The 57,671-nt window shown below is 43.6% G+C and carries 48 protein-coding genes, 1 tRNA gene and 1 pseudogene (2 of these 50 running past the window's edge); 32 read left to right on the forward strand and 18 right to left on the reverse strand.

Features of this window, described 5'->3' with window-relative positions; all coding sequences use genetic code 11:
• From ZYMOP_RS06085 to ZYMOP_RS06095, 3 genes are all read right to left on the reverse strand, one after another.
• On the reverse strand, positions 1-732 hold the beginning of the coding sequence (locus ZYMOP_RS06085; protein WP_013934474.1) for a PAS domain-containing sensor histidine kinase. It extends 756 nt beyond the left edge of the window; only the first 732 of its 1,488 coding nucleotides appear in the window; the start codon lies at positions 730-732; its stop codon lies beyond the left edge, outside the window.
• Positions 729-1,886 carry a DUF2336 domain-containing protein gene (locus ZYMOP_RS06090; RefSeq protein ID WP_041582075.1) on the reverse strand — a complete coding sequence of 386 codons (1,158 nt, stop codon included), beginning with the start codon at positions 1,884-1,886 and terminating at the stop codon, positions 729-731. Before ZYMOP_RS06090 ends, ZYMOP_RS06085 begins: the two co-directional genes overlap by 4 nt.
• A gap of 135 nt (positions 1,887-2,021) precedes the next feature.
• On the reverse strand, positions 2,022-3,416 hold the full coding sequence (locus tag ZYMOP_RS06095) for a hypothetical protein (protein ID WP_013934476.1): 1,395 nt from the start codon (positions 3,414-3,416) through the stop codon (positions 2,022-2,024).
• 193 nt (positions 3,417-3,609) lie between these two features.
• Between ZYMOP_RS06095 and ZYMOP_RS06100 the strand changes: the two genes are divergently transcribed.
• The 5 genes from ZYMOP_RS06100 (at position 3,610) to ZYMOP_RS06120 (ending at position 12,135) form a co-directional block, all read left to right on the forward strand.
• Positions 3,610-6,684 (forward strand): coiled-coil domain-containing protein, encoded by a 3,075-nt coding sequence (locus ZYMOP_RS06100; protein ID WP_013934477.1) that lies wholly within the window; start codon positions 3,610-3,612, stop codon positions 6,682-6,684.
• Between the two features lie 21 nt (positions 6,685-6,705).
• Positions 6,706-7,152, forward strand: coding sequence for a hypothetical protein (locus ZYMOP_RS06105; RefSeq protein ID WP_013934478.1), 447 nt, complete (start codon positions 6,706-6,708; stop codon positions 7,150-7,152).
• A gap of 273 nt (positions 7,153-7,425) precedes the next feature.
• Complete coding sequence (locus ZYMOP_RS06110) at positions 7,426-8,607, forward strand: glycosyltransferase family 4 protein (RefSeq protein ID WP_013934479.1); 1,182 nt, start codon at positions 7,426-7,428, stop codon at positions 8,605-8,607.
• A 54-nt stretch (positions 8,608-8,661) separates the two neighbouring features.
• A complete protein-coding gene (recN, locus tag ZYMOP_RS06115) occupies positions 8,662-10,338 on the forward strand; it encodes a DNA repair protein RecN (protein ID WP_013934480.1) in 1,677 nt (558 codons plus the stop codon).
• A 111-nt stretch (positions 10,339-10,449) separates the two neighbouring features.
• Positions 10,450-12,135 carry an NAD-dependent malic enzyme gene (locus tag ZYMOP_RS06120; protein ID WP_013934481.1) on the forward strand — a complete coding sequence of 562 codons (1,686 nt, stop codon included), beginning with the start codon at positions 10,450-10,452 and terminating at the stop codon, positions 12,133-12,135.
• A gap of 113 nt (positions 12,136-12,248) precedes the next feature.
• Here ZYMOP_RS06120 and groL read toward each other — a convergent pair whose 3' ends face one another.
• Complete coding sequence (gene groL, locus ZYMOP_RS06125) at positions 12,249-13,910, reverse strand: chaperonin GroEL (RefSeq protein WP_013934482.1); 1,662 nt, start codon at positions 13,908-13,910, stop codon at positions 12,249-12,251.
• Positions 13,911-14,051: 141 nt separating this feature from the next.
• Positions 14,052-14,339 (reverse strand): co-chaperone GroES, encoded by a 288-nt coding sequence (gene groES, locus ZYMOP_RS06130; protein ID WP_013934483.1) that lies wholly within the window; start codon positions 14,337-14,339, stop codon positions 14,052-14,054.
• Positions 14,340-14,796: 457 nt separating this feature from the next.
• On the opposite strand from groES, the gene sppA reads away from it, so the two are divergent.
• The 3 genes from sppA to ubiV all read left to right on the forward strand — a co-directional run bounded on the left by sppA (position 14,797) and on the right by ubiV (position 19,650).
• Positions 14,797-16,680, forward strand: coding sequence for a signal peptide peptidase SppA (sppA, locus tag ZYMOP_RS06135; RefSeq protein ID WP_013934484.1), 1,884 nt, complete (start codon positions 14,797-14,799; stop codon positions 16,678-16,680).
• A gap of 295 nt (positions 16,681-16,975) precedes the next feature.
• The gene (ubiU, locus tag ZYMOP_RS06140; protein ID WP_013934485.1) at positions 16,976-18,718 is read left to right on the forward strand and encodes a ubiquinone anaerobic biosynthesis protein UbiU; all 1,743 of its coding nucleotides are present in this window, start codon (positions 16,976-16,978) and stop codon (positions 18,716-18,718) included.
• Positions 18,715-19,650 carry a ubiquinone anaerobic biosynthesis protein UbiV gene (ubiV, locus tag ZYMOP_RS06145; protein WP_013934486.1) on the forward strand — a complete coding sequence of 312 codons (936 nt, stop codon included), beginning with the start codon at positions 18,715-18,717 and terminating at the stop codon, positions 19,648-19,650. Before ubiU ends, ubiV begins: the two co-directional genes overlap by 4 nt.
• On the opposite strand, the gene ZYMOP_RS06150 is transcribed toward ubiV, so the two are convergent.
• Positions 19,613-21,160, reverse strand: a complete 1,548-nt coding sequence (locus tag ZYMOP_RS06150; RefSeq protein WP_013934487.1) for an LTA synthase family protein — start codon at positions 21,158-21,160, stop codon at positions 19,613-19,615. The genes ubiV and ZYMOP_RS06150 overlap by 38 nt on opposite strands.
• A 412-nt stretch (positions 21,161-21,572) precedes the next feature.
• Here ZYMOP_RS06150 and ZYMOP_RS06155 point away from each other — a divergent pair, with 412 nt between their 5' ends.
• Positions 21,573-22,976, forward strand: a complete 1,404-nt coding sequence (locus ZYMOP_RS06155; RefSeq protein ID WP_013934488.1) for a capsule biosynthesis protein — start codon at positions 21,573-21,575, stop codon at positions 22,974-22,976.
• Between the two features lie 20 nt (positions 22,977-22,996).
• Here the strand turns inward: ZYMOP_RS06155 and ZYMOP_RS06160 are convergent, their stop codons facing one another.
• A complete protein-coding gene (locus ZYMOP_RS06160; protein WP_013934489.1) occupies positions 22,997-25,165 on the reverse strand; it encodes a primosomal protein N' in 2,169 nt (722 codons plus the stop codon).
• 209 nt (positions 25,166-25,374) lie between these two features.
• Complete coding sequence (locus ZYMOP_RS06165; RefSeq protein WP_252507408.1) at positions 25,375-25,812, reverse strand: hypothetical protein; 438 nt, start codon at positions 25,810-25,812, stop codon at positions 25,375-25,377.
• A 273-nt stretch (positions 25,813-26,085) separates the two neighbouring features.
• Between ZYMOP_RS06165 and ZYMOP_RS06170 the strand changes: the two genes are divergently transcribed.
• Positions 26,086-26,595: a thioredoxin family protein gene (locus ZYMOP_RS06170; RefSeq protein ID WP_013934491.1), complete on the forward strand. Its 510-nt coding sequence runs from the start codon at positions 26,086-26,088 to the stop codon at positions 26,593-26,595.
• 15 nt (positions 26,596-26,610) lie between these two features.
• On the opposite strand, the gene ZYMOP_RS06175 is transcribed toward ZYMOP_RS06170, so the two are convergent.
• The gene (locus ZYMOP_RS06175) at positions 26,611-27,873 is read right to left on the reverse strand and encodes an adenosylmethionine--8-amino-7-oxononanoate transaminase (RefSeq protein ID WP_013934492.1); all 1,263 of its coding nucleotides are present in this window, start codon (positions 27,871-27,873) and stop codon (positions 26,611-26,613) included.
• Positions 27,874-27,948: 75 nt separating this feature from the next.
• Between ZYMOP_RS06175 and ZYMOP_RS06180 the strand changes: the two genes are divergently transcribed.
• The 4 genes from ZYMOP_RS06180 to ZYMOP_RS06195 all read left to right on the forward strand — a co-directional run bounded on the left by ZYMOP_RS06180 (position 27,949) and on the right by ZYMOP_RS06195 (position 32,253).
• On the forward strand, positions 27,949-29,151 hold the full coding sequence (locus ZYMOP_RS06180; protein WP_013934493.1) for an aminotransferase class I/II-fold pyridoxal phosphate-dependent enzyme: 1,203 nt from the start codon (positions 27,949-27,951) through the stop codon (positions 29,149-29,151).
• Positions 29,151-29,801, forward strand: coding sequence for an alpha/beta fold hydrolase (locus ZYMOP_RS06185; protein WP_013934494.1), 651 nt, complete (start codon positions 29,151-29,153; stop codon positions 29,799-29,801). Before ZYMOP_RS06180 ends, ZYMOP_RS06185 begins: the two co-directional genes overlap by 1 nt.
• Positions 29,798-31,219, forward strand: coding sequence for a dethiobiotin synthase (bioD, locus tag ZYMOP_RS06190; protein ID WP_013934495.1), 1,422 nt, complete (start codon positions 29,798-29,800; stop codon positions 31,217-31,219). Before ZYMOP_RS06185 ends, bioD begins: the two co-directional genes overlap by 4 nt.
• A 155-nt stretch (positions 31,220-31,374) precedes the next feature.
• Positions 31,375-32,253 carry a tyrosine recombinase XerC gene (locus ZYMOP_RS06195; RefSeq protein WP_041582086.1) on the forward strand — a complete coding sequence of 293 codons (879 nt, stop codon included), beginning with the start codon at positions 31,375-31,377 and terminating at the stop codon, positions 32,251-32,253.
• Between the two features lie 62 nt (positions 32,254-32,315).
• Here the strand turns inward: ZYMOP_RS06195 and gshB are convergent, their stop codons facing one another.
• Positions 32,316-33,284 (reverse strand): glutathione synthase, encoded by a 969-nt coding sequence (gshB, locus tag ZYMOP_RS06200; RefSeq protein ID WP_013934497.1) that lies wholly within the window; start codon positions 33,282-33,284, stop codon positions 32,316-32,318.
• Between the two features lie 202 nt (positions 33,285-33,486).
• Here gshB and ZYMOP_RS06205 point away from each other — a divergent pair, with 202 nt between their 5' ends.
• Positions 33,487-34,422, forward strand: a complete 936-nt coding sequence (locus ZYMOP_RS06205) for a COG2958 family protein (RefSeq protein ID WP_013934498.1) — start codon at positions 33,487-33,489, stop codon at positions 34,420-34,422.
• 78 nt (positions 34,423-34,500) lie between these two features.
• Here the strand turns inward: ZYMOP_RS06205 and ychF are convergent, their stop codons facing one another.
• The 4 genes from ychF to ZYMOP_RS06225 all read right to left on the reverse strand — a co-directional run bounded on the left by ychF (position 34,501) and on the right by ZYMOP_RS06225 (position 37,871).
• On the reverse strand, positions 34,501-35,601 hold the full coding sequence (gene ychF / locus ZYMOP_RS06210) for a redox-regulated ATPase YchF (protein WP_013934499.1): 1,101 nt from the start codon (positions 35,599-35,601) through the stop codon (positions 34,501-34,503).
• Between the two features lie 54 nt (positions 35,602-35,655).
• Positions 35,656-36,234, reverse strand: a complete 579-nt coding sequence (pth, locus tag ZYMOP_RS06215) for an aminoacyl-tRNA hydrolase (RefSeq protein ID WP_013934500.1) — start codon at positions 36,232-36,234, stop codon at positions 35,656-35,658.
• 72 nt (positions 36,235-36,306) lie between these two features.
• Positions 36,307-36,942, reverse strand: coding sequence for a 50S ribosomal protein L25/general stress protein Ctc (locus tag ZYMOP_RS06220; RefSeq protein WP_013934501.1), 636 nt, complete (start codon positions 36,940-36,942; stop codon positions 36,307-36,309).
• 389 nt (positions 36,943-37,331) lie between these two features.
• On the reverse strand, positions 37,332-37,871 hold the full coding sequence (locus tag ZYMOP_RS06225) for a YceD family protein (RefSeq protein WP_013934502.1): 540 nt from the start codon (positions 37,869-37,871) through the stop codon (positions 37,332-37,334).
• Between the two features lie 220 nt (positions 37,872-38,091).
• On the opposite strand from ZYMOP_RS06225, the gene ZYMOP_RS06230 reads away from it, so the two are divergent.
• The 3 genes from ZYMOP_RS06230 to infC all read left to right on the forward strand — a co-directional run bounded on the left by ZYMOP_RS06230 (position 38,092) and on the right by infC (position 41,968).
• Complete coding sequence (locus tag ZYMOP_RS06230) at positions 38,092-38,586, forward strand: outer membrane protein assembly factor BamE (protein ID WP_013934503.1); 495 nt, start codon at positions 38,092-38,094, stop codon at positions 38,584-38,586.
• Positions 38,587-38,706: 120 nt separating this feature from the next.
• Complete coding sequence (gene mutS / locus ZYMOP_RS06235) at positions 38,707-41,316, forward strand: DNA mismatch repair protein MutS (protein WP_041582087.1); 2,610 nt, start codon at positions 38,707-38,709, stop codon at positions 41,314-41,316.
• Positions 41,317-41,428: 112 nt separating this feature from the next.
• Positions 41,429-41,968 carry a translation initiation factor IF-3 gene (gene infC / locus ZYMOP_RS06240; protein ID WP_041581768.1) on the forward strand — a complete coding sequence of 180 codons (540 nt, stop codon included), beginning with the start codon at positions 41,429-41,431 and terminating at the stop codon, positions 41,966-41,968.
• A gap of 48 nt (positions 41,969-42,016) precedes the next feature.
• On the opposite strand, the gene ZYMOP_RS06245 is transcribed toward infC, so the two are convergent.
• Entirely contained in the window at positions 42,017-43,039 is a 1,023-nt protein-coding gene (locus tag ZYMOP_RS06245) for an NAD(P)H-dependent glycerol-3-phosphate dehydrogenase (protein WP_013934506.1), read from the reverse strand.
• Between the two features lies 1 nt (position 43,040).
• A complete protein-coding gene (tsaD, locus tag ZYMOP_RS06250; protein WP_174260304.1) occupies positions 43,041-44,132 on the reverse strand; it encodes a tRNA (adenosine(37)-N6)-threonylcarbamoyltransferase complex transferase subunit TsaD in 1,092 nt (363 codons plus the stop codon).
• Here tsaD and hemC point away from each other — a divergent pair.
• From hemC to ZYMOP_RS06285, 7 genes are all read left to right on the forward strand, one after another.
• Positions 44,131-45,057 (forward strand): hydroxymethylbilane synthase, encoded by a 927-nt coding sequence (gene hemC, locus ZYMOP_RS06255; RefSeq protein WP_013934508.1) that lies wholly within the window; start codon positions 44,131-44,133, stop codon positions 45,055-45,057. The genes tsaD and hemC overlap by 2 nt on opposite strands.
• A gap of 36 nt (positions 45,058-45,093) precedes the next feature.
• A complete protein-coding gene (locus tag ZYMOP_RS06260; protein WP_013934509.1) occupies positions 45,094-45,831 on the forward strand; it encodes a uroporphyrinogen-III synthase in 738 nt (245 codons plus the stop codon).
• A gap of 85 nt (positions 45,832-45,916) precedes the next feature.
• Complete coding sequence (locus ZYMOP_RS06265) at positions 45,917-46,933, forward strand: hypothetical protein (RefSeq protein ID WP_013934510.1); 1,017 nt, start codon at positions 45,917-45,919, stop codon at positions 46,931-46,933.
• Entirely contained in the window at positions 46,920-47,105 is a 186-nt protein-coding gene (locus ZYMOP_RS06270) for a hypothetical protein (protein ID WP_041581769.1), read from the forward strand. Before ZYMOP_RS06265 ends, ZYMOP_RS06270 begins: the two co-directional genes overlap by 14 nt.
• A 43-nt stretch (positions 47,106-47,148) precedes the next feature.
• Complete coding sequence (gene rpmF, locus ZYMOP_RS06275; RefSeq protein ID WP_013934511.1) at positions 47,149-47,328, forward strand: 50S ribosomal protein L32; 180 nt, start codon at positions 47,149-47,151, stop codon at positions 47,326-47,328.
• 13 nt (positions 47,329-47,341) lie between these two features.
• A complete protein-coding gene (gene plsX / locus ZYMOP_RS06280) occupies positions 47,342-48,397 on the forward strand; it encodes a phosphate acyltransferase PlsX (RefSeq protein WP_013934512.1) in 1,056 nt (351 codons plus the stop codon).
• Positions 48,394-49,365 (forward strand): beta-ketoacyl-ACP synthase III, encoded by a 972-nt coding sequence (locus ZYMOP_RS06285; protein ID WP_013934513.1) that lies wholly within the window; start codon positions 48,394-48,396, stop codon positions 49,363-49,365. Before plsX ends, ZYMOP_RS06285 begins: the two co-directional genes overlap by 4 nt.
• A 236-nt stretch (positions 49,366-49,601) precedes the next feature.
• On the opposite strand, the gene ZYMOP_RS06290 is transcribed toward ZYMOP_RS06285, so the two are convergent.
• Positions 49,602-49,678 (reverse strand) — tRNA-Pro (locus tag ZYMOP_RS06290).
• A gap of 239 nt (positions 49,679-49,917) precedes the next feature.
• Between ZYMOP_RS06290 and yajC the strand changes: the two genes are divergently transcribed.
• From yajC to secF, 3 genes are read left to right on the forward strand one after another with little or no spacing between them, the layout of a single operon-like run.
• Entirely contained in the window at positions 49,918-50,265 is a 348-nt protein-coding gene (gene yajC / locus ZYMOP_RS06295) for a preprotein translocase subunit YajC (protein WP_013934514.1), read from the forward strand.
• Positions 50,266-50,271: 6 nt separating this feature from the next.
• A complete protein-coding gene (gene secD / locus ZYMOP_RS06300; protein ID WP_013934515.1) occupies positions 50,272-51,855 on the forward strand; it encodes a protein translocase subunit SecD in 1,584 nt (527 codons plus the stop codon).
• Positions 51,856-51,872: 17 nt separating this feature from the next.
• Entirely contained in the window at positions 51,873-52,784 is a 912-nt protein-coding gene (gene secF, locus ZYMOP_RS06305) for a protein translocase subunit SecF (protein WP_013934516.1), read from the forward strand.
• Positions 52,785-52,902: 118 nt separating this feature from the next.
• Here secF and ZYMOP_RS06310 read toward each other — a convergent pair.
• A pseudogene (locus ZYMOP_RS06310) lies at positions 52,903-53,909 on the reverse strand (adenosine kinase).
• 355 nt (positions 53,910-54,264) lie between these two features.
• On the opposite strand from ZYMOP_RS06310, the gene ZYMOP_RS06315 reads away from it, so the two are divergent.
• The 4 genes from ZYMOP_RS06315 to ZYMOP_RS06330 form a co-directional block, all read left to right on the forward strand.
• The gene (locus ZYMOP_RS06315; protein ID WP_013934517.1) at positions 54,265-54,732 is read left to right on the forward strand and encodes a hypothetical protein; all 468 of its coding nucleotides are present in this window, start codon (positions 54,265-54,267) and stop codon (positions 54,730-54,732) included.
• Positions 54,733-54,933: 201 nt separating this feature from the next.
• A complete protein-coding gene (gene thrC, locus ZYMOP_RS06320) occupies positions 54,934-56,331 on the forward strand; it encodes a threonine synthase (protein ID WP_013934518.1) in 1,398 nt (465 codons plus the stop codon).
• Positions 56,328-57,551: a M16 family metallopeptidase gene (locus ZYMOP_RS06325; RefSeq protein ID WP_041582093.1), complete on the forward strand. Its 1,224-nt coding sequence runs from the start codon at positions 56,328-56,330 to the stop codon at positions 57,549-57,551. The genes thrC and ZYMOP_RS06325 overlap by 4 nt, the downstream gene beginning before the upstream one ends.
• A 30-nt stretch (positions 57,552-57,581) precedes the next feature.
• Positions 57,582-57,671, forward strand: partial view of a class I SAM-dependent methyltransferase gene (locus ZYMOP_RS06330; RefSeq protein WP_013934520.1) — the 5' end (the start) only. Its footprint extends 786 nt past the window's final position; the window shows 90 of its 876 coding nt (coding positions 1-90); it begins with the start codon at positions 57,582-57,584; the stop codon falls past the right edge of the window.

Below are 57,671 nucleotides of genomic sequence, written 5' to 3' on the forward strand. Positions count from 1 at the left end.
ATCAAAAACTGGCTGTCCAGAAAGCCATATTTTAGGTTTTTTACCATTAACAAGAGAGGGCTGGGCACAAAAATTGTGATGTTCTGCCAAGGCTTCCATAATAGGAAATCGGCCTTCAGCATCCGTTTCTAAAGTAAATAGCCGAGCAAATGGACGATGCAGGTAAAGATCGGGATCAAGGCCCGTCATAGCTTCTAAGGCAGGCGGAAAATAAGTCAGGTTTAAATGGGCATCCGCCTGCCATTGCCAGCGAGCGGTTTCATCATCAAAATTTTCTGAATTGTCCCTATCCAATAAAGGTTCTTTACTCTCTACTGGAACGTCTTCTTGCCTCACTGAAATAGGTTTTTTAGCTAAACTTATGGCGTGATCAATTCTATTATCAGCTATTTTTGAATCTTCTGTTGAAGATATTTCCTGAGCCCATCCCGTTATTTCTAATAGAATACTCCCATCCGCTTTGGGTATAGCTTCTACCCATAAATCTTGTTTTTTATTGATATCGACCAAAAGAATGCGGCGAGAAATCCTAGTTTGTAATCTTCTCGCTAAATGTATAATTCTATTTAAAGGTGCGCAGGCTAAGGGTGCATTTTTTTCACCGCCATTATGAGCATGCAACGCTGCAATCAGATTATCTGCTTTGATTAAGTGGTCTTCACTGTCCAGGATAGCGACTGCTTTTTGTTTATCTGAAGAGACGGAAGGGTTGAGCGTTGCATTTATTTTCATGAAAGATAATCCTGCTCAAAAAATTCTGTTTCTTCACATTTATCCATATTTTTTTTTCGCATATTGCTAACGCTATGCCCAATATCGCTGATAGCACAGCGATAATATTCATCTAAACGCCATAAGGTTAGTGCTTTATCGGCTTCTGGCTGAGTTAAGGTATCAAAGGCATCAATACGATTAGTAAGCTGATAATCATTCAGATTGTGGTTCGTAAGCTGAAGTGCCAGGGTAATCGCTTCATGACGTGCCATCCCAATTGCTCGTAATAATAATAAAAGGGGACTACCATCACCATCTAAAACCATATCCCACGCACAGGATTGATTGATACCCGCTCGGACAGCAAGGGCCGCTACCATTAAGGCGATATGGCCATCAAAAGCCGCTTTAACAATGAAACCATCAGTAAGACGTCGATAGTCCCAAAGCGAACGTGCCAATTTTATAGCGCGGGAATCAAGCGTATCACCTTCATCATAACAGGATAAAGCTTGATTAACGGCCAATGCTAGCACCTCATCAGCCTTATTTTCGGAAATTCGATAATCTAAAAGTGTAGAGCGTAGGCACGCAGCGACCCACCATAGCAAACGATATTGTAGTTCAGCGGGTAAATCAGTACGAGCAAACACCGGATCTTCCAAGTGATCCAACCGACGACTTTCTGCGATAAGTAAAGCCATCGCTGAAAGAGCAATATCTGGTGTAGTCTGACTGATTAAATCATCTACAATATCTTTTTCAGAGGAGTCTGATTTTTTATGACTGATAAATTCGTTTCTTAAACGACTTTCGCTTATGCGACGTATGAGAACAGCAGCAAAATGCTGATCTCGCAATAGAGCACTTTTAAAAATACAATTTAAAGACAGTTGATTAGTAGGATCATTAAGAAGCAAAATAAGCGAAATAGGGGCAAAATCTTCAATTAACGGTGTAAGGCGTAGACGAATTTCATTTTCAGTCGCCATAACCAAACGTTCAAGAAGAAGAATAGCGCGATTACGTTCAGTCTCAGTCAAACGCAGCGAACTCGGTATAAATAAATCTATACAAAGCTGTTCTTTTCTCTCTTCATCCTGTTTTAGGGCTTCTTTGACATACTCTATAAGGGATGTCTTAGAATTATTAGAATATGCTTTTGCTGCCATAATGCCAACCATAAAGGATGGCCGTTAACGATAGGTAATCATCGCCAGCCAAAAATGAAATATTCTTTCTGCATAGTTTGTCAGAAAGCTTTGAATCACTAAAAATAGTTTTAGGGCCGAATACCTAAAATTCAGTTAAGGCATTTTTTTTGAAAAAAGATGGGCTTTTTGTAAAGTTTTCTGAAAGCGTTGAAGCGCGGCTGCATAATTCAAAATGGAAAGACCTGTCAGAAAAGACAAACCACCAAGCCAGAAAGATAAAGAATAATGCGACATCAAGGCAAAAGGAAACATAATCCATATCATATAATCAAAATGAAGATAATAACGTCCTTTATAGCCGGTTGCAAAGCGTCGACTATGCTTTGCTTCCTGATCGGCTGCAATTGTAGTAATAATAATAAGAGTTCCTAAGGGGAAAATACCCCATCCCATTTCTTTGCTGACAGGATAGCTACTTAAAATTAGCGCAAATGCGGCTAAAATTATACGCGTATGGCAAATTTGTTTTTTCTGTTTTCTTCTTCCAGCTCTCAATTGAATTTCATTCAAACGATTACCCGCATGTTCTGCAAGACCCGCTAGCATCATTAAAAAGACTGTAAAAGAAAGCCATCCTAAAAAAGCCGTTGGTAAGGAGAGACCCGCTAAAATAAAAACGGATAAAGATAGCCATAAACCGGCTTTTTTATAGCGAGCTAGTCTAGGTAGACTAAGCTTTTCTAATAAAGGAAAGAGATAAATATTAAAGATATTCTGGTTTTTTTTAGGGGCTGTCCCCAACAAAAGCATATAGCTTATTTGGTCAGGTACGGCCTTATCCGTAATTTTCAGAACAAATGTTTGGGCATCATTTTTTGTTATGACCTCTTTTACCGAGGTTTCGCCTAGAATACGGTTGCAATCAGTTTGTACGGATTGACGCATAAGCGTCGAAATAAGATCCCAGTCATCGGGAATTGTATTAACTTTAGTCAGGTTTTCTCCATCAATTAAAGCTAAACCACCCCATTTTTCAGAAGCAGCTATGCGTTCAAAACCCTGAGCCGAGGGTTCATCTTTGACTGACAGAATAGCTGGTGGAGACGCTAGCAACATCGATTTTATTAAAGCTGCGGAAGGAAGGCAGCCTTCTTCAATTAATAAGACATGTTGATGGGTAGAAAAAGTAGTTGCGACTTCTTGATGACTATGTGCCAGTGTTAAGTGAATGCCGTTTCGACGAAGTTGATCGACAATCGACATAAAACGAAAATTAAAACCATTCTGATTTTCTAAAACAGAATTATTGTTTTCATCAAAATTGAAGAAAGAATCTTCTATCCAGAGGATGATATGATCCACACCGGCTTCTCTTACTAGATGAATCTGATATTCTACCAAAGTCATACCGGCAACGGGAAACAGCGCTAAATTTGTCTCATCAGACTGCTGTGTCTGACGACCGACTCCGATCAACACACCGGGGGCTAAAGCTTTATTATCCTGGTCTTGATATTGTTGCGTCGTTTGCTTTTTACTAAGGCTCACTATTTTATCACCAGGACTAAGTATATTAATCTAAAATTTAAGAAATAAATCTCAAACCGCAACGCTTGAAAATAGTTTTCTCTTCATAAATGAATGAATCTATTTCAAAAAAAACGTTTTTCATCCTTTAAGCACTAATCATAGAGACATAAGGGGCTATTCGCCCCAATTTAAAATTGATAATGTCTGGTCTATGGCAATAGGGGTTGATGGCGCAGCAAGACTGCGGGAAATTTATCGGCGGCAGCAACAGCTAGCTGAATTAGCTGGTATTGAAACACAAGAAACAAATACACCAGAAAGCGAGGGCGGAAAAGAAAAACCGAGACCGCAAGTGCCACCTCCATCGCCTTCACTATCCTCATCAGCGGCGACTCCACCCTTACAGCAAACGGCACTTACCGTAACAAAGGCAAAGAGTCTGGTGCCTACCTTAGTTCTGGCTGCTTTAGGTCTTATTATAGCGGCTGGTGTATTTACAGCTATTGAAATGGGTAGTGTTACCTTAGCCAATGCCCAATATTTTTTACCTCTTATTAGTGGTCCCTTATCCTTTATTGGTATTCTTTATCTTATTCTACGTCCTCTTAGTCAGCGAGAAGCTCATCGTTTCAGTCGGGCTGTAGCTTCTATCCGTAAAGAAACCCTCGCATTGGATGAAATTGTTACACAGCTGAGTGCTCGGGTAGAAAGTAATCAGCAAGCTTTAGCGTTACAAGCTGACCAGCTTTTAAAGGTAGGAGAGCAATCTTCAGAACGCTTGGCTGATATTGGCATGAATATGCGCGCTGAAGCCGTTGGCTTACAAAGACATACTGATCGTCTTACTGAAGCAACGGAAACAGCCCGTGAAAGTCTGGGGCCGCTTCTAGATGCTTTACCGGAAGCCCGTAAGCAAACAGAAGAACTGACCGCTATCTTGAATAAAGCCAATAATGAAGCCGAGCATCAATCAGCTGTTTTGGCTACACATTTGCAAACGCTTTCTGAGCTGGGACAAAAAACAGAAAATACGACTCTTGCCGCTGCGGAACGCTTGACTAAGGAAATTGAGCATCTTGATCAAATTCAAAAAGAGATTGATGCGCGCTTAGAAACAAGTGCCTCTGCTGTTGCTCAGTTCGGGGATAAAGTTGCTAATCTGATAGCTGATAAGATGCAGATTGCGGATACCCATATTGCTAAAATGGCCGATCATTTGGATGAACGGATAAGAGTTAGTCGGACAGCCCTTGATGAATTAGCGGGCCATCTTTCTTTTAATATGACAGCGCGTTTAGGGGAGGTAAATGAATATGCTACCCGTATAGCCGATAACCTTGAAACGCATCTTCAAACAAGTCAGACTGCTATTGTAAGTTTTAATACCCAGATATCTCATGATTTTCATCAAACACTGCAAGCCATTGAACGGCAGACAAAACAGTTATCAGAGCACCTAAAATCTTCTATAGATAATAGTGAGCAGAATTTTAGACATTTAAGCGAGCAGGTTTCTACAGATTTTGAAACCAAACTAGAAAAGGTAAATGGCCGCACTATAGAAATCAGCCAAGTACTTGAAAAAGCAGTGGATTCCCACCATCAAGCTTTTGATCTTTTGGGAAGTTCAATTAATTCTGATCTTACACAGCGTTTAGCTTCAGTTCGTAACCAGAGTAAAGAAATTGTAGATTTCTTTGAAAATCATCTAAAAAGCAGTCAGGAAAATCTGACTAATTTAGGGGATAACTTTGCTGAACAATTGACGGGTCAATTTAATATTATTCAAAATGATCTATCGCATCTCTCTGGAACTATGCAAGCGCAACAGTTAAATGCTCAATCGTTAATTCAGAATTGGAAAAAAGAGTTTACTGAAGCCCTTTCTGATCAACAAACAGATGTCACTGAGCATCTCAATACTGTCTATGCGCATCTGGCTGAACGCCATCAGCAGGTTGAATCTCTCTTTACTCATATCAACGCATTAGCTGATCAAGCTGATACCCGTTTTATCTCCCTTAGGGAGGATACAGATACACGCCTTAAGACACTTGATGAAGGTCTTGGTCATTTATCAGATCAGATAAAAGAAACAGGTGCAATGTTGATGAATAGCGACTGGGGGCTTTCAAAACTGGCCGAAAGAGCGCGTGGTTTTTCCGAACATATTACTGTAGCAGTGCAAGATATCGATGTTCGTTTACCAGCGGCTTTAACCCGCATTACCGAACAATTCGGAGAAAACAATCACGCCGCTGATACACTTTTCCCTAAAATCACAGGTATGGAAAATCAAGCAGCCAAGATGGAGGACATCCTAGCCCAAGCAAGCAAAGGACTTACTCATCAAAGAGATATTTTGAACCAGTTAACCGAAAAAACCGACAGGGGGTTTGAGCAGAAACAACAGCAAATCCGTGAATTCATAAAGGAAGTTGATGCTAGCAATGCCCTTCATCATGAGGCTTTCGATAAGTTAGTAAGCGATGCTAATGCTCAACTGGGTGGATTTATTCAAAAATTAGGCCAATTGAGCGATCTGATGGCGAATATTCAGACGCAAAATCATAGCTTGGTCAGTAAAGCGACGCCGGCACTTAAGGCCGAAATAGAAAATGTTCAAAATTTAATCACGCAAACGCGTCAAGAAGAAAAAACGCTGCTTGCTTCGCTCGGCACAGAATTGGGTGAATCGCTTCAGAAACAGGTTACCGGTGCGGTGGATAAGGCTCTAGTTGAAAAGATTAGAAGTAGCCTATCTTCTGTTGATGAAGTCGCTGAGAAAAGCGTTGAATCGGCCCGTAAAGCAACTGAGCGTTTAATGCAGCAGATGTTGACTATTACTAATATTACAGCGGGTATTGAAAAACGTATTACCGAAGCGAAAGAAAAAATCGAAAACCATGACGAACGGCATTTTACACGACATGTTGCGTGGTTAATTGATGCGCTTCGATCAAAGGCTATCGATATTACACGTATTATGTCAGCTGATGTAAGCGATGCCGCTTGGGCTTCTTACCTAAAAGGGGATCGGGGCGTCTTTTCTCGTCGTGCTGTTCGTCTGCTAGATAGCGGCGAAACAAAAATTATTGCCCGTGAGTATGAAAAAAATGATTCCTTTCGAGAGCATGTAAATCGCTATATTCATGATTTTGAAGCCATGTTGCGGCGCGTTATCAATAATCGGGATGGTACCTCATTTAGTGTGGCTTTGATGTCTTCTGATGTTGGTAAACTTTACACAGCTTTGTCCCAGGCCGTAGAAAAATACCGCCAATAATAAAAATGGAAGCAGAAATCGATGCGTAAAGTAAAGATTTTGATAGCAACGGCTACAATGACATCTTGGCTTTTTATCGCTGTGCCTTTGTCTCAACTTAAGGCTACGCCTGTACCCGCATCGCTTGCCTATAGCCAACGCTTGCAACAGCTGCCGGAGATACAAAGATACGCTGTTTTACGGGGGGCTTTAAATGATTCTGGATTTTTATGTCGTCGGGTTAACTATGCCTCTCCAACGGAAGGCGGTTACGATAATTTAGCTATGTGGAGTGTGCGCTGTCAAAATGAGAAAGACTTTCAGGATTATGCGGTATTTCTTGGGCCTGATGGATCGGCACAAGTCCGTTCCTGTAAAGATACGGCCAGCCTAAAACTACCGATCTGTCATCTTCCCGCCTTACTGCCAAAGGAAAAATCTAGTATTCCACAACCTGTAAAAAAAACTTTATCTAAAAGCGCTTCATAATTCATGAGCTCGTCTATTGCTCTGCTACTTCTCTGATAAAAATTACCACAGTGATCAAAATTGCAATAGGTTCACTATAAAGCAGGCAATCATGGGATTGTGACAGGTCTGATTCCTGCTATAGGCCATAATAAACCTAATCTATTTGGATAATTCCGATTTTTTGCTGAGATATTATTTGTCCAGTGATAAAATTGCTTATGTAAGGACATATTACTTGCATAAAATCTCTAAAATTAGCGCCTTTTGCGCACAGTTTTTCTAAAGCCGTCTATGGATATCCGTAATTTACGCCTAGCCTTATTTACAGGTAATTATAACTATGTCCGCGACGGGGCTAATCAGGCTCTCAATCGTCTTGTTCGCTATTTGATGCAACAAGGCGCCTCGGTTCGTATTTATTCTCCACGCAGTGAGACACCTGCTTTTCCCGCTGTTGGGAAAGTGATTGCCGTTCCGGCTATTCCTTTTCCCGGACGGAGTGAATACTGTATACCTATTGCCTTAACATCTCGTGTTAGACGCGATATTAAAGACTTTGCACCTAATATTATCCATATTGCGAGTCCGGAATATCTGGGGCATCGCGCTGTTTCATTGGCTAGAAAGTGGAATTTGCCCGCAGTTGCCTCGGTGCATACCCGCTTTGAAACTTATCCTCGTTACTATGGTATGCCTTTTTTAGAGCCCGTCATAGAAGCTATTCTTCGGCGACTTTACCGGCGTTGCGATGCTATTTTTGCGCCTTCAGAATCTATGGCACAGGTACTTCGAGATCAACGTATGAGCTATGATGTCAGAATTTGGTCTCGAGGTGTTGATCGTCAACTCTTTTCACCCAAAGCACGAGATATGAATTTTCGTCGGGATTTTGGGATAAATGATCATGAAGTCGTTATAGGTTTTGTTGGTCGGTTGGTGATGGAAAAAGGCTTGGATGTTTTTTCCGATACAATTGACGAATTGATCCGAAGACAGATAGCCCATCGCGTAATGATTATTGGTGATGGCCCTGCACGGGGATGGTTCGAGCGTCGATTACCTCAGGCTATTTTTGCTGGTTTTCATACAGGTAAAGCGCTTGCGCGCGCCGTGGCTTCAACCGACCTTCTCTTTAATCCTTCGGTGACTGAAACCTTTGGTAATGTAACCTTGGAAGCGATGGCAACCGGTCGGCCTGTGGTCGCCGCTCAGGCAACTGGAAGTGAAAGTTTAATCGAAGATCCCCTGATGGGGCGTCTTATCCGTCCCGGTGCGATTAAAGATTTTGCCGATGCTCTACAGGATTATTGCGAAAATAAAAATTTACGTGAAGAAACAGGTTACCGAGGGTATGAAATGAGTGACCGTTACGGCTGGGATAATGTTAACCAAGTGCTTGCAGATAGTTATCTCAGTATTATTCAGGCGAGAATGCAAAGTGGTTATCCACCTCGATTGCGACCGCGTTCATAATAAGTTTTCTGTTCGGGATGCATCGAACAGAAAAATACTTTAGATGAAGATGCTATGCTAATTTCGCTCAGCATTCGTGATATTGTGCTCATTGATGCACTCGACCTTGATTTCCATGCTGGTCTTGGTGTTCTCACTGGCGAAACAGGGGCTGGTAAGTCGATTCTGCTCGATGCTTTAGGGTTAGCTCTAGGCGTTCGTGCTGATAGTAGTTTGGTTCGGCCAGAAGCAGCGCAGGGTATCGTCAGTACCTGTTTTTCACTTTCTAAAGGGCATCCTCTTTATGCCTATCTGCAAGAAAGTGGTCTTAGAATAGAAACAGATGAAATTCTGATTATTCGACGAGTTATTAAAGCCGATGGGGGAAGCCGTGCTTTTCTTAATGATCAGCCTATCTCTGTTACCTTATTGCGGGAAATTGCTGGCTATTTGATTGAAGTCCACGGTCAACATGATGAAAGAGGCCTACTGAATCCACGCAGTCATCGCCTTTTATTGGATGAGTTTGGCCATATTGATAGTATGCCGACGTCACAAGCCTATATTTACTGGAGAGCAACGGAAAAGGCATTAGCTACTGCTCAAAAACTAAAAGAAGAACGCGAACAGGATCGTGACTGGCTAGAACATGCTGTTCATGAACTTTTAGCTTTTGCTCCCCAGAATGGGGAAGAAGCTGCTCTTGCCGAGGAGCGTACTACCTTACAAAAAGGGGCAAGGCTTATTGAAGATATGGAGGCGATTGGCCAATGGCTTGATAGCACAGAGGGGGCTATCGCTTTGTTACGTCAGGCAGGACGCCGTCTAGGCCGGATTGCTTTTGAACATCCTGTCTTGGGGGAAGCGCTTGAGTCTATCGATAAAGCTTTGAATGAAGCCGGAGAGGCCAGTGAAAAGCTTGGTCATACGGCTATGATGCTCGATGGCGATCCTTTAAGATTAGACGGGATTGAAACACGCTTGTTTGATTTAAGGGCTTTAGCGCGAAAGCATCGCGTCGCACCGGATGAATTATCCTCCTTTACGATAGAATTAAAAGATAAACTCGATCAGATAGAAGCCGGTGAACAAGGCGTTCTTGCTTTATCAGCAGAAAATGATGCTGCCCGTCTAGCCTATGAACAATCAGCTGAAGCTTTGTCTCAGGCACGCTTATCCGCCGCAAAACGTTTCGATCAAGCGGTAATGGCTGAATTACCACCGCTTAAAATGGAAGCTGCACGATTCAAGACAAAAATTGAAAAATTGGAATCTTCTCAATGGAGCGCAGAGGGTTTTGATCGTGTGGAGTTTACTATTTCTACTAATCCCGGTGCTGATTTTTCTCCTTTAATGAAAATTGCAAGCGGGGGAGAGTTATCCCGTTTTATGCTGGCTTTAAAAGTAGTCTTAGCTGGAGAAGAAGGAACGACTACGATTATTTTTGATGAAATAGATCAGGGTGTTGGTGGGGCCGTCGCCAGTGCTATTGGAGAAAGACTAGCGCGTTTATCTAAAAAGGCACAATTGCTGGTTATTACCCATAGCCCGCAAGTAGCTGCACGGGCAGATCAACATTGGCTTATTCGTAAACATCACGGTCGTCCTTCTAAAACAAAAGTTTTCGCTACGCGTACAGAAGTAAAACCCCTCGATAAGGATGAACGCCTCGAAGAAATTGCCCGCATGCTTTCAGGCACTGAAGTGACAGATGAAGCGCGCGCACAAGCCAGCCGATTATTAGGCCCCTAGCATTTCTATATTTTGTTGAGCATCGCTATTCGGTTAATTTTGAAAAAGATTAACTCGAACAGCTTATATCAGTTCGGCGATCAATTTTATTTTTTTATAAAAGAGCAGGTTATGTCATTAAAAAATAATACGCCGTTATCGGTTAAAGATAGAAGTATAACGCTTCTTCATAATCCCCTTTTAAATAAGGGAACGGCTTTCTCCCAAGAAGAAAGAAATATCTTTCAATTAAATGCTTTGCTTCCGCATACTGTTGAAACCATAGAACAGCAGAGCAAGCGCTGTTACCAGCAATATAAAGAACAAAAAACTGACATAGAGCGTTATCTTTTTTTACGCGCTTTACAGGATGAAAACGAGACGTTGTTTTTTCATCTTGCTGCTGCTCATATTACTGAAATGATGCCCATTCTTTATACGCCAACAGTGGGCAGCGCCTGTCAAAATTATTCTCATCTTTACCGTGCAGATCGGGGCTTATTTATAGCTTATCCTGATCGTGATAAAATGGACGATCTTCTAACGCAAACTACCCAAAAAAATATAAAGATTATTGTCGTTACGGATGGCGAACGGATTCTTGGGTTAGGCGATCTAGGGATCGGAGGAATGGGTATCCCTATCGGAAAGCTGGCGCTTTACACAGCTTGTGGCGGTATTGATCCTGCTACCGTATTGCCGGTCGTATTAGATGTGGGCACTAATAATAAAGAACTCTTAAATGATCCGCTTTATATGGGGTGGCATCATGAACGTATAACAGGTGATGCCTATTATGATTTTGTAGATCAGTTTGTTCAATCTGTTATGCGGCAATGGCCAGAAGTTTTTCTACATTTTGAAGATTTCACGCAAAAAAATGCACTTCCATTGCTTAGTAAATATCGAGATCAATATTGCTGTTTTAACGATGATATTCAAGGAACGGCAGCAGTCGCTTTAGGCACACTTTATTCAGCCTGCAAAGTGCGTAATACCCATATCAAAGATCAGCATATTGTTTTTCTGGGCGCGGGCTCTGCTGGCTGTGGTATCGCCGAGCAAATTGTGGCCGCTATGAAGGCGGAAGGGTTAGAGGATAGAACCGCTCGTGGCCAGATTTATATGGTCGATCGGAACGGTCTTGTAACCGATGATATGGAAGACCTTCCTGATTTCCAGAAAAAATTAGCACAGCCGCATGACAAGCTAGGTAACTGGAAAAAATCTGAAAAAGGTTTTTCTCTGTTAGAGGTTATTAATCACAGTAAGGCCACTATCCTTATAGGGGTTTCTGGACAAAAAGGTCTTTTTACAGAAGAGGTTATTAAGACTCTCGGGGCACATTGCGATACGCCTTTGGTTATGCCTTTATCCAATCCGACTTCTCATGTCGAAGCCGTCCCAGAAGATATTCTTAAATGGACAGAGGGAAAGGCGTTAGTCGCAACCGGCAGTCCTTTTAAGCCGGTAGATATAAATGGTACCATCATTCCCATTGCTCAGTGCAACAACGCGTATATTTTTCCAGGTATCGGTCTTGGTGTATTAGCGGCAAAAGCTACCCGCGTTACCGATAGCATGATGATGGCGGCTGCCCATGCCTTAGCTGATTGCTCTCCTGCGGCTGACAATGGGAAGGGCGCTATTTTACCTTCTTTTGATGACATCGAATCCGTTAGCCTTAAAATTGCTATGGCTGTTGCGAAAACTGCAATTCAAGACAAGGTTGCTCCAGATGAAAGCGACGCTGCCCTTTTAGAACGAATTAAAGATTATTATTGGCGGCCAGAATACCTGCCTTATAAAGCTGACTGATAGGTTACTGCTTACAGTTCGATCATAAAAAAGTCCCCGTTATAACTATAACGGGGACTTTTGGGGTGGGTAGTCGGTAAGAGCCGACCACCAGAGTGAAAAAAGCGTAAGACTTAGAAGTCCATACCGCCCATGCCACCCATACCGCCCATGCCACCCATACCGCCTGGCATGGCTGGGGCTGCGGATTTATCTTCTGGTAAATCACCCACTGCGGCTTCAGTGGTGATAAGAAGACCGGCTACAGAAGCTGCATCCTGAAGAGCCGTACGGACGACCTTGGTAGGATCGATCACGCCAGCAGCAGCCAGATCTTCATAGGTTTCAGTCTGAGCATTGAAACCGATTTTGTCATTGTTGCCATCAATAAGCTTACCGGCAACAACGGCACCATCAAACCCTGCATTCTGTGCAATCTGACGAACCGGTGCTTGCAAAGCGCGACGAACGATATCAATACCGCGTTGCTGATCGTCATTAATGCCGTTCAAGCCATCAAGCGCTTTGGTCGAGTAAAGAAGAGCCGTTCCACCACCGGGAACAATACCTTCCTGAACGGCGGCACGCGTTGCATGTAAAGCATCATCAACACGGTCTTTACGTTCTTTAACTTCAATTTCAGTTGCACCACCCACTTTAATGACGGCCACACCGCCAGCAAGTTTAGCAACACGTTCTTGAAGTTTTTCACGATCATAATCGGAAGAGGTGGCTTCGATCTGGGCACGGATCGCTTCGACACGATCTTTAATAGCAGACTGATCACCAGCGCCATCAACGATAGTGGTATTTTCTTTGGTAATGGACACGCGCTTGGCAGAACCCAGCATATTCAGCGTGACATTTTCAAGCTTGATACCCAAATCTTCAGAAATCAGCTCACCCTTGGTCAGGATGGCAATATCTTCCAGCATGGCTTTACGACGATCACCAAAGCCCGGAGCCTTAACCGCTGCGACCTTCAGACCACCGCGTAATTTGTTAACAACGAGGGTTGCCAAAGCTTCACCTTCGATGTCTTCAGCAATGATCAAAAGCGGACGACCAGACTGAACGACGGCTTCTAAAATCGGCAGGATAGACTGAAGATTAGAAAGCTTCTTCTCGTAGATCAGGATGTAAGGATCAGCGAGTTCCGTCACCATTTTTTCTGGATTGGTGATGAAATAAGGGGATAGGTATCCACGATCGAACTGCATGCCTTCAACGACATCCAATTCAAAATCGAGACCCTTGGCTTCTTCAACGGTGATGACGCCTTCTTTACCGACCTTTTCCATCGCTTCAGCGATTTTACGGCCGACTTCTTCGTCACCATTGGCTGAAATAATACCAACCTGAGCAACTTCATTAGAATCAGCAACCGGCTTGGAACGAGCGCGGAGACTTTCAACAATTTTAGACGCTGCGAGATCAATACCGCGCTTCAAATCCATAGGATTCATACCAGCTGCGACAGATTTCATGCCTTCGCGGACAATGGCCTGAGCTAGAACCGTTGCTGTGGTTGTACCGTCACCAGCAAGGTCATTCGTTTTAGAAGCGACTTCGCGTAGCATCTGGGCGCCCATATTTTCGAACTTATCTTTCAGTTCGATTTCTTTTGCGACCGAAACACCATCTTTGGTAATACGGGGTGCACCAAAGGCTTTATCGAGAACGACATTACGACCCTTTGGGCCAAGCGTTACCTTAACTGCATCAGCAAGGATATCGACACCGCGCATAATACGTTCACGTGCATCACGTGAAAATTTGACATCTTTTGCAGCCATTGAAATTTCTCCAGCTTTTTGAGTGTCTTCTTTTTAAAGCAGATTTTTCAAATTAAATTTTGGAAATCTACCTCATTGAGAAGACTATTTTTCATCAGACTACTTTTAGTCTGATAGCTTCGATTTTAAGGGCTTTAATTCTTAGCTAACGATACCAAGAATATCGCTTTCTTTCATGATCAAAAGGTCTTCACCATCGACACGGACTTCTGTGCCTGACCATTTGCCAAAAAGAATGCGATCACCGGGTTTAACATCCAGCGGAAGCAATTTGCCTTCTTCACTGTGCGTACCGGTTCCAGCCGCAATGACTTCGCCTTCTTGTGGCTTTTCCTGTGCGGTATCTGGAATGATAATACCACCAGCTGTTTTTTCTTCTGCCTTAACGCGACGGACTAAAACACGATCATGTAGCGGACGAAAATTCATATCTTCACCTTTTCCCTTCCCTAAAGTAGGGGAAATTCTTTCTGGCACTCTCCCCTATGAAGTGCCAATGCTCACCATATGGGGTAGTTTTTTTTAGCGTCAAGCAGCCCAGAAAAAAATTTTGAAAAAATTATTACTCTTGCCCATCTATCTCGGGATTTTAGTCTATACTAAACGAATGTCCGTTTCATTTCAGTTTCTGAAATGTAGATATTCCTTCTCTACAAAACTAGCACATAAGGCTTAATTTCTGGGGCTTATAAGGAAAAGCAAAGTCTTTGCCTTGATTTCCTATCTTTTGTCAAAAATAGTTAAAGCTTTCTTTTGCTTTATAATATGGCATCTATAGTCTCATTATCAAGCTTGACTCTTTTAAGACCCTCAGGCTGAACATAGCGTGCAAGGCTGAATTTAAGGATCCCCGACATTGAAATTATTGCGGCTATTTTGGAAAATTATGGTTGGCATCAAAGACGTTCTAGTCTTGATGTTGCTGCTTCTATTCTTCGGGGCTCTTTTTATCGGGCTAAGTTTATCCAGCAAGAATGCAGGCTTATCAAATAATCTAAGCGGTACAGCCTCGGGGGATGGGGGCGCCTTGTTAGTCGATATGTCTGGCACACTTGTCGAAAAATCGGATGGCGCAAGCCTTCTTGATATGGTTCAAAGCAGCGATGATCAAGGCGACATCCTTTTGAGAGATATTGTCTATGGTTTAGAACAAGCTTCAAAAAATGCTAAAATAAAAGCGGTTGTGCTTGATCTTTCCAATTTTTCAGGGGGAGGACGGGCTGCTTTAGCAAATGTTAGCGCGGCCCTTGATAAAGTAAGGGCTTCTGGAAAACCTGTTTTAGCCTTTGCTGGTTTCTATAACGATGCCCGTTATCGATTGGCCGCTCATAGCAGTGAAATCTGGCTTCCTGCCTTAGGAGAAGTCGCTCTATTAGGGCCGGGTGGTAATCAGCTTTATTATAAAAATCTGCTGGATAAATTAGGGATTGAAACTAAAATTTATCGTGTAGGACGTTTTAAATCCTTTGTTGAACCTTTTACCCGCACAGATCAGTCCCCTGATGCCAAGGCCGCTAATCAATCTTTAGTTGATTCTCTGTGGCAGACGACACTTCAAGATATTACGCATGCACGCCCTAAAGCCCACATAACGGAATGGGCTAATAATCCGACCAGCTTTTTAAAACCCAATCACAGCTATGCGGAGTTGGCGCAATCAGCGGGTCTTATTGATCATGTCGGTAATGCGATTGAATTTGGTAATCATGTCGCTGACCTTGTTGGAAAGGATAAATTGCCGGGTAGCTTTAAAGCGATTTCCCTTTCTTCCTTTGTTGATGCCAATCCCCCTTCTTCGGCGGGAAGTTCTATAGGTATAGTAACGGTTGCTGGCGAGATTGTAGATAATGCTACCCGTTCAGGTCAAGTCAGCGGTGCCACTATTTCCTCTCTTATTTTGAAAGCCTTGGCTAAGGGTGATTTAAAAGCCCTTGTTGTACGGGTAGATTCTCCCGGGGGATCTGTCTCTGCCGCAGAGCAGATGCGTTCGGCTATTCTTACGGCTAAGACAAGAGGGCTTCCTGTTGTTATCTCTATGGGGTCAGTGGCTGCTTCTGGAGGTTATTGGATATCAACACCAGGTGATATAATTTTCGCTGATCCTTCAACTGTCACAGGGTCAATCGGCGTTTTTTCGCTTATTCCGACTTTCCAACATACTCTTACTAAAATTGGTCTTTCTGCGGATGGTGTAAAAACCACACCTCTATCTGGTCAGCCAGATGTCTTTCACGGCACGGCGCCCGCCTTCGATCAGCTTATGCAATTTGGTGTAGATACGGTTTATGACCGCTTTACAAAAATTGTTGCCGCTTCTCGTCATCTTTCTTTAGAGCGGGTTCACGAAATTGCTGAAGGCCGCGTATGGTCAGGCGTGGACGCTAAACGTATTGGTCTTATTGATCGTTACGGTTCCCTGCAAGATGCGGTTTTAGAAGCCGCCAAACGGGCCCATCTGGATCCGGCACGCACCCATATGCAATTTATTGATGAAGAGCCTTCTTTTGTCGAAATGCTATTCCGCAATGTTTTTCAACATAAATCTTCAGATGCACAGATGATGGCTCAAAATCCTGATATGGATGCACTTAGCCATCTAGCTGGTAACACTGAAGATAAGATTGCCTTGGCTATTACGGGTTTAAGAAGTATTTCTAAGGCTTCTACAATGCAGGCGCGTTGTCTTGAATGTAGTATAGAGGCTAAACCGACATTAGAAGATCGCAAAATAGCTAATAATTTGATTACGAAGGCAGCTTTATTGCCTTAAACATTGAATAATATAAAAATTTTTAAAAGGTAGGATACTATATCCTACCTTTTTTATTAGGGTAATCTTTATATTATAAAATTTTACTATGGGATGGAAAATGTTATCCATAAAAATGGTATTTGAATTTTTGAAAAATTAATTTTTCAAATCTATGACAGGGTGAAGAAAGTCACATAAATGAGTCAATGCGCTATAAACGCTCAATTCCAACAATTTATTGTTGCACTGTCTTGCCTAAAAGCGTTTTTCATAGAATAGATAGTTTATATTTTTTAAGGCTGAATTCGCATCTATGAGTGCCCCCTCTTTGCTTTTTCGATCCCCGGTATCTTCCGCGTCTTCTTCACCCTTTGGGGCTATGTCAGCTGAACGTCAGGATTTATTTTTCTCTTTGGCTTTGACAGCATTACCCCGTCCTATGATTAATCCTTTATGCCAGATCGTTATTGCAAGGCTGGAAAGGCGTGTCCCGGGGCTCAAACAACGTCTTCAGCCTCTCGATGGTAAAAAACTTTTCGTTCAACCGGAAGAACTAGACGTTGGATTTCTCCTTAGTTTCAGAAATGGACATCCAGAATTAAATGCATTGGCAGTGGGTTCTCCTGTAAAAGTAGATGCCAAATTAGCGGCTTCTCTTGATACCTTTTTTGATCTGCTTCACGGAAAAAGTGATGGGGACGCTTTGTTCTTTTCTCGTGATTTAAAAGTTGACGGTGATATGGCGGTTGTCGTTGCGCTTCGAAACGCGATGGATGGTCTTGGGGAAGACTTGCTAAGTGATATTTTTTCGCCTCCTGCACCCTTCAATCATCTACTTAATCGGGTAAGTAGTGTTGCTAATCGTTGTGTAGATCGTGTCGTAGCGCCATTCCTGCAAAAAACAGCAAGGCTTGAGTCCGATATTGGCTCTATGCGAGCAGAAATCGACCAATTACGACGGCATCAATATCAGAAAGCTCAGCCCCCCTTCTCCAAGGTAGAGGTTGTGTCCTCTGTAGAAAAAAATAACCGTACTTCACCTAAAGTTGACCAAAAACCTATAGAATTATTAGCACCAGCAGGCACACCCGCTGCACTTCGTTCGGCCATTGATGCCGGTGCTAATGCTGTTTATCTTGGATTTCGTGATGAAACGAATGCTCGGAATTATCCGGGGCTCAATTTTTCCCGTGATGATCTGAAAGAAGGTCTCGCCTATGCGCATGAGCGGGGGCGACGGGTACATGTTGCCATCAATACATATGCGGCAGCGGGTAATATGCAACCTTGGTATAAAGCTATTGATACTGCTGCTGAATTAGGCGTTGATGCTCTTATTATGGCGGATATCGGTTTATTATCCTATGCTAGTAAGCGGTATCCTGACCTTTCGCGCCATTTATCTGTACAGGCAGGTGCTTCTACGCCGGCGGCTATTCAATTTTATTATGAAATGTTTGGTATTAACCGGATGGTTTTACCACGGATGTTCACTTTAGATGAAATCGCGATTCTGAAAGAAAAAGTGCCTATTGAAATTGAAACCTTCATATTTGGTAGCTTGTCACCGATGTCTGAAGGTCGTTGTGCTCTTTCTGCTTATGCAACAGGTCGTTCTCCTAATCTTTGTGGAGTTTGTTCTCCTGCCGAGCATGTCCGCTATGAGAATCGCGAAGGTGTATTGGTGTCTCAGTTAGGTGATTTTGTGATCAACCGGTTTGAAGAAGGGGAGGCCGCTGGCTATCCTACACTTTGCAAAGGGCGCTATATTCCCGAAGGTGGAGACGCCTGTTACCTCTTTGAGAAACCAGAATGTCTTAATGCTGCAGAGTATATTGCTAGTTTGCGTGCCGCCGGCGTGACCTCATTTAAAATTGAAGGTCGGCAGCGTAGCCGTTTTTATACGACAGAAGTAGTTTCCTGTTTTCGAGCCTTATTGGATGCAGAAGCTGCTGGTGAAGCTATCGAAACTTTGCCAGATGTCTTAGAAAGATTGCATAAGTTAGCAGAGGGCGGAGAGGAAACTCGGGGTGCCTATCGGAAAGGATGGCGATGAACACACCTATAAATGATCGTTTAACATTAGGGCCAGTGATGTTCTCATGGGCGGCTCGCTCTTTACGTGATTTTTATTTCCGTATCGCAGATGAAGCTGACATCGATACTGTTTATTTAGGTGAAGTAATCTGTTCTAAACGTTTTCCTTTTTTAAAACGTCATCTACCTGAAATTATTGAAAGATTGCAGCAAGGGGGTAAAAAATTAGTATTTTCCTCTTTGGCCCTTGTCGGTACTGTTGAAGAAGTGTCGGAGATGGAAGATATGGTCAGAACGGCCAAGGGCACCATCGAAGCTAATGATGTTAGTTTGGTGCGTCTTTTACAAGGAAAAGACCATCATCTTGGGCCTTTTGTTAATGTTTATAATGAAGGAGCCCTTGATTTTCTTATCCGGCTAGGGGCTAAAAAAATATGCCTTAATCCCGAACTTCCTGCTTCTGTTATTAAAGAATTGGCTGCACGAAGTAGTGTGCCTTTGGAAGTTATTGCTTTTGGGCGGTTTCCTATTTCCATTTCAGCCCGTTGCTTTGATGCGCGTGCTAAAGGACGCAGTAAGGATGACTGTCGGTTTGCTTGCCTTAACCATGTAGATGGTTTGACAATTCAGACATTAGACAAACAACCTTTTTTAACGGTTAATGGAATGCAAACATTAACCTATGGCTGTGGCAATTTATTGCATGCAATGCCTGATTTACAACAGGCGGGTATTCATGACTTCCGGCTTTCTCCGCAGTCTGGAGATATGGTGGCTACAGCCTCCTTATTCCGTCAACGCTTAAAGGGCGAAATTGATGGGGATACGGCTAGTGCCTTGTTAGCTGAACTGCATCCTGAAATGCCCGGGTTTTCTAATGGATTTCTTTATTCAAAACCTGGGCATCAATTTATTACAGATGGGCCCGTACTGAATCCGATGCCGCTTTAAATGCTTCTTTTGTCGATTGGGGTTGATCTGCAGTCGTGGATCGACCCTCAGGCATCGCTTTACTATATTGATAGATCATTCGATATAAATCGGCAGGGGTCATATCCTCTTCATGATGATTAGGGCGTATGATGATGCCTTTTTCATTAAAACATAAAAAGACGTAAGGTGTGTGACGGTCTTTGCAAGGGACACTGATTGTAGGAATGCTTGGACGATGGTCGCCGAAGAACACCAATATAGCTGATTTTTTAGCCTTAGCAAAATAATCAATTAAGTCACCTAGCATGCGATCACTATTCTCGGCATGATGTACATAGGAATGTAGCAAACCTTCAGGGGTCGCTTCACCATCTGCATCCCATGGTCCATGATTTTCCATAGTGACAGTATAAATAAAAGTGGGTTTTTGGCATGAATCCATGAAGTTTATCAATTTTTGCCCTAAAGTAACGTCATCAACATAACGTTGTCCTTTTTGGGGCGGTGAAAAATAATCCAGACCTATTAAGCGGGAAAAACCGGCCAAAGGCATGATATCATCACGATTATAGAAGCGCATATCATGAGGGTGAACAAAAAGGGTATCATAACTATAAGCTTGCAAACGGGCAGATAAAGCATAGGTGATTTCGCGTTTGGCCGTCATAAAAGGATCGAACTGTCTAAATCCTAAATCCGTATCATCGCGGCCAAATAATACCCCATATTCTGTCCGCATAGTATAAGCGCCAAAACCATTGACATGAAGTTTTCCACTTTGCCAAGCGTGTTCACGGGCTTTTTTTAGTGTCGGCAGGGGGGGGCGATTCTTAAGCGTAGGCAACTCAGCTGGATCCATGAACGATTCACATTGGATAACCAGAATAATTTCTGGTTTTTGACCTAATGAGACATCTTTTTTTTCTATATTATCGGCTTTCAAGGGTAAAGGATCAGGGCTGTTCCACCAACGCTGCCAATATAAAAAGAGTGTCGCTAGCAATCCGAGACTTTTGGAATCTTCTTCCAAATCAGGCGTTAACGCTAAATTTTTAAACGGTGGTATTTTTAGTAACAAAAAAAGAACAAAGAGATCAACACAAAGAAGAAAAAGACCTCTTATATGAGGCATAGCCTGTCTTTTATTGAGGATTATAAAAAATATAATCAGAATAGGCGTAACTGTGGATAGCAACCAGCATGTTAAGGATGATAAGGCGGTCAAATAAAAACGAGGATGGCGTGCCACAGAAATAAGAACTAAAAAGTCAGAAAATATCAGCGGCTCCCCCAGCATTTTATATTTGGTATTTGATATAGCTACCAAAGCTGCATGGAGTGCAATTGTTATCACCATTGATAACGGAGCATTGCCAGATAAAAGCAAGAAGAAGCTAAAAACGGCTGTAACGACAGTATTCTGAAGAACAAGACCGTTAAGAGTCCGTCGATGGTAAGGAACAGTACGACGGTCAAGGATCGAGCTTAAAAAAAGGGTCACTGCGATAAACAGCAGATCATTTGTCACTTTGATTAATGCCCTATTTTTGTCAAAATTGAAGTTCCTCGGCTGAGCGAAACTCTTCTATGAGCCGCTATGGCTATTCTGTCTATGGGATAACAAAATTCATAGATATAGTGGCTATTGCAGTGATGTCGCATTCTATAATAATTCTTTTCAATTACTGGTATAATGTCAAAATATTGGCATAAAGCGTATGAACAGATTGGAAACATGTTCTTATATGTTTAATTTGTTCTAACTATCGTTACATATTCTGATACCTCTAAAAGGTGTCTGAATCACTTTTTTGTATAAAAACAAAACTCTGTTTTGTTCTGCGTAGAGTAAAATGAAAGGGGCCGTATGGCCAAGCTTGTCGTTCGAAGCTTAGAAATAAGTAATTATTTCATCATGGATATTCGGAGTTATCGAAACCATGTATGAATATCGAAAGACAATCCTTAGCGATGATAATGCACCGCTCGTTGCGGCACCTGGTGCTACCCCGGTTCCCCTTCCAAACCGTAATTTGCTTTTACTTCAAGGCTTGATGGGGCCTTTATTCCGTCGACTTGGACAGGCTTTAATGAAGCAAGGCTATACGGTTTATAAAGTCAATTTTAATGGAGGAGATCGCTTTTTTTGGCGACTTCCGAATGGGATTGATTATTGTGGGGATGAATCTGGGTGGCCTGATTTTTTTGAAGCCCTTATCAACAGATTTAATATTACAGATGTTATTTTATTTGGAGATTGCCGCGCGCTTCATCGGGGGGCTATTCGGGTCTGCCATAAATTACATATCCCCGTACATGTATTTGAAGAAGGTTATATCCGGCCAGATTGGGTGACGCTAGAATTAGGGGGCGTTAATGGCCATTCTTCTCTCCCGAAGGATCCTGAATGGTATAAAACCGAGGCGGCGAAACTACCTGTTCTTCCAGAACATAAACCCGTGCCTTCCTCTTTTGTCCGGCGTGCCTATGAAGGCATCTCTTATAGTCTCGCTACAGCCGCTTTAAAGTGGCATTACCCTTATTGGAAAGATTACCGTCCATGGCCCCCTTTGGTCGAAGGGGTGGGCTGGTTGCGACGGTTGTGCCGTCGAAAAAAAGCTCAAGCACGGACGGATCTTTTGTTGGCTCGGCTTGAGCGAGAACAGACACCTTATGTGCTTTTTCCATTACAACTTGATGCTGATTCTCAAGTCAGATTGCATTCACCTTTTAATGGAATGTTAGAAGCTATTGAGTTGGTATTAGGTTCTTTTGCACATTACGCACCCAAAAATTTAAGATTAGTAATAAAAGAACATCCTCTTGATAATGGAGTACGCGATTGGTGCTCTGAATCCTTTGCTATTGCTAAACGATTGGGGATTGCTGATCGGATTGACTATATGGAGCGAGGCGATATCGCTCTTGTTACCCAAAAAGCGCAAGCCTTAGTCACGATCAATAGCACCTGTGGCACGCTAGCATTAAATTGTAATGTTCCCGTAATTACCTTGGGACAGGCAGTCTATGATATTATAGGTGTGACATATCAGGGAGAACTGGACAATTTTTGGGAAAATCCCGGTAAACCAGATCAGGAAATTTTTTCAGCTTTTAAACGTGTTCTGATTGAACGCTGTCTTGTCCCGGGTGGATTTTTTTCGGAAGAAGCGTTAGCTAAAGTGATGAAGGGGGTTCTGACACGATTACAGGCGGCTTGCCCAATAGAGCCCAGTCTTGTCCGATCTATAAGCAGGTCTTCTTCCTCTTCTTTAGTTTCTTCTCCTCCAAGGTTAGTTGCTTCCGCAGGCCATGCTCCAAATCTATCTCTGCCACCCCAATAAAACTTATATTTTTTAAGAAATTAGAAAAAATTATACGGATCAACATCTATGGTGATCCGTATAGAGGAAGGAATGTCTACTGTACTTAACCACTTCCGAATAATTTTTTGTACTGCCACTGTTCTTTTGGCTTGTACCAATAAGCGATAACGGTAGCGACCGCGTAATTGCATCATGGGAGCAGGGGCAGGACCGAAAATTTCCATATCGGTTCTTATAGGCGCCGTGTGTCCTAACCTGTGAGCTATAGCTTCTGCCACGTCCTGTTTTTCAGACGAGATAATTAAGGCAACATACCTTCCAAAGGGTGGTGCCTCGGTTATTTCTCTTACGTCCATTTCTGCCTGATAAAATTGTTCGCGATTTCCTGAGATCAAGGCTTGAATCACGGGGACATCTGGCTCGTAGGTCTGAATAAAAACATGACCCATTAAATCGCTTCGTCCTGCCCGTCCAGCGACCTGAGCAATTTGTTGAAAACTATGTTCTGAAGCGCGCAGATCACCGCCTTGTAACCCTAAATCAGCGTCCACTACCCCTACTACAGTTAATCGGGGGAAATGGTATCCTTTGGTAACAAGTTGTGTTCCTACAATAATATCAATGGCCCCTTGTTCCATCTGATCAATGAATGCCGCGGCTTGTATCGGGGTCGTCAAAGTATCTGACGTCACTGTTGCAATACGCGCTTCAGGAAAAAGGATTGAGGCTTCTTCCGTAATTCTTTCTACGCCGGGACCACAGGCAACAAGGGCATCTTTTTCATGACATTCTGGACAATGATCTGGAATGGTTGTTGTGAACCCACAATGGTGACAGATCATTTGCCCTTGTTGTCTATGTTCAACCATCCATGCGGTACAATGTGGACATTGAATACGATAGCCACAGTGGCGACATAGCGTTAGAGGAGCATAACCCCGCCTATTTAAAAAAAGCAGGCCCTGTTCGTGACGGACTAAGGCCTCTTTTAGCGATTTTACCAAAGGTTCTGCTAACCAGCGACCACGGGGTAGAGGATGTTCTAATAGATTAATGGCGTGGATATTGGGTAATCCAGCTGAACCATGCCTTTTGGGTAATTTGATCTCTTTATAATGCCCTAATTTTACTTGCAGGACAGTTTCGAGGGCTGGTGTTGCAGAGGCCAAAATAGCCGGAATTTCTTCAAATTTGGCACGCATGACAGCGACATCACGTGCCTGATAACATACGCCGTCTTCTTGTTTAAAACTGGTCTCGTGGGCTTCATCAACAATAATGAGTCCCATATTTTTGAAGGGTAGAAATAAGGCTGATCTGGCTCCAATAACAACCTTGGCTTTTCCTGATACGATGGCACGCCATGCCTGTCGTCGTCGAGATTGAGAAAGATCGGAATGCCATGCAACAGGTTTGCAGCCAAAACGGCTAGAAAATCGGGTTAAAAAAGGCTCGGTTAACGCAATCTCAGGTAATAAAATAAGGGCTTGTTTCTGATCCTTTATAGCCTGTGCTACAGCTTCGAAATAAACTTCGGTTTTACCCGATCCTGTGACACCATCTAAGAGAAAAGGTCTAAATTTACTTTCTTCTACAGCGGATCGCAGTTGATCTGCTGCTTCTTGTTGTTGTCGTGACAAAACGGGTAATTTGAAATTGGGATCGGGTATGGCTATTATTTCATCTGCCTTAACCTCTAGAGCCGCTAAGGCGCCCTCCTTAATTAGCCCTCGGATAACAGCGACTGAGACATGAGCAAATGTTGCTAATTCATTTATTTGACCTTTTTTTCCTGACAGCCTTTCCAAGGCTTGCTTTCGTAAAACCGTCAGACGTGTGGGAATATTTCCGGTAGGATAATATTCGTGGGTAATTTTCGTATTCATCAATGGTGGCGGTAACGGTAATCCCATGCGTAAAATCGCACTTTCTGAGGCCATATAATAAGCAGCAACCCAACTTATTAGGCGTCGATAAGAGCGTTTGGCAGGAGGCAAATCGTAAATTTCACTGATAGATCTCAACCTTGATTCTGGGATAATATCATTTTTTAAAGGAAGCGTATCCCAAACCATACCTGAAATCTGGCGGGGCCCTAAAGGGATACGTACGATGCTACCCGGGACGATATCCTTTCCCACCGGCAAGGTATAAGTGAGAATCCCCAAAGAAGGATTTGTCGTCAAAACAGGAATACGAAGCTTCACAAAAGCCTTATCTCATTAAAAAACCTTATTATTGATAAGGTTTGTTTATATTTGCTTTATTTTCTTATTTTAAAGCACTCAATTAATAAAATTATAGGCAGCTTAAAAGAAGATTATAGAAACTTACTCTTTAGATTTCTGTCCAACATACAAAATGAGCGAGCGGGTAAAGAAATTTACCCGCTCGTAAAATAATATTGATTTTAAATTTAGTAGCAAAATCTCATAGGGACATAATCGCCAATATATGGATCCCATTGCATGCGTGTACCACAACCTCCATAATATCCGTAGCCCCCATAGCCATAGGCACCATTAGCAATAAGTGCACCTGTCATAACGCCTAATGCGCCCATACCAAAAGCCGCTCCAGGTCCCCAGCCGCCACGATAGCCATGGTAATAACCACCACCGCCCCAGCCACCGCCACGGAAGCCTCTATCACCCCGAAAACCGCCACCCGGACCACCACCAGGTCCGCCACGGAAGCCACCACCACCAGGCCCACCGCCGCGCCCGCCACCGGGGCCGCCGCCGGGGCCGCCGCCACGACCAGGTTGCGCTAAGGCCGGAGAAAGACTCACTACACCAAGCGAAGAAGCCACTACGACTGCCACACCTAAACGCCATAATTTTTTTATCATCATTGCCTCTCTTCTCGATATAGCATGAGTGCTTGAACAAAGACCGAGATGATAGAATCGCGAACTTTGCCCCCATAACGAAAACAACTTATAATATAATATGTGAATGAGTTTAGAATGTTCCATTCATTTCTAATTCAACTAAGAAACACATTTTTTGAAATAGGGTTTTGTATCCGTTTGCTTTTTTATTTTTTCGACAAAATCGATACAGTTTTATATTTATACGTTTAAAAAGAACAATAATATTACCTTCTTTTGAAAAGGTCTTAACCCATGTCTCGTATAGCTGGTGTTCTTGCTCTCATAATGATCAGTGTTTCTCCTGCTATGGCTGTTCCTGCGCCTAAAATTGCTATTACCAATTTTGATCAGCTCGCTCATCCCTTACCTATGCCTTATGATGAACAAGCGAACGCAGATAAAGCCGTATCAAAGGCTAATGCCAAGGCTAAAAAAGCCCATAAATTATTGATTATTGATTTGGGTGGTAATTGGTGTCCAGATTGCAGAATATTAGGGGCTATGTTTGATCAGTCGGATTTAAAAGGTTTTGTTGATGCACATTATGAGATTGTTACAGTAGATGTCGGTCGGTTTGATAAAAATCTTCAGATTCCAGCCCGTTATGGAATAAAAGATCGTTTAAAAGGCGCTCCTACTATTCTTATTATTGATCCCAAAAAAGATGAATTATTAAATAAAGGCCATATTAATGCGCTTTCCGATGCGCGTGCTATGACGCCTCAGGCTATCGCAGATTGGCTAGCGCAATGGATACATTGAGGCTGTAGCTTTCCTTTACTCCTCACTCAGGACATTATAAATAGCATAAGTTAGCCTGTGTAATTCTTCTGATGTAATAGTAAAAGCAGGCGTAAGATAAATAATATTTCGAAATGGACGTACCCATACATCTTCTTGCAGTAATTTATTTTTTAAATGGTTAATGTCATTTATTTTATCTAGCTCAACAACGCCGATTGCGCCCATTATCCGAACATCTTTTACTTTGGGAAGTTCTCTACATAGTTCTAATTCAGTTTTCATTTGGGCAGAAATCGCAGCAATTTGATGCAGTCGAGGCTCTTGCTCGAATAAATCTAGAGAAGCATGTGCGCAAGCACAGGCGAGGGGATTCGCCATAAAGGTAGGACCATGCATTAAAGCATGGATGGGGTTGTCTGAAAGAAATCCTTCAAATATTTGAGGTGTTGCTACTGTTGCAGCTAATGCCATAGTCCCGCCGGTCAAGGCTTTCGATAGTGTTATAATATCAGGCACAATATCCGCTTGCTCACAAGCAAACATGGTTCCAGTGCGACCAAATCCGGTAAAAATTTCATCTAGAATCAGGAGCAATCCGTATTTATCGGCCAAGCGTCGAAGCCGTTTTAAAACCTCAGGATTATGAAAAATCATGCCACCTGCTCCTTGAACAAGAGGCTCAGTAATAATGGCAGCTATAGAGGACGCATATTTCTGCAAGAATTGGTCAAGAATGGACTCACTTTCTTCATCAATAGGTAGATCGCCAATATAATGTTCGGGTAAAATGCCTTTAAACAAACTGTGCATGCCTTCTTCAGGGTCACAAATAGCCATCGTTGCCATCGTGTCACCGTGATAACCGCCCCTAAAAGCCAGTAATTTTTGACGTTGGCTTTGCCCTTTATTAAGCCAATACTGCATAGCCATTTTTAAAGCGACTTCGACAGCGACCGAGCCGGAATCTGTAAAGAAAACGCGTTCAAGATTACCCGGTAAAAGATCGGCTAATCTTGTTGCTAAGCGTAACGCCGGTTCGTGCACTATCCCCCCAAACATAACATGGGGCATGGTGCGAAGCTGTTTTTCAGCCTGATGATAAATATAAGGATGGTTATAACCGTGACAGGCTGTCCACCACGAAGCAATACCATCAATCAAGCTGCGTCCATCAGCCAAGTAAATTTTACTTTTATCTGTTGCGACCGCTGCTATGGGGGTGACCATCGTCTGCATCTGGGTATAAGGTAGCCAGATATGGGTAAGACCTTGAGATAACCAATCGGGATTATGCATATCATTGCCTCATCAAGAGATACGGCCAGAAGCAAGATTGACGGCCAGTAAAAATTTTATCAGAAATACCCCTTCATGACGCGTTTTGATGATCATTTCCAGCAGGCCTTATCTGACTTATCCCAAAAAGGGCTACGACGGATAACGCAAATCATGCAGCCTCAACAAGGGCCTATGGTTATCAGAATGATTGATAATCGTTTACTTTGTGACTTCTCTTCTAATGATTACCTCGGTTTGTCGCACCATCCTCTTTTGAAAGAACGAGCGCAGATATGGACTGAACAAGTGGGGGTAGGCGCTCGCGCTTCTAGATTGGTTTCAGGTAGCCTGATTTTTCATCAACAAGTCGAAGAAAAAGTTGCACGTTTTAAACGGAAAGAAGCTGCCTTATTATTCCCGTCAGGATGGCAAGCAAATGCTTCGGTTTTACCGGCTTTATTTCGATTATCTCAAGAACAAACGGGGCATAAAGCGCTTGTTTTTACCGATAGGCTTAATCATGCCAGTTTGCATCACGGTTGTGCTGCTGCGGGTGCGGGACAGATACGTTTTCGTCATAATGATCTTGTTCATCTGACCGCTTTATTAGAAAAATACCAATCTGAAAAAGGTTTACGCTTTATAATCACAGAGAGCGTTTTCAGCATGGATGGTGATCAAGCGAATATTATCGGATTGCGCAAGATTGCTGACCAATTCAATGCTTTCCTTTATCTGGATGAAGCACATGCTACCGGCATCCTAGGGGTAGAGGGGCGTGGGCTTTCTGCCGATCAGCTGGGTGCTGATTTGGTAATGGGGACATTTAGTAAGGCTTTGGGATGTTTTGGCGCTTATATAGCGGGTTCGCGTGCTGTTTGTGACTGGCTTATTAATAGTTGTTCAGGCTTTATATACAGTACCGCGCTTCCACCTTCCATGCTTGGCGCTATGGATGCAGCCTTGGATATTGTTCCGACAATGGATATAGAGCGGCATCGCCTTTTAGAAAAGGCAACGTGGTTAAGACAACAATTACAGCAAGTCGGACTCGATACAGGATTATCCTCGACACCGATCATTCCTATTATTATCGGTGAGAATAGCAAAACCTTACAAGCTGCTAAATTTTTGGAAGAAAACGATATTCTTACAATCGCTATTCGACCTCCTACCGTTCCCTCTCATTCAAGCCGTTTACGGATAGCCTTAACCGCTATACATGATGATAGAATGTTAGAACAACTATGCTCTAGTCTTGTAAAATTAGCATCCTTCTTAACAAGGCAAGTATAATGCAGCCTCCTCGTTTTCTGTTTGTGCATGGCTGGGGCTTTGATAAAAATTTTTGGAATGCTGTCCGACAAAATTTAGGTGAACATCTCGGATCCAGTCTTGATTTTGGCTATTTTGATAAGGCAAATTTGGACTATGATTGGTCTCAACCTTTTATTGCTATCGGTCATTCGCTTGGTTTTTTGTGGCTTTTACAACAACCGCTTTTCGCCTGCAGCGGTCTTATTTCAATCAATGGTTTTACACGTTTTTCGGCTTCAGATGATTGGCCCTTGGGCATTCCTAAGAGAATAACGGAACGCATGTTGATAGGCATAAGCCGGAATCCAGCGATAGTGATTCAGCAGTTCAGGCATCGTCTCAATTATGAGGCTTCTTTGCCGGATGCTTTTAATCTATCTGCTTTAGAAGGCGGCTTACGCCTATTATTAGAACAAAATAACCATAGGGTATGTCAGACTTGGTCTGAAAAAATTGCAGCTCTATCGGGCGATGCCGATCCTATCTTACCCGCCGCACTCACAAAAGCGTGCTTTGCCAAGCCGATAGCGCTTCAATGGCAGAAAGACGGTGGTCATTTATTACCTTTAACGAATCCTAAAATTTGTGCCAATTTTATCCAGCAACAAACCCAACGCTTTTTATCATGATATTAACCCGTAAAGAAAAAATCGCGGCCTGTTTTGGGAAGGCTTCTGACTATGATCAGGCCGCCCACATTCAAAAAGAGGTCGCAAGAAGACTAGCCGGAAAAATTAAAGCTGCTTTTCGCCAGAAGTCTCTCCCCCGTCAAATATTAGAATTTGGTTGTGGCACTGGTTTTTTAACTGAGCAATTGGTTAAACTTTTCCCAGAGGCGCATATCAGAGTAACTGATCTTTCCTCAGACATGCTTGATCGAACGAAGGGCCGATTACAGCAATCTGATAGGCGTAATTATCTTGATTTTCAGGTCATGGATGGAGAAAATCCACCTAAAGATCAGTTTTACGATCTCATTTGTTCTAGTCTAAGTCTACAATGGTTTACGGATCGGCGGTCTGCAATGGCAGCGCTTATCCAACAGCTTAATCCTGATGGCCAGTTGATAGTTTCAACTTTATGCCAGAATAGTTTTCAGGAATGGCGCGATCTTTACGCAGAAGCAGGATTAATCTGTCCACTCCTTGATAATGCGCCGATAGAGGTTTTGGAAACTGACTGGCCCCTATCAGGACAAGGATCATGGCAGAGCGAAGATATTATTGACTATCCTGAAAGCGGTTTTTCTTTTCTCAAGAATCTTAAGAAAATTGGGGCTTCTTTACCTAAAGAAGGCTCATCGCCCCTTTCGTTTCACCAATTAAGTCAGCTGTTGAAGCGTTTTGACGAGGAGAAGCCAAAGATAACTTATCAAATAGGATATGGTCTATTCCGTAAAAAAAATCGGTTGGGGGTTTTTGTTACGGGTACCGATACGGGTATCGGAAAGACTTTTACAGCCGCTTGTCTTGTCAAAGCATGGCAGGCGCGTTACTGGAAACCCATACAAACAGGGCTGGCTGAGGAGGCAGGAGACAGCGCCACTGTTGCCCAATTGGCCGATTTACCCACAGATCACATCCTACCGCCGGCAGTTGCTTTGTCCGCTCCCTTGTCGCCGGCTGCCGCCGCCCATTTAGAAAATTACAGTATCAGTAACGATGATTTACGGTTACCAAAAATGGATAACGAGCCTTTGGTTATTGAAGGCGCAGGCGGATTGATGGTTCCCATCACAGCCGATAAAATGATGATTGATGTGATAAAAGAATATGGCTTTCCCGCTATTTTAGTCGCCAGAAGCGGTTTAGGTACTATCAATCATACTCTTCTAAGTTTGGAAGCCCTGCGAAATCGGGATATTCCTATCGCGGGGGTCATTATGTGTGGCGTCCTTGATAAGGCGAATAAACAGGCTATTGAATTTTATGGAAAGGTGAAAGTAATCGCCGAAATTCCTTTCTTGAATATCATTAATGATCATCAGGTTTCTTTAGTGGCTCAGAAGATACCCACCCTTGAAAGTCTGTTGCCGAAGAATAGCTGAGGATAATTTTTATATCCTGCATAAAAGGATAGAACATGGCCGATAATGAAGAGGGTATCTCTGTCCCATATAGTTTTGCTAAGGCTAATCAACTCCAAGAAGAGGATGGCATAGGCAGTGAAGAAGAGCAGGGGCATCCTGTTCGTTTATTTATCATGGAATGGGAACATCATCTGCGTTTTTCGCTGCGTCGTTCACCCCACAGTATTCGTGCCTATATTGCTACTGCCCATAGGCTAGTCACTTTTCTAGCTCAGCATCGCGGCGAAATAATTGATAAAGCGGCATTACATACGCTTAATTTAGCAGAAATGCGGGCTTATTTGGCTGAACGGAGACAGAGCGGGCTGGCTAATAATTCGGCATCCCGCGAAATATCGGCTATTCGCGCTTTTTTAACTTTTGCTGGTGTTGATCCACTTCCTGCTCTCAAAGGGCCTCGTCTTAAAAAAGGGGTGCCTCGCCCTTTATCACCGCAAGATGCAGTTTCGTTAGCCAAAGAGGTTAGTGAAGACGCCGCCCAACCGTGGATAGAGGCGCGTGATCTGGCTTTATTATTATTACTTTATGGATCAGGACTTCGCATCGGAGAGGCTTTAAGCCTTAAGGGGGATCAATTTCCCTTCGGGGCTATTCTCCGAGTAACTGGTAAGCGCTCGAAAACAAGATTAGTGCCTTTATTAGAAAAAGTAAGAGCGGCGCTTGAACATTATGTCCAGCTTTGCCCTTTCCCCTTAGCCGCTGAAACACCTTTTTTCTTTGGGGCTAAAGGAGGTCCTCTATCGGCTGATGTTATCAGAAGAAACGTTAGAAAAGCACGTTACCAACTAGGGTTTGATAATAAGGTAACACCCCATGCTTTACGCCATAGTTTCGCTTCACATCTATTAGGGCGGGGTGCCGATCTTCGTAGTTTGCAAGAGCTATTAGGCCATGCCAGTCTATCTTCCACCCAGATATATACCGCAGTCGATGCGGCACGTTTACTTGATGTATATCGCGCCGCACATCCGCGAGCGGAAAGAGAGCCCTAACCTAAATAGGCATTGTCTATTTTTTGTCTGTTATGACTATCTCTTTTTGTAAAAATTTATCGTTATTTGTTTTTATTGGCTAATTTAGCTTTTAATTTGGCTTCTATCCGATCCCAAATTAGGCTGGCGACGTCGCTACCATTAAATCGATCCATAGCAACGATACCTGTCGGGGATGTAACGTTAATTTCGGTCAGATAGCCTGCAATTATATCAATACCGACAAATAACAGACCATTCTTTGCTAATTCAGGCCCTAATATTCGACAAATTTCTTTTTCTCTCTGGGTAAGCACAGACGGTTCTGCTGTACCCCCTACGCCTAAATTAGAGCGAATTTCACCAGCGCTTGGTACACGATTGATCGCCCCTACAACTTCGCCATCAATCAGAACAATGCGCTTATCGCCCTTAACAACGTCGGGGATAAAGGCTTGCACCATATAAGGCTCGCGCCAGACTTCTCCAAATAGTTCTGATAAAGCGGCGATATTTTTCCCATCTGGACCAATATAAAAAACAGCTGAACCTGCATTACCATAAAGAGGTTTTACCACTACTTCATGATGTCGTTCATGAAACAGCCGTAATTGCTTTACATCGCGGGTAATCATTGTCGGCGGCATAAATTGGGCGAAATCGAGAACATAAAGTTTTTCCGGGGCATTCCTGACAGCGGCCGGATCGTTGACCACCAAGGTCTGTTTAACAATCCGCTCTAGCAAATGCGTCGCTGTAATATAGGCGAGATCAAAGGGAGGGTCTTGGCGCATTAAAACGACATCGACATCTTTGCCTAAATCAATTTCTTCTTCTGGCCCTGCTTCAAAATGCATGCCTTGTACGGCTTTCACCACGACAGATCTTGCTTTTGCGACAACGCGGCCTTCGATATAGCTGAGATCAGAAGCCAGATAATGCCATAATTTGAAACCACGTTTCTGAGCCGCAAGCATCATGGCAAACGAGGAATCTCCGGCAATCTTAACCGTTTCCAACGGATCCATCTGAATCGCAATTCTAAGATTCACCGCACACTCCTAAATGAAATTATTATAAAACTTTAAGGTAAAGAGTTGCCTCTCCCTTTCTATTATTTCAAGCTATTAAATGGAAAACCTACAGTTGGTATTGTCTTGGCAAAGTTAACTATTACGATAATATCTCGCGGGGCGCTTTCATTGTACGATGTTTTTGAAAAAGGTGGAAAGTGAACAGGGAATATCCAACAGTATGTATGATCACAAAAGAAATAATTCTCTTAAAAAGTTAGCGATAAATTTTTTAAAAGATAATCCCGAAAAAAAATTTACTGCTGAAGAAATTGCCTATGGGATTTTTAAAAACTTTCCAGATCTCGCTCAAAAAAAGAAGCAGCGAAGCGCTGTCATTCGTACCGATGAGGCCCTCGTTCGACAATGGAGACGCGAAATATACTCTAGACGACTTAACGATCCAAAAATAAAGACTATCGAAGAGCGTCCCCGAAAATATTATTATTCCCTAAAATCAGATAGCGCAGAAGTTGAAGCTGCCGAATATCAAGATAAAAATATTGTATCTTTCAATAAAATTTCTCAAAATAAAATAAGTGAACAAGATCTTTACCCCAAAATATCATCTTTTCTTAAAGATGAACTTAAAGTTTTCTCTAAAAGAATAGATGAAAAACGTTCTTCCAATAAATATGGAATAAAAGGAAATCACTGGCTGCATCCCGATATTGTAGGTTTGGAAGATCTTGGGGCTGATTGGGATCAGGAGGTTAGAGATTGTGTAAAAGGATATGCGGATAAAAGAACTAAATTATGGTCTTTAGAAGTAAAACTTCTTATAAATCGTTCGAATGTCCGAGAAAGCTTTTTTCAGGCAGTTTCTAATTCTTCTTGGGCCAATTGGGGATATTTGGTTGCCGCTGAAATTAATGGGCAGGATACAGAAAAAGAATTACGGATATTATCCTCTGCCCATGGCATTGGCTTTATATGGCTTAATGTGGAAAACCCTTTAGAAAGTGAAATTCGTGTTCCCGCTCGGGAGAAGATCGAGATTGATTGGGACACAGCTAACCGGCTTGCAACTGAAAATAAAGATTTCTGGGAATATATCAAACAGATTAGGCAGTTTTATCAAACTGGCGAAGTGCATGATTCTGATTGGGAGGGATAAGCTGAATAGTAAAAAGAGCCGCATTTATACGGCTCTTTCATTAAAACTCTATGGCTTGTAATTATGTATTAAGTCTAATTAGACATTAAACCTAAACAGCATAATATCGCCGTCATTGACAATATATTCTTTACCTTCTTGCCGTAATTTACCTGCATCTCTTGCCCCTGCTTCGCCTTCACAGGCAACATAATCATCAAAGGCGATAGTTTCTGCGCGGATAAATCCTCGTTCAAAATCGGTATGAATAACACCCGCTGCTTGTGGTGCTTTCGATCCTTTAGTCACTGTCCATGCTCTGGCCTCTTTCGGGCCAACCGTAAAGAAGGTGATCAAATCAAGTAATTCATAACCAGCACGAATAATTCGGCCTAAACCGGTTTCTTTCAATCCCAAATCTGACAAAAATGCCGTGCGTTCTTCTGGTTCCATTGTCGCGATTTCAGCCTCAATCGCGGCTGATACCGTAACTGCGCGTGAGCCTTCAGCTTTAGCTCGTTCGAAAATTTTAGCTGAGAATTCATTACCTTCCGCCGCCGATCCTTCATCTACATTACAGACATATAAAATCGGTTTTGCCGTAATTAGCTGTGCTTGAGCAAAATGACGCTCTTCATCAACATCTTTGGGCTTTGTTAATCTCGCTGGCTTTCCGTCGCGGAGTAATTCTAAAGCTTGCCCTAAAACACTCGCTGCAGCCTTGGCTTCTTTATCGCCCCCTTGGGCTTTTTTTTGAAGGTTAGGAACACGCTTTTCCAGACTTTCAAGATCTGCCAGTAATAATTCAGTCTCAATGATTTCGGCATCAGCTAACGGGTCAACCTTACCTTCAACATGGGTAATATCATCATCTTCAAAGCAACGAAGAACGTGGACAATTGCATCGACTTCACGGATATGACCTAAAAATTGATTACCCAAGCCTTCTCCCTTGGAGGCACCCCGTACTAGACCTGCAATATCGACAAAGCCCAACTGTGTTTCGACAATACGTTGAGAATGTGCAATTTTGGCAATTTGATCTAAACGGGGATCTGGAACCGCCACTTGGCCAACATTGGGTTCAATTGTACAGAAAGGATAATTCGCGGCCTGAGCCGCAGCGGTTTCTGTCAGCGCATTGAACAGGGTTGATTTACCGACATTTGGTAAACCCACAATACCGCAGCGAAAACCCATGTTTTTATCCTCTTTTCTTTTAGATCCCGCTTAAATTAGCAGAAATAATATAGATTAGGCGCGTGCTTGCTGCCTATATAATGCGATTTCACTCATAAAACGGGAATTATCGCCTGCTGCCAACCAGGGTGCTGCCCGACTGATGAACGCCAGCATCAAAGATAGGTCATCCATTTCACATTTGGCGTAATTACCTAAAACGTAACCATGAACACGTGATTTTTCTCCGGGGTGGCCAATACCCAGACGGACACGCCGGAAAGTTTCACCGATATGAGCGATTGTGGAACGAAGACCATTATGTCCCGCTGCACCGCCCCCTTTTTTAACTCTTACCTGCATGGGAGCAAGATCTAATTCATCGTGGAAGACGGTTATGTCTTCAGGGGCGAGTTTGTAAAAACGCATGGCTTCGCCAATGGCTCGTCCACTTTCATTCATAAAAGTGGCAGGCTTTAAGAGAAGGATGCGTTCGCTACCCATTCTTCCTAAAGCCGCTTCGCCTTGAAAAGCTTTTTTCCAAGGATCGAAATGAGCTTCTTCTGCGATTAAATCGACCGCCATAAAGCCAACATTATGCCGATTAAGTGCATATTGTGTCCCGGGATTACCAAGACCTGCCCAAATCTGCATGTCGCTTTATCCTATGATCCTTAGCCTACAGTAAAAATACCGCCTGCTCGGAATAGAGCAGGCGGATAACGCTTATTCAGCAGTTTTTTCTTCTGCGGTTGCTTCAGCCTCTTCGGCTTCTTCATTCTCGCTGCTCTTCATACCTGAAGGCGCAATAATGGTTGCAACAGTGGGCTCATGCTCATCATGTGCTAATTCAACACCAGCTGGCAATTTCAGCTGATTGATATGAATAGAGTCGCCGACTTCAAGACCTTCAACCGAAACTTCGATCTGTTCTGGAATATCGGTAGCTTTAACTTTCAGCTTCAACTCATGATGAATAATATTGAGAACACCACCGCGTTTGATGCCAGGTGATTTTTCTTCATCAACATAAGAAACCGGAATTGCGACCTCGATCATGCTGGTAGCACTGACGCGAAGGAAGTCCACATGTAAAGCCCGATCCGTTACCGGATGAAACTGAACATCTTTTGGTAAAGTCGGGATTTTCTTACCATCAACGGTAAGGGTCACAACCGAGTTCATAAAATGACCCGTGTTCAACATCTTGAACAGGGCAATTTCTTCTACCGTGATAGCAACAGCTGGTGTTTTATCGCCATAAATAACAGCCGGAACAAGACCTTCGCGACGAATAGCACGGGAGGCTCCCTTGCCAGCCCGGTCGCGTTTTTTAGCCAACAGGTTGAGCGTTTCGCTCATCTTATTCTCCAAAGTTAGTTTTAAAGTGGGGCCGCCTCCAGGGATGACTGGCCTACTGAGGAGCGCTCATAAAGGAGGAGATAGCTTCCGACAAGCCGCTATCCGATAAAACCAGCTATTTTAGTCATATATTTAGGTATTTTTTCTTTATAAATAACGGTTTTAATGTTTTTATAAAATTCTAATAAAATCATTGGATTTTTCTGTATTTTTAAATGTTTTTAGAGAATTAATATTAAGTAAATTTATTTATTGAAATAAATTTTTCCTTTAAAGATAGTAATGCGTTTATAATTTATTAATTTTAAGATGTTATTTTTTAAAAAAATTACTTATTTTGTATTTTATAATATTTATAATATATTGAACTACTTTTGTTATTGAAAAAATTATTTGTTAGCGATTTTTTGTTTTAATATTTTTAAAGCCGAAAAAGGCCCAATATCTTCTTCTGAAACCACGCCTGCTTTTTGTAAAAGTTGATCGGCTTGTGGATGGCGGGGAAAAGCTGGCAGCGATAAGATTAGAGTTTCAGCAACAGCTTCTCCAAGATCAAGCCGATTATGCGTATAAAAGAGCACATCACAATCTTCCGAAGATAATTCTATTTCCTCTTCAGAAGAGACAGAAGACGTCTCGGGTATAAATTTTAAAGAGAAACCTTCTCGAACAGAAGTCGGCAGAGGAAGTCCCGTGGCAGAACAATTCTGGCATACTTCAGCTTTAAGCTTTCCCGTTGCCAGAACTGTTTTTCCTTCACGATGTAAATCGATTGAGGCTTCCAATGTTTTTATCGCTTCAAGAGAAAATCTCTTAGCTAAAGCGGCTTTTTCTTCTTCATTTGCGGTCAAAGTTATCGTGTGAACTTGTTCACCGATATGGTCTAGGGTAACGATACGTGAAAATTCTGGAGATACAGATGTGTTCATCGGGCGTCTCCCGAAAGAATGAATGGACATAGGCTATCAGATTAAACGTTTTTTCAGTTTGTCCAAATTGAAAAAAACCTCTAATCAGATAAAAAACAGCGGTTTTCAGAAAATATAGTTCAATATAGCCCCCGTTAAGGGGATTAACCAGATTTAGACGATAAAAATTTCAAGGGTGGCCTTTGCCCAAAGCAGAGGAAGACGGAGTATATATCTCAATATGACCATCAACCGGTTGGGAATAAAAGGTAAAGCGGGCCTATTACTTATGTTGGCCAGCTTATCCACAGGCTGTACCCGAATACGAGATCATCGTGGATATATGGTCGATAAAGTTATGGTACAATCTGTTTCACCCGGTGTGGATAACCGACAATCCGTTGAAAAAACTTTGGGCCGTCCGACCTTGGCAGGCGAATTTGACCCTAATGTCTGGTATTATATGAGTATCGACACCAAACAGCTCGTTTTTTCATTACCTAAAGCGTACAAACAAAATGTATTAGCTGTATATTTTGATCGTAGAGGAACGGTTTCAAGAGTTGAAACCATGGGGCTTGAACATACTGTTCATATTCATCCTATCCGTGACCAAACACCTACTCTTAGTATCCATCGGGGCTTTTTGGCAGAATTGTTTAACAATGTTGCCGCCGTGGGGGGTATGGCAGGTATGACACCTGTTGGTGCTGGACCGGGTGGAACAACGCCTTAAATTTAGGAGAGATACTTCTAGATTTTTCGTTATTCTTTTATGGTTGATTTGATTTCTGTGGCTACAAAAAACAAGATATCTGAAAAAGGCGCGTCTACAAAATCCGGTAGTACAACGCCGATGATGGAACAATATTACGAATTAAAAAGGCAGGTTCAAGACTGCCTCCTGTTCTATCGTATGGGCGATTTTTTTGAGCTGTTTTTTGAAGATGCCAAGCGCGCTTCTGCTATTTTAGATATCGCGCTTACTAGCCGAGGCGCCCATATCGGGGAAGCTATACCTATGTGCGGGGTACCCGCTCATTCGGTTGAAAGTTATTTAGCCCGATTAATCAAGGCTGGTTGCCGGGTAGCTATTGCTGATCAAATAGAAACGCCCGCGCAAGCAAAAAAACGGGGCGGCTCTAAAGCGTTAGTAAAGCGTGCTATTATTCGCGTTGTTACGGCCGGAACCTTAACAGAAGAGGCTCTCCTTGATGCCCGATCAGCTAATTGGCTAGTCGCTATTGCAAAAACGGGTGATGAGATAGGGTTAGCCGCTGCCGATATTTCAACAGGTCGTTTTGAAACGCTATCAATCAGTGAATCCCGTCTTGATTCAGAATTAGCGCGCTTGGCCGCGGCTGAAATTATTGCCCCTGAAGGTCTTCTCAATGAAGACGCTTTTAGTAAACGTTTATCAAATGCTGTTTCCCTTGATGACCATAATTTTAATAGTCATCACGGTGAAAAATGCCTGCTTAATATTTTTAAAGTCTCTACATTAGAAAGCTTTGGTTTATTCACTCATGCTGAATTGGCCGCGGCTGATGGGTTAATTGCGTGGCTAGACCGTGCAGGCCAAGGTAAGTTACCTTTTTTGCAGCGACCCGTTCGGCATGCCCACGCCGATCATATGTTGATTGATGCGGCGACCCGTACCAGCTTGGAATTAACTGAGGCAACAGGGGGAGGGCGCGTCGGTAGTTTAGCCGCTTCTGTTGATTACTTGGTAACAGGGGCCGGGACCCGTTTGCTGACGGCTGATATTAGCGCGCCTTTAATGGATATTGATCGTATCCATCAAAGGCTGGATTTGGTCGAACTTTTTTTCAAGAATAGTCTATTACGTGAGGAAATACGCGAGCGGTTAAAAGGCTCCCCCGATATTGCCCGCGTTTTAGGACGATTGGTTGCTGATCGGGGCACACCCCGCGATTTAAGTTTATTACGGGATGGATTGAAGGGCGCTTTTTCCCTTTATGAGAGTCTTATCAAGTTAGATGATCGGCCTTCTCTACTCGAACAGCTATTACCTTCTTTCCGAGGTCATGGTGCGCTGGTTGATCTCTTGGAACGTGCCTTGGTTGAACAGCCGCCTATCGACGCCTCGCAAGGCAATTTTATTGCCAAGGGTTATGATACGGCTTTAGATGAATTACGGGAAATGGGCGGCGAAAGTCGTCGCGCGATTGCAGGATTAGAAGCCACTTATCGCGAAAAAACCGGTATTAATGCCTTAAAAATTCGTCATAATAATGTGCTTGGTTATCATATAGAAGTGCCTGCTCGGCATGCTGATACGTTGATGCAGGCTGATTCCGGCTTTACACATCGTCAGACTTTATCTGGGGTTGTTCGTTTCAATGCAGCTGAACTTCATGAGCAGGCCATACGAGCAACACAGGCCGGCGTTCAAGCGATCGCCACAGAAACAAAACATCTCGAAACATTAATTACACAGGCTTTGGAACAACGTGATTCGATAGCAGCCTGTGCCGATGCCTTGGCGCGTCTTGATGTCGCTACTGGTTTGGCTGAATGTGCAGTACAAGGAAACTGGATACGACCTGATGTCGATAATTCCGTTAATTTTGATATTGTAAAGGGACGTCATCCGGTTGTTGAAGCCGCGCTTTCTAAATCTGGAGAGCGTTTTGTTGCTAATGACATAGATCTTAATCCTGCTAATCGATTGTGGCTTGTAACTGGCCCGAATATGGGGGGAAAATCTACTTTTCTAAGACAAAATGCATTACTGGCGGTTTTGGCGCAGGCAGGTAGTTTTGTTCCTGCTGAAAAAGCACGAATAGGATTGGTTGATCGTTTGTTTAGTCGTGTGGGTGCCTCTGACAATCTGGCGCGCGGACGTTCGACCTTTATGGTTGAAATGGTCGAAACGGCTGCCATATTGGCGCAAGCCACGAAAAAAAGTTTTGTTATTTTGGATGAGGTCGGACGTGGTACCTCTACCTATGATGGCCTTGCCATTGCATGGGCTGTTGTCGAAGCTATCCATGATATGAATGAATGTCGCTGCTTGTTTGCGACTCACTATCACGAATTGACACAATTAGCGTCGCGTCTTCCCACTTTGTCGCTTCATCATGTGCGGGCAAAAGAGTGGAAAGGGGACCTTATTTTACTCCATGAGATGGCAGAAGGGGCTGCTGATCGAAGTTATGGCATCGAAGTTGCCCGCCTAGCCGGATTACCCCCTGTAGTTTTAAGTCGTGCGCGTGAGGTCTTGCAGCGTTTAGAGAGTGAAGGTGATAAAAAGGGGGCTTTTGCTGCACCTTTTTCGGATATGCCGCTGTTTGAAAAAGAGGACGCTGCACCCCAATTATTAGAAAAAGATGCCCTTCATGAAGCAGTCATTACTTTGGATGCGGACGCTTTGACACCCCGTCAAGCCTTAGAAATGATCTATAAGCTGAAAGAACTGGTAGCGAAGGATAAGGTGATGTAAAAGAAAAATATATTCTCTCACTTTTTCTTCATGTCTTTTTAGCCTAAGTGAGGGATGTTTGACGCTTAATGCATCATAAATAATTACAGGAGAATCCGCTATACGTCCGCCGATGATGAGGCGCCCTCATGGTCAGGCAGCTATGCCGATGAGTGGCCCACGCTATAATGAGTTCATACAAAGTCCCCGTGTACGTGTGATTGATGAGAATGGTGAAAATCTTGGCGTCATGTACACACGTCAGGCGATGGAACAGGCGATGGAGGTAGGCCTTGATCTGGTCGAGGTTTCTCCCAATGCTGATCCGCCTGTTGCCAAATTTCTGGATGTTGGCAAATACAAGTATGAAGCCCAGAAAAAGGCTAATCTTGCCCGTAAAACCCAGAAAACACAGGAAATCAAGGAAATCAAGCTGCGTCCTAATATCGACCAGCATGATTATGAAACCAAGATGAAAAAGGTCTTCCAGTTTTTGGAAGAAGGCGACAAGGTAAAGATAACCTTACGTTTCCGTGGCCGTGAAATGGCGCATGGCCAGCTTGGTATGCAGGTCATGCAGCGTGTTCAGGTCGATACGCAGGAAGTCGCTAAAGTTGAGCAGCATCCCCGTATGGAAGGCCGTCAGATGTTGATGGTCGTAGCGCCTAAGTAAAAAATTTAACCTAGCAATGACGCGGCTTGAAAGCCGCGTCATGTGCTTTTAAGCGATAGCGTAATATTCGTCTTGTAAAGGACGATTTAGTACTGCATCGACAACTGATTTTAAAGATTCTCCCCTGATTAAGGCGCAAATCGCTGAAATAAGGGGCATCTCTACTTTGAGTCGGGCGGCAAGCCGCTCTAAAACAGGTGCTGTAAAAACACCTTCTGTGGTTACAGCTTTAATTTTTTGTTGTTCTTCAAAACTGTATCCCTGTCCTAATTTTTTACCGAATGTAAAATTGCGAGACAAATCAGAAGAACAGGTCAAAACCAAATCCCCCAAACCTGATAGGCCTGTCAGAGTTTCTTGTTTTGCCCCTAAGGCTATCCCAAGCCGAGTCATCTCGGCGAAACCACGGCTAATAATAGCGGCACGGGCATTATGGCCCAGTTCTGCGCCCGCAACTACCCCGCAGGCTATCGCTAATACATTCTTGATAGCACCGCCAACGTCAGCGCCAATGACGTCACATGACGCATAGGGCCTGAAGGTTGGGATTGCTAAACGCTCCATTAAACCATACCGAATCGAGGCTTCTTTTGCGGCTAAAGTAACCGCTGTCGGTAGATTACGCGCTACTTCACTGGCAAAAGTAGGGCCCGATAACAAACCGATAGGTCTATTGGGGAAAATTTCTGCCGCTAACTGTGACATTAATAGCCCTGAATGCGCTTCAATTCCTTTCGCACACAGAATTAAAGGGCGATCATCGTCAGGTAATAAATTCAGTACAGAACGCATTTTCTGTGCTGGAATAGCCACTAAAAAAGCCGAAACATTTTTGAGATCTTCAAGTTTATCGGTCGCATGAAGCGATTTTGGTAAGGAAATATCGGGTAAATAATCGGGATTTATGTGTCTTTCATTGATAGCACAGACAACATTGTGGCGTCTTCCCCATAAGGTTGCAGGTCCATTATGGCTTGCTACCATTGCCAAAGCCGTTCCCCATGCGCCCGTACCAAGGATACCGATATGAGGAAATATTTTGGCTTCTTCTCGTTTTTTTTCAGAAGACATTTTACGCTTTTACTCCAGCACCACGAGCTTTTTCTGCATAAGGATCCAAAGGCCAACGGGCTTTTGCTGGAATATCCAGACCGTCTATCATTCCTAAACGAAAGCGTTCAAGACCGGCCCATGCAATCATAGCGCCATTATCCGTGCATAACCAAGGCGGGGGGGCGACAAGCGGTAAATGATGCTCTTCTGCTAATTTTATAAGCGCTGGTCTAATCGCTGTATTCGCCGCCATACCTCCCGCAATGACAAACGCATTAACCGAGATGCCTTCACCTTCGATTTTTTTGAGTGCTTTTTGGCTACGATTAACGAGACAATCGATAACAGCCTGCTGAAAAGAGGCCGCTATATCAGCGCGTTTATATTGACCGGATTGATGTGCACGTAAGACAGCCGTTTTCAAACCTGCAAAAGAAAAATGAGGCTCCTGACTATGAATCAAAGGACGAGGTAAGGGTACTGCATGGGGATCGCCTTTAAGCGCTTCCTGTTCAACAGCTGGCCCACCCGGAAACCCAAGCCCTAAAATTTTGGCAGTTTTGTCAAAGGCTTCCCCACCCGCATCATCAATAGTTGTCGCGAGGCGACGATAGACACCCACATTTTGCACTAACAAAATTTGACAATGACCACCAGAAATCAGCAACAGGAGATAGGGAAAATTGAGTGATTGGTTTGCTAATCTAGGCGTTAAAGCGTGACCTTCAAGATGATTTACGGCGATTAAAGGTTTGTTACAAGCCAGCGATAGCGCTTTTCCCGTTACTAACCCCACCATCACACCACCGATAAGACCCGGGCCTGCAGTAGCAGCAATCGCATCTATATCTGTCAGATTTTTATCTGATTCGTTTAAAACCTTTCTTATAAGGGGCTCCAGGCGTTCAACATGGGCCCGCGCTGCAATTTCAGGAACGACGCCGCCATAAGGGCGATGCAATATTTCTTGGGTTGCCAAATGATGGGAAATAATATTACCATTATTATCAACCAAAGCGACTGCTGTTTCGTCGCAACTCGACTCAAGACCTAAAACTAATGCCATAGGGGGCTTTTCTGCCATCATAAGGGACGGTAGAGCAACTATCATGCAATTTCCTTTTCGTCTCGGATCTCGTGGTTCTCCTTTGGCTCTTATTCAAGCCCGAATAGTGGCGACTGCTTTATGCAGTGCACATGGCTGGTCAGAGGAAGCTGTTATTATCGTGCCTATTCGTACATCGGGCGATAAAAACCGTCATCAGGCTTTAGCCGATATAGGGGGCAAATCGCTTTGGACGAAGGAACTGGATACGGCTTTGACCGCGGGTGAGATTGATGCTGCGGTTCATTCGATGAAAGATGTCGAAACCTTTCGACCTGATCATATTTCAATTGCCGCGATGCTTGCCCGAGCCGATGTTCACGATCGACTGATCGGTGCGCCTTCTCTTGAAACCCTACCCTTAGGGGCTTGTGTCGGTACGGCTTCGCCTAGACGTGCGGCACAGATTAGACATCGTCGTTCTGATATTCAGATAAAATTATTAAGAGGCAATGTTGCGACCCGCCTCCAAAAGCTTGAAGATAAAGCCTTCGATGCCACCCTTCTAGCCGCTGCCGGTCTGATCCGACTCGGAAAAGGTGATATTGGTTACACGATTCCTTTAAGTGAAATGCTGCCTGCTGCTGGGCAAGGCGCTATTGGTATAGAAGCTTTGGCCAATTCGGCGGCATGGTCGATAATAGCTGCTATAGATCATCAGCCCACCCATAGGGCTGTGGATACCGAAAGACAATTACTGATGCGACTTAATGCGGATTGTCATTCACCGATTGCCGCTTTTGCTGAAGTAAAAGAAAATGGGATTCGTTTGCGAGCTTGTCTTTATACAGCCGATGGTCAGCTTTCGACTGCTATTGATAAATTTATTCTTCAGCCCTCTGATGCTTTTGATGTCGGGACCTTACTGTTAAATCAGGCGCCTCCTGAATTAAAATCGTTATTTAAGGTTGATGTTTCCTTTACGGGATAAGGTTCTGCCTTAGCGTCCATTTTAAGATTTATTTTTATGCCATTTACAAGGATAGATACGGATTATCAGGCATCTTCCCGCCATTTGTTGATTCTACGTCCGGAACCGGGTGCTAGTAGAACCGCAAAACAGGCGATTGCTGCTGGATGGCGTGTGACTAAAACACCTTTAGCGGAGGCCATTCCCCTTTCATGGGCATTACCCTCTCCGGCTTCTTATGAAGCTGTCATGGTCACGAGTGCTCAAGCTATTTATCATGGCGGCGCTGAATTACAAAAATTAGTCAATTATCCGCTTTACGCCGTAGGCAAAACGACGGCGCAAGCGGCTGTTGATGCCGGATTTTCTCATATTATTGTGGCCAATGGTAACGGAGAATCTTTGATTGAACGTTTAAAGCAAGATGGACGGACTCGGATATTGCGTCTTTGTGGTGAAATCCATAAAACTTATCTTGCGGAAAAGAGTGAATTTCAGGAAAATCAGACGTTTTTTTTACAAATCGTTTATAAAATGCAAGATATTGACTGTTTACCGATGGCTGCCTGTCAGGCATTAACACAACAGGCTATCGTTTTATTACATTCTTCACGATTTGCAGAACGCTTTCGTTTTTTATTAAAAAAAACGAATATCAATCCAGATAGGGTTCCGATTGCAGTTATCAGTCCAACTGTAGCGGAGCAGGTAGGAAAAACGTGGCAAGCCACTGCTGTTGCAGAATATCCAGATGATATTCATCTGTTAAAAGCCGCAGCAAGTTTAGAGTTATGAAACGTACAAAGAACTGGCGCTGATCAACAGCTAGGGGCGGGGACGGTTTCTATGAAATCAGGGGCTAAAAATCAGGAACAGACGCATGACAAATAACAGCGGTATAAATCATGCCGAGAATGTAGATCAAAATTTGAATGATAATTCAGCGAATACTTCCGCAACATTAAAAAAACGGTCATGGCAATCTAAACTGATTTTTTTGAGTGCAGCCTTTCTCGGCGGTGTCGGGGCGACGGTTTATTTATTCTCGCATTGGCAGCCTGCCATGCTGTGGATTTCACCTGCTCCAGCGACTACAGAGCAACCCACTGCGCAAAAGGCGGCGCAAATACCTACTATGCCGCCCTTATCTAATAGCAACCCTTCTCAGAATGATGCTCCACCTCCGGCTGTCGTTGACACCGCTACGTCTAATTTAATCTCGTCTGTAGAATCTTTGCGAATACGGGTAGATAAATTAGATGCACGTATTGAAGAGGTTAATAAACAAACGCAGGCGGCTATCGGCGATGCGGGAAGAGCCGAAAGCCTGCTAGTGGCGTTTGCAGCAAGACGTGCCCTTAATCGTGGCCAGTCTCTTGGATATATTGAGGGTCTGTTGCAATCCCGCTTTGGAACTACGCAACCTCAAGCGGTCACAGTTATTTTAAATGCAGCCCGCCAACCTATTACGCTTGAGCAGTTAGTGGGAAGCCTGAATACGTTGAAACCTGATCTTCTTAAATTAGATAATCAGCAAGGATGGATGAGTTATATCCGCCAATTTTTTTCTAATTTATTTGTTATGCATAGACGAGGTGAAGTCTCCACTATGCCATCTGATCAATTTGAAGAAGCCATGCGATTTTTGAATAACGGTAATGTTGACGGTGCTATTGCCGATGTTTCTAAATTACCTGGGCATCGTCATGCTCAAAACTGGCTGGTAGCTGCAAAGCGTTATGTTATCGCTAGAAACGCCTTGGATATTCTAGAAAATACGGCCCTGCTGTCCGCTGATCTTCCTGGAATCGCTGATAAAACGACAGAAAATACAGCTGATTCGACTCAAAATAGTGAAAGGCCATCTGTTCCCTCTCAGGATAATGCTCATAGTTAAAAAGCCTTACTCTTTAAGGGATGTTTCGGGCAAATTGATGCTTGGGGCTTGTAACTCAAGCGAAATTCGTTATACGCGCTTTGATGCGCGACGATTCTGGCTGCATAAATTGGCTGATGGGGGATGTATCTTCCCTGCCGATTCTATGACCAAGGCCTTATATCGTCGCTAAATTTTTTATCGCTCCATTTTTCAGATAATTTTAAGGTTCCGACATGGCTGTTCCTAAGAGAAAAACCTCCCCTTCACGACGGAATATGCGTCGCAGTCATCATGCTTTGACGGCAGAAGCTTATCAGGAATGCCCGAATTGCGGCGAATTAAAGCGTCCGCATCATCTGTGCCCAGCTTGTGGTCACTATAATGGGCGCGAGATCATCGCTATCGAAGCCTGATCCGTTTCAATTAATGATGAGTAAGGATCATGCTCTGATCGCTGTCGATGCCATGGGTGGTGACGGCGGTCCGAGGGTTGTCATTGCCGCTTTAGCACTTGCGCTTTCGACCGATCCGGCTTTGCGTTTTCGTGTGTATGGTGATGAGAAACTAGTGCGTCAGCAAATGGATTTGTTTCCTGAGCTGGCTCCGGTTTGTGAAGTTTGTCCTGCACCCGATACTATATCTGGTGAGGAAAAACCGTCACTTGCTCTTCGTCGGGCTCGTAACAGTTCGATGGGGATGGCTATTTTAGCTGTAAAAGCAGGCGAGGCTGATGCCGCCCTTTCGGCTGGTAATACGGGCGCTTTAATGGCCATTGCCAAATTATATTTGCGCATGATGCGTGGTATAGACCGACCAGCGCTTACAACCATTCTTCCCACTTTAGGAAAGAATGGGGTCGCTATGCTGGATCTTGGTGCTAATACTGAGTGTGATGCCCATAATTTAGTGCAGTTTGCCGTTATGGGCGCTGTTTATGCTCATCTTGTAATGGGTATTGAACGCCCACGCTTATCCTTACTCAATATTGGTACCGAAGAGATGAAAGGTACCGAAGATTTAAGATCAGCGGCAGCGATGTTGCGCCAAACAGATCGTTCAGCCTTTCGCTATACCGGTTTTATTGAATCGGACCGTATCGGACAAGGCGATGCAGATGTCATCGTCACCGATGGTTTTTCGGGTAATATCGCCTTAAAAACTATCGAGGGAACAGCACGTTTTATTACGCATCTTTTGCGTCGTGCTTTTTCTAGTTCATTCCGTTCCAAGATTGGCTTTTTACTTTCAAAACCGGCCTTACGACTATTTCGGATTTATCTTGATCCCAACAATCACAATGGGGCGATTTTTCTTGGTCTCAACGGTATTGTTGTTAAAAGCCACGGAAATGCGAATATATCCGGTGTCGCTCAAGCTATTCACTTAACGGCTAAACTGATCCGTGAGGATCTTGTTAATTGTATTGCTGCCGATCTAGATATCTTTTTCTCTCAGGCTGGCAATAAGGAATTACAGGCATGACTATCAAACGGTCAGCCATTATCGGAACTGGGTCGGTTTTACCCAAACAGCGGCTTTCTAATGAAGAATTAGCTGAAACCCATCATATCGACACCTCTGATTCATGGATTGTCGAACGCACTGGCATTCATTATCGGCATATTGCTGATTCTGATGAGACGACAGGGACACTTGCTACTGAAGCGGCCCGTCGTGCTCTTAAAAATGCTGGTGTCAAAGCTGAAGACGTCGGTTTAATCGTTCTTGCTACAACGACTCCTGATCAAACGCTTCCTGCAACAGCAATGACGGTTCAGGCGGCTTTAGGTATCAATGATTGTGTTGCCTTTGATGTTCAGGCCGTATGTTCTGGTTTCCTTTATGCCCTTTCTGTCGCGGATAGTATGCTTCGTACTGGTACTGCCGATATTGCAGTGGTTATTGGGGCTGAAACTTTTACCCGCTTGTTGAACTGGGAAGATCGCACCACTTGCGTGCTTTTTGGAGATGGCGCAGGGGCGGTCGTCTTACGCCGGACAGAAGAGGAAGGTAAAGGTATTCAGACTGTCAAGCTTCATGCTGATGGTCGCTATAAAGATTTACTATGCAGTAGCGGAGGCCCTTCTTCAACGGGTACCGTTGGTACTTTATTGATGAAAGGACGTGAAGTTTTCCGTCATGCTGTAACGAATCTAGTTACGGTAACACAGGAAGCCCTTTTATCCAGCGGCTTTGATGCTTCACAGGTTGATTGGATTGTTCCTCATCAGGCGAATGCCCGTATTTTAGATGCGACAGCCCGCAAATTGGGGGTTCCCTCTGAACGTGTAGTTATGACCGTGGATATGCATGCCAATACAGCCGCTGCTTCGGTACCTCTAGCTTTAGATGCCGCCGTACAGGATGGCCGTATTAAATCCGGTGATCTCGTCGTGCTTGAAGCTATGGGCGGTGGTTTTACATGGGGCGCGGCGGTTATCCGTTTTTAATCTATCGTCGTATTTTTCAAATTAAAAACTGTTTTCAAAAGAATTATACTCTTTTATTGAAAGGGTATAATTTTTTGTGCTTGCACAATAGAAATACCCATTCACTTTATTAAAGTGAAAAATTAAGTTACCATTTTATGGATTGGCTCGTGAATAGGACAGCATTCACGAAATAAATCTTCTGTGCGTATTCACATGAAGATCAAAGGCTTTCATGCAGCCTTATTTAGAAAATCTGGTCGGGGCGACTGGATTCGAACCAGCGACCCCCACACCCCCAGTGTGATGCGCTACCAGGCTGCGCTACGCCCCGACCGAGGCTGCGAAATCTAGGTGAGTTATTCTGAATATGCAAGAAGAGATTGGCCTATTTTTTTAATTTTTTATCGTAGAATTAAAAAAACAGGATGAAAAGCGTCAGATGACAGGCTGAAAATAGAATGATCAGTTGCAGCAGGCGTTTTTATCGTGATAATCGCACGATAATTGCCTTATGTTTATTAAACACTATAACTCAGGTATTTATTTCCCTTTTCAGGATAAAGTCTTTCAATGTTTGCAACTCCTGCATTTGCCCAAACGGCTGGCACTTCTACTGGTCTGAACGGCCTTCTTGGTCAATTTTCTGGTATGCTGCCTTTTATTATTGTTTTTTTGATTATTTATTTGATGCTGATCCGGCCTCAGCAAAAGCGTTTTAAAGAACAGCGGAGCGCTATTGATGCTGTACAGAAAGGCGATACTGTCATCACTGCGGGGGGTATTGTCGGTAAAGTTTCAAAAGTAGATGAGCGCGAAGTTGAAGTCGAAATTGCAAAAGGTGTAAAAGTATCGGTTGTAAAAGCAACATTACAAAGTGTTCAGCCTCTTACGGCTGCTAATTCTAATACTGTTGAATAATCGATTATGCTTGATTTCCCGCGCTGGAAAGTTTGGTCAATTATTTCGGTTTTAGTATTGGGGGTTTTTTTGGCGATCCCAAGTCTACTACCTTCCGAAATAGATCAAAAATTGGGTCTGGGCTCTTTGCCTCGTATTAATTTTGGGCTCGATCTCTCTGGGGGAAGCCATATTCTATTGGAAGCGGATACGGCCGATGTCGCGCATCAACGTATCGTTACAATGGAAGAGATGGTGCGTTCTCAAATTAGTCAGACACAGCCCGCTATTCCTATCGGTGACATGTCTGCTGATAATGATCAGCTTAGCTTCATGGTACGGGATAACCACCAATTAGATAGGGCGGTCGAAACTGTCAGAACCTTGACGAATGGTATTGGTTCCACAGGACAGCGGGATTGGGATGTCAGGGTTGTTGATGGTAACCGCATTGTTATGCGTCCTAGCAAAGACGGTATTCAGGCATTCGTTAACCAAGCGATGGAGGGCGCAACCGAAGTCGTTCGTAAGCGCATCGACTCCCTTGGAACGCGCGAACCCATTATTATTCGTCAAGGCAATGATCGTATTGTCGTTCAAGTGCCCGGCCTGCAAAATCCTGCGGCACTAAAAGCGTTGATTGGTAAGACTGCTAAACTCGAATTCAAACTAGTTGATGATAACGCTAAAGCGCAAGATTTGGCCCAGGGGAAAGTTGCGGTAGGGAGTCAAATCCTTCCTTTCCAAAATGGCCAACCCGTTGCGGTACAGCGGCGGGCTATTGTCACAGGTGTTGATCTTGTTCATGCAGATCAGACTATGGACCAAAACAACCTGCCAGCTGTTTCAATTAGTTTTAACGCAGAAGGCGGACGACGTTTTGCCGAAGTTACCCAAAAAAATGCGGGACGACGTTTTGCTATTATCTTAGATAACGTAGTGCTTTCTGCCCCTTCAATTAATGAACCTATTCTTGGTGGCTCTGCTATTATTACAGGCAGCTTTACCGTTGATTCTGCCAATCAATTAGCCATCGCTTTACGTTCTGGTAGTCTACCTGTCGCCCTTCGCGTTGTGGAAGAAAGAACTGTGGGACCTGGGCTTGGTGCAGATTCCATTCGCGCAGGTGCTTTGGCCTGTAGTATTGCTATTGTCGCCATCGTCATTTTTATGATCAGTGTCTATGGCCGTTTTGGCATCTATGCTTCCAGTGCGGTCATTCTCAATCTGTTTTTGATCTTGGGAATTATGGCGATTTTAGGCGCAACTCTAACGCTGCCTGGTATTGCTGGACTGGTCTTGACTATTGGCGCTGCCGTTGATGCAAATGTTTTGATAAATGAGCGCATCCGTGAAGAGATAAGACGTGGGCGTACCCCCGTTCATTCAGTTGATATGGGATATAAGGAAGCTAGTCGCACTATTTTTGATGCGAATGTGACCCATGCTATTTCGGCTGTTATTATGATCTGTTTTGGTTCGGGGCCGATCAAAGGTTTCGCGGTGGTCTTACTAATCGGTATTATTACTTCTGTTTTTACGGCCGTCACCTTCACCCGTATGCTGGTTGCTCGCTATCTTAGACAGCGACCCACAAAACTGACGATCTAAGAAGGGGGCATCTTATTATGGCTTTGCTTCGTATTGTCCCAGACGACACGAATATCCGCTTTGTCCGTGTCCGCGGCATCGCATTTCTTTTTACTTTTATCCTGACTTTAGCTTCTGTCATTTTGTTGGGTGTAAAAGGGCTTAATCTTGGTGTCGATTTTGTGGGCGGCCTGATGGTCGAAGCGCATTTCGATAAACCCGTAGAATTAGATGCCCTAAGACGGGATATTAATCAGCTCAATATAGGAGAAGCTAGCCTCCAGCAAATAGGCAATAATCATAACGTTTCTATTCGGCTTCCTTTACCACCGGGTGACGAAACAGCCTCTCAGCGAGTAGTAAAAGTTGTTCAGACCGCTCTAAAAAGCCAATTTCCTGATGTTCGTTTTGAAAGAGTGGACACGGTTTCAGGTAAAGTATCCGGTGAACTGATGCGTAGCGGCATTATTGCCATTTTATTGGCTATTGCCGGCATCGTACTTTTTACATGGGTGCGTTTTGAATGGCAATTTGCACTATCGACTTTTGTATCTGTTGCGCATGATGTGCTCGTTATTTTGGGCTTTTTTGCGCTTACCCGTATGGAATTTGATCTTAATATTGTTGCGGCAATTCTGACTATTGCGGGGTATTCTATCAACGATAAGATTGTGATTGATGATCGTATCCGTGAAAATTTACGGAAATTCCGTAAAATGGATATTGCTTCTTTGATTGATCTTTCAGTCAACGAAACCCTACCACGTACGGTAATGACCAGCTTATCAATGATTTTAGTATTAGCTATTTTGCTGGTCTTTGGTGGGGATGCTGTCCGCAGCTTTACAGCCGCAATGCTATTAGGGGTTATAGTCGGAACCTATTCTTCTATTTATGTTTCTTCTTCTCTGCTGATTTTCTTGAAAATCCGTCCAAAAATTCAGAAATAGAGCGAATATTTATATCTTACCAAAAAAGGCCCTGAAAATGATTTCAGGGCCTTTTTTATCACTTTGATCAGGTTGCCTCTTTGCTTTGTAGTGCCACAAAGAGAACCTATTCTCTGCCTTAATTTAAGCTAACATTCAACGCTGATTCGATAACTTTTTTAATATCTCTCTCGGGACGAGCCCCATAGTGAGATATGATTTCAGCCGCTGCGATTGCACCCATTTCGAGGCTAGCCGCAATGGATAGGTCGCGTGCTTGCCCTGCCAAGAAACCTGCCGCAAAAAGATCACCTGCACCCGTTGTATCGACTACCCGTTCAACCTTTTTTGCTAGCGTTTCGGTTCGAATGTTATCTTTAATCGCAATAGCGCCATTTGGTCCTCGGGTAACCACCAGCAGCGGTAATTTTTCAGCAACTTCGGATACACCTCGATCAAAATCATCATGTTGAACCAAAGATTTTAGTTCAACTTCATTGGCGAAGAGAATGTCAATCAACCCATCATTGATGAGCTGCTTAAAATCATCCCGATGTCGTTCGATACAGAAGGCATCAGATAAAGTTAAAGCCACTTTTCTTCCAGCCTTGCGGGCAATTTTTATAGCTTCACGCATCGCCGCACGGGGTTGTTCTGGATCCCAAAGATAACCTTCCAAATAAAGGATAGCCGCCTTTTCGATCATTTCCGGCTGAATAGCTTCTGAATGTAAATATTGTGCTACACCCAAAAAGGTATTCATGGTGCGTTCGCCATCGGGCGATACTAGGATCAAACAACGACCGGTTGGAATTTCTGCATCACGTAAAGGTACCTTGAAATCAATATTCTGGGCACGAATGTCATGTTGAAAAACCTTGCCGAGGCAGTCTCAGCTACCTGGCCGATAAAGGCACAGCGGCCTCCTAACGCAGCGACGCCTACTAACGTATTCGCTGCGGAGCCACCACTAATCTCATGACCCGCATTCATTTTTGTATAAAGCATTTCAGCTCTATCGGCATCGATGAGTTGCATTGAGCCTTTATTGATATTTTCTTCGGCTAAAAAATCTTCGCTAGCGGCAGATAGAACATCGACAATAGCGTTGCCGATAGCGATAATATCATAGTGAGTATTCGGCATGAGGGCCTTTCTAAATTAGACATATTCGTTAGAGAGTAAAAGCGGCTTTTTCCTCGCAGAAAAAGCCATGGCAAGATATTCCGGCTATTAATTTAACGGCTGAAATCTTTGATTTAGAAAGCTTTAACTTAACAAATAAAAGCAAGAAACGGGTAATGCAGGTGGTTTTTACAAAAAACAAAGGATCTTTGCGGATAGGGAAAAATTATAACTGCGATCAATAGTGGCCAGTTTGCGTTTATTGGTAGCTAAAGCCCATAGACAGCGGGTCCTTTTAAGGAAATGAAGCTATCTGAATTTTAATCTTTTTGTCACACTACCCCTTATTCCTGTATCGTACGAAAGCAGTTTTTCTATGGATAAAAATGGCAATAGTCTGGAAGATAGCTCATCCATTGGCTTTTTTATCAAAGCACCCCTGCTTAAAAAAATTATAACTTTCAGTCTGTTCTCTGCAATAATGGTTTTATCCGGCTGTGGTGGGTCTGAGTCTGATCATCATCCGGTTGTTGCGCCTCCTCCACCAAAACGTCCGGTTATCGTGTCGCCAGCCTATCACGGGACGCCTAAATTGAAAGGTATGACAGCCCGAAATCTTTTTGATTTATTGGGTCGTCCTGATCAAGATATGGATGAAGCTTGGGCTCGACGGCTACAATTTTTAGCCCCAAGTTGTGTTTTGGACGTCTATCTTTACCCCCCCCATCAGGGAGAAGAAATGGTTGTGCGTCATGTGGATGCTCGCGATCTCCATGGCAATGATTTTAATCAAGATACCTGTATTGCTGCGTTGATGCAGCAACCTCATACAGTCCATCATTAAAAAATAGGGATACTATTTTTGAGAGATGAGAATGAAATAAAATATCGTAAAATTCGAAAATCGTCGGTATTTTTATTATGTCTCTTTTTATTTTAATGACATACTGATTGCCGAACGCGTCTGACCCCGTTAGAAAAGCCGCCAAGTCTTTAGCTTTTTTGCGAAAAGATATGTCGTAGATTTTAAAATTGAGCGGGCATCATGCGCTATATCAGTACAAGAGGCGCGGCAGCCGCGCAGGATTTCAAAGGCGTTACTCTAACCGGTCTTGCCTCTGATGGTGGTCTTTATGTGCCGGAAAGCTGGCCGCAATTCAGCCGTGAAGAGATCGCTGCTCTGGCTGGTTTATCCTATGTGGATACTGCGGTTGCAGTTATGCGGCCGTTCGTCGCCGGTGTGCTTGACGATCAGGCTTTAAAAAATCTGTGCGAAGCCGCTTATAGTCAATTTAATCATGCAGCCGTTACACCGCTTGTTCAACTGGATGAACGGCATTTTCTGCTTGAATTATTCCATGGGCCGACTTTGGCTTTTAAAGATGTCGCTTTACAACTGCTGGGTCATTTGTTTGAAAAATTTTTGGCCGGTAGCGAAGGACAGGATCTGACGATTGTTGGTGCTACTTCAGGCGATACGGGGTCGGCGGCTATTTCTGCTGTAGCAGGCCGTGCCGGTGTCCGAATCATTATGCTCCATCCTAATGGTCGTGTTTCTGAAGTGCAGCGTCGTCAAATGACGACGGTTCTTGATGATAATGTCTTTAATGTCGCCATTGATGGCAGCTTTGATGATGCGCAAGCTATCGTTAAAGCCATGTTTAATGATACCGAATTCAGAAAACGCCATCGTTTAGGGGCGGTAAACTCGATCAACTGGGCGCGCCTTATGGCGCAAATTGTTTACTATTTTTATTCAGCTGTTCGTCTTGGCGCACCTGATCGCAAAGTTGCTTTCTCGGTACCTACGGGTAATTTCGGGGATGTCTTTGCGGGTTATGTTGCCAGCCAGATGGGCTTACCTATTGAACGCTTGATCGTTGCAACTAACATCAATGATATTCTTTATCGCGCGTTGTCAGCGGGGGATTATTCTGTAGGCAGTGTCACCCCAACAGATGCACCCTCAATGGATATTCAGATCAGCTCTAATTTTGAAAGATTGCTTTTTGATCTTCATGGCCGCGATGCACATGCGCTAGCAGATACTATGAAAACCTTTGAGCAGAGCCGTGCTATCCGTCTTTCGGAGGCTATGCGCCAGCAAGCGGCTGCGTTATTCAGCAGCAGCCGGATAGATCCTGATGGTATGGCAGCGGCCATGCGTTGGGCTTCTGAAAAAGCAGGACAGGTTATAGATCCCCATACAGCGATTGGTCTGGCGGCTGCACGGACGACAGAACTTCCTGATGACGTCTCTGTCGTAACGCTGGCAACTGCGCATCCTGCTAAATTTCCGGATGCTGTGGCTCGTATTACGGGTAAAAATGCGCCCTTGCCGCATCGGTTAGCTGATCTTTACAGCCGTGAAGAACGGTATGTTGAATTACCTGCCTCACGTCAGACTATTCAGGCTTATATCGATGGTGGGTGCAAACTTTGAGTCCTCGACTTCACCGATTAGGTAATGGGTTGGCTGTCGCCGTCGAGCCGATGAGCGGCGTAGAAACGATGGCGGTTGGCCTTTATGCCGATGTCGGTGCACGTTCGGAGCCCGCTCCTTATAGCGGCCTTGCTCATATGGTTGAACATATGGTGTTCAAGGGGGCTGGGCACCGTGATGCCCGTATGATTGCGGAAGCTGCCGAAAATTGTGGTGGACAGCTTAATGCATGGACGGCGCGGGATCATACGGTATATCAGGCCCGAATGCTGGCAGAAGATTGGGCACTAGGACTAGAATTAGTGTCCGATCTTGTGCGCGCTCCTATTCTGGATGCCGAAGAGTTGGTCCGTGAAAAAGGCGTGGTGCTGTCAGAATTGGGTGAATCTCATGATACACCCGATGATATTATTCATGATCACTTACAATCGGTTGCTTTTAAAAACCAAGCCTTGGGTCGCCCTGTATTAGGGGATGAAAAAAGCATCGCTGCCATTGATCGTGCTGCGCTTTGCCACTGGGTAGAAGATTATTACCATCCGGAAGGATGTGTCTTGGCTGCCGCCGGTAAAATTGATGAAGATGCCTTTTTAAAAATGGCCGAATCCCGTTTCGGGGACTGGAATAAAGGCCATCCTTTAAAAATAGAGAAAGCCCATTTTATCGGTGGTCGCTATAATGATCAGCGTGACAGCGAGCAAACGCATATAGCTTTAGGCTTTGGCGGTTTTGCATATCATGATCCTCGTTCCCATGCGCTGGCTTTATATGCCTCTATTCTCGGGGGCGGTATGTCTTCCCGATTGTTCCAGCGGGTACGGGAAGAACAAGGTCTGGTTTATTCCATTTACAGTTGGACGCAGGCATGGGTAGAAACCGGCTTACTCGGTATTTACTGTGCTACCGATAAAGAAGACGCGGATAAAGCGCTTACACTGATTAGAGAAATAATTAATCACAGTCTTAAAACTGTGACCGAAGAAGAGTTACAGCGCGCGAAGGCGCAAGCCCGCGCCGGTCTTTTGATGGGATTAGAAGGCGTAGGGCCTCGCTGTGATCATTTGGCACGACAAATTCAGATTCATGACCGAATTGTTGAACCTATAGAGGTAGCAAGCTGGATCAATTCTGTAAGCTTGGAAGACATTCTTAAAGTCAGTCAGCAGGCTCTTGCCGGAGGAGAGGCCTTAGCCAGTGTGGGTGATGGTCTTACGCTTTAGAATCACAATAGATATGAAGGCAGAATTACAATGGCGATCGATTCCCTGATCACCCTGACAGGCGAAGCATGGGATGATTATGGGCTGATAGATAGTGGTCATGGGCGTAAGCTTGAGCGC

This window comes from Zymomonas mobilis subsp. pomaceae ATCC 29192 (assembly GCF_000218875.1).
GTDB classification, from domain to species: Bacteria; Pseudomonadota; Alphaproteobacteria; order Sphingomonadales; family Sphingomonadaceae; genus Zymomonas; species Zymomonas pomaceae.

Coding starts and splice junctions, on each gene's coding strand:
- ZYMOP_RS06090 (WP_041582075.1), bottom strand. CDS start 1,886: ATGGCAGCAAAAGCATATTCTAATAATTCTAAGACATCCCTTATAGAG.
- ZYMOP_RS06100 (WP_013934477.1), top strand. CDS start 3,610: ATGGCAATAGGGGTTGATGGCGCAGCAAGACTGCGGGAAATTTATCGG.
- ZYMOP_RS06105 (WP_013934478.1), top strand. CDS start 6,706: ATGCGTAAAGTAAAGATTTTGATAGCAACGGCTACAATGACATCTTGG.
- ZYMOP_RS06110 (WP_013934479.1), top strand. CDS start 7,426: ATGGATATCCGTAATTTACGCCTAGCCTTATTTACAGGTAATTATAAC.
- recN (WP_013934480.1), top strand. CDS start 8,662: ATGCTAATTTCGCTCAGCATTCGTGATATTGTGCTCATTGATGCACTC.
- ZYMOP_RS06120 (WP_013934481.1), top strand. CDS start 10,450: ATGTCATTAAAAAATAATACGCCGTTATCGGTTAAAGATAGAAGTATA.
- groL (WP_013934482.1), bottom strand. CDS start 13,910: ATGGCTGCAAAAGATGTCAAATTTTCACGTGATGCACGTGAACGTATT.
- groES (WP_013934483.1), bottom strand. CDS start 14,339: ATGAATTTTCGTCCGCTACATGATCGTGTTTTAGTCCGTCGCGTTAAG.
- sppA (WP_013934484.1), top strand. CDS start 14,797: ATGGTTGGCATCAAAGACGTTCTAGTCTTGATGTTGCTGCTTCTATTC.
- ubiU (WP_013934485.1), top strand. CDS start 16,976: ATGAGTGCCCCCTCTTTGCTTTTTCGATCCCCGGTATCTTCCGCGTCT.
- ubiV (WP_013934486.1), top strand. CDS start 18,715: ATGAACACACCTATAAATGATCGTTTAACATTAGGGCCAGTGATGTTC.
- ZYMOP_RS06155 (WP_013934488.1), top strand. CDS start 21,573: ATGTATGAATATCGAAAGACAATCCTTAGCGATGATAATGCACCGCTC.
- ZYMOP_RS06165 (WP_252507408.1), bottom strand. CDS start 25,812: ATGATGATAAAAAAATTATGGCGTTTAGGTGTGGCAGTCGTAGTGGCT.
- ZYMOP_RS06170 (WP_013934491.1), top strand. CDS start 26,086: ATGTCTCGTATAGCTGGTGTTCTTGCTCTCATAATGATCAGTGTTTCT.
- ZYMOP_RS06175 (WP_013934492.1), bottom strand. CDS start 27,873: ATGCATAATCCCGATTGGTTATCTCAAGGTCTTACCCATATCTGGCTA.
- ZYMOP_RS06180 (WP_013934493.1), top strand. CDS start 27,949: ATGACGCGTTTTGATGATCATTTCCAGCAGGCCTTATCTGACTTATCC.
- ZYMOP_RS06185 (WP_013934494.1), top strand. CDS start 29,151: ATGCAGCCTCCTCGTTTTCTGTTTGTGCATGGCTGGGGCTTTGATAAA.
- bioD (WP_013934495.1), top strand. CDS start 29,798: ATGATATTAACCCGTAAAGAAAAAATCGCGGCCTGTTTTGGGAAGGCT.
- ZYMOP_RS06195 (WP_041582086.1), top strand. CDS start 31,375: ATGGAATGGGAACATCATCTGCGTTTTTCGCTGCGTCGTTCACCCCAC.
- ZYMOP_RS06205 (WP_013934498.1), top strand. CDS start 33,487: ATGTATGATCACAAAAGAAATAATTCTCTTAAAAAGTTAGCGATAAAT.
- ychF (WP_013934499.1), bottom strand. CDS start 35,601: ATGGGTTTTCGCTGCGGTATTGTGGGTTTACCAAATGTCGGTAAATCA.
- pth (WP_013934500.1), bottom strand. CDS start 36,234: ATGCAGATTTGGGCAGGTCTTGGTAATCCCGGGACACAATATGCACTT.
- ZYMOP_RS06220 (WP_013934501.1), bottom strand. CDS start 36,942: ATGAGCGAAACGCTCAACCTGTTGGCTAAAAAACGCGACCGGGCTGGC.
- ZYMOP_RS06225 (WP_013934502.1), bottom strand. CDS start 37,871: ATGAACACATCTGTATCTCCAGAATTTTCACGTATCGTTACCCTAGAC.
- ZYMOP_RS06230 (WP_013934503.1), top strand. CDS start 38,092: ATGACCATCAACCGGTTGGGAATAAAAGGTAAAGCGGGCCTATTACTT.
- mutS (WP_041582087.1), top strand. CDS start 38,707: ATGATGGAACAATATTACGAATTAAAAAGGCAGGTTCAAGACTGCCTC.
- infC (WP_041581768.1), top strand. CDS start 41,429: ATGATGAGGCGCCCTCATGGTCAGGCAGCTATGCCGATGAGTGGCCCA.
- ZYMOP_RS06245 (WP_013934506.1), bottom strand. CDS start 43,039: ATGTCTTCTGAAAAAAAACGAGAAGAAGCCAAAATATTTCCTCATATC.
- hemC (WP_013934508.1), top strand. CDS start 44,131: ATGCAATTTCCTTTTCGTCTCGGATCTCGTGGTTCTCCTTTGGCTCTT.
- tsaD (WP_174260304.1), bottom strand. CDS start 44,132: ATGATAGTTGCTCTACCGTCCCTTATGATGGCAGAAAAGCCCCCTATG.
- ZYMOP_RS06260 (WP_013934509.1), top strand. CDS start 45,094: ATGCCATTTACAAGGATAGATACGGATTATCAGGCATCTTCCCGCCAT.
- ZYMOP_RS06265 (WP_013934510.1), top strand. CDS start 45,917: ATGACAAATAACAGCGGTATAAATCATGCCGAGAATGTAGATCAAAAT.
- ZYMOP_RS06270 (WP_041581769.1), top strand. CDS start 46,920: ATGCTCATAGTTAAAAAGCCTTACTCTTTAAGGGATGTTTCGGGCAAA.
- rpmF (WP_013934511.1), top strand. CDS start 47,149: ATGGCTGTTCCTAAGAGAAAAACCTCCCCTTCACGACGGAATATGCGT.
- plsX (WP_013934512.1), top strand. CDS start 47,342: ATGATGAGTAAGGATCATGCTCTGATCGCTGTCGATGCCATGGGTGGT.
- ZYMOP_RS06285 (WP_013934513.1), top strand. CDS start 48,394: ATGACTATCAAACGGTCAGCCATTATCGGAACTGGGTCGGTTTTACCC.
- yajC (WP_013934514.1), top strand. CDS start 49,918: ATGTTTGCAACTCCTGCATTTGCCCAAACGGCTGGCACTTCTACTGGT.
- secD (WP_013934515.1), top strand. CDS start 50,272: ATGCTTGATTTCCCGCGCTGGAAAGTTTGGTCAATTATTTCGGTTTTA.
- secF (WP_013934516.1), top strand. CDS start 51,873: ATGGCTTTGCTTCGTATTGTCCCAGACGACACGAATATCCGCTTTGTC.
- ZYMOP_RS06315 (WP_013934517.1), top strand. CDS start 54,265: ATGGATAAAAATGGCAATAGTCTGGAAGATAGCTCATCCATTGGCTTT.
- thrC (WP_013934518.1), top strand. CDS start 54,934: ATGCGCTATATCAGTACAAGAGGCGCGGCAGCCGCGCAGGATTTCAAA.